The sequence below is a fragment of the Bradyrhizobium sp. ARR65 genome, from assembly GCF_000472385.1.
Classification (GTDB): domain Bacteria; phylum Pseudomonadota; class Alphaproteobacteria; order Rhizobiales; family Xanthobacteraceae; genus Bradyrhizobium.
The window spans coordinates 1-57,671 of record NZ_AWZU01000022.1 but is presented as its reverse complement, the minus strand read 5'-3'; the positions used below and the strand labels follow the sequence as shown (position 1 = coordinate 57,671).

Annotated in this window: 49 protein-coding genes, 2 tRNA genes and 1 pseudogene (1 of these 52 running past the window's edge); 30 read left to right on the top strand and 22 right to left on the bottom strand. The window is 61.4% G+C overall.

What is annotated here, in order from left to right; genetic code table 11:
• The 5 genes from F758_RS0123145 to F758_RS0123120 all read left to right on the top strand — a co-directional run.
• A protein-coding gene (locus F758_RS0123145) for a cysteine hydrolase family protein (RefSeq protein WP_024510097.1) crosses the window boundary here: on the top strand, window positions 1-40 show its 3' end. Its footprint begins 539 nt before the window's first position; 40 of the gene's 579 nt are visible here — the last part of the coding sequence; the start codon falls outside the window, past its left edge; it ends in the stop codon at window positions 38-40.
• Window positions 41-454: 414 nt separating this feature from the next.
• A complete protein-coding gene (gene thrC, locus F758_RS0123140; RefSeq protein WP_024510096.1) occupies window positions 455-1,888 on the top strand; it encodes a threonine synthase in 1,434 nt (477 codons plus the stop codon).
• A complete protein-coding gene (locus tag F758_RS0123135; RefSeq protein WP_024510095.1) occupies window positions 1,885-3,174 on the top strand; it encodes a M16 family metallopeptidase in 1,290 nt (429 codons plus the stop codon). The genes thrC and F758_RS0123135 overlap by 4 nt, the downstream gene beginning before the upstream one ends.
• Before the next feature lie 28 nt (window positions 3,175-3,202).
• On the top strand, window positions 3,203-3,790 hold the full coding sequence (locus F758_RS0123130; RefSeq protein ID WP_024510094.1) for a GNAT family N-acetyltransferase: 588 nt from the start codon (window positions 3,203-3,205) through the stop codon (window positions 3,788-3,790).
• Window positions 3,791-3,992: 202 nt separating this feature from the next.
• Window positions 3,993-4,634 (top strand): hypothetical protein, encoded by a 642-nt coding sequence (locus F758_RS0123120; protein ID WP_024510093.1) that lies wholly within the window; start codon window positions 3,993-3,995, stop codon window positions 4,632-4,634.
• Between the two features lie 187 nt (window positions 4,635-4,821).
• Here F758_RS0123120 and F758_RS0123115 read toward each other — a convergent pair whose 3' ends face one another.
• The 5 genes from F758_RS0123115 to F758_RS0123095 all read right to left on the bottom strand — a co-directional run bounded on the left by F758_RS0123115 (window position 4,822) and on the right by F758_RS0123095 (window position 7,357).
• Window positions 4,822-5,307 (bottom strand): F0F1 ATP synthase subunit B family protein, encoded by a 486-nt coding sequence (locus F758_RS0123115; protein ID WP_024510092.1) that lies wholly within the window; start codon window positions 5,305-5,307, stop codon window positions 4,822-4,824.
• A 6-nt stretch (window positions 5,308-5,313) separates the two neighbouring features.
• Window positions 5,314-5,868 carry a F0F1 ATP synthase subunit B family protein gene (locus F758_RS0123110; protein WP_024510091.1) on the bottom strand — a complete coding sequence of 185 codons (555 nt, stop codon included), beginning with the start codon at window positions 5,866-5,868 and terminating at the stop codon, window positions 5,314-5,316.
• 29 nt (window positions 5,869-5,897) lie between these two features.
• Window positions 5,898-6,125, bottom strand: a complete 228-nt coding sequence (locus F758_RS0123105) for a F0F1 ATP synthase subunit C (RefSeq protein WP_024510090.1) — start codon at window positions 6,123-6,125, stop codon at window positions 5,898-5,900.
• Window positions 6,126-6,165: 40 nt separating this feature from the next.
• Window positions 6,166-6,915, bottom strand: a complete 750-nt coding sequence (locus F758_RS0123100) for a F0F1 ATP synthase subunit A (RefSeq protein WP_024510089.1) — start codon at window positions 6,913-6,915, stop codon at window positions 6,166-6,168.
• A 67-nt stretch (window positions 6,916-6,982) separates the two neighbouring features.
• Window positions 6,983-7,357, bottom strand: a complete 375-nt coding sequence (locus F758_RS0123095; RefSeq protein WP_024510088.1) for an AtpZ/AtpI family protein — start codon at window positions 7,355-7,357, stop codon at window positions 6,983-6,985.
• 393 nt (window positions 7,358-7,750) lie between these two features.
• Between F758_RS0123095 and F758_RS0123090 the strand changes: the two genes are divergently transcribed.
• The 3 genes from F758_RS0123090 to F758_RS0123075 all read left to right on the top strand — a co-directional run bounded on the left by F758_RS0123090 (window position 7,751) and on the right by F758_RS0123075 (window position 9,569).
• The gene (locus F758_RS0123090) at window positions 7,751-8,374 is read left to right on the top strand and encodes a 2-hydroxychromene-2-carboxylate isomerase (protein ID WP_024510087.1); all 624 of its coding nucleotides are present in this window, start codon (window positions 7,751-7,753) and stop codon (window positions 8,372-8,374) included.
• Window positions 8,375-8,455: 81 nt separating this feature from the next.
• Entirely contained in the window at window positions 8,456-8,965 is a 510-nt protein-coding gene (locus F758_RS0123080) for a hypothetical protein (RefSeq protein ID WP_024510086.1), read from the top strand.
• A gap of 130 nt (window positions 8,966-9,095) precedes the next feature.
• On the top strand, window positions 9,096-9,569 hold the full coding sequence (locus tag F758_RS0123075) for a secondary thiamine-phosphate synthase enzyme YjbQ (RefSeq protein WP_024510085.1): 474 nt from the start codon (window positions 9,096-9,098) through the stop codon (window positions 9,567-9,569).
• 60 nt (window positions 9,570-9,629) lie between these two features.
• Here F758_RS0123075 and F758_RS0123070 read toward each other — a convergent pair whose 3' ends face one another.
• Window positions 9,630-11,264 carry an MFS transporter gene (locus F758_RS0123070; RefSeq protein ID WP_035722826.1) on the bottom strand — a complete coding sequence of 545 codons (1,635 nt, stop codon included), beginning with the start codon at window positions 11,262-11,264 and terminating at the stop codon, window positions 9,630-9,632.
• A gap of 375 nt (window positions 11,265-11,639) precedes the next feature.
• On the opposite strand from F758_RS0123070, the gene F758_RS0123065 reads away from it, so the two are divergent.
• Window positions 11,640-12,314, top strand: coding sequence for a response regulator (locus F758_RS0123065; protein WP_024510083.1), 675 nt, complete (start codon window positions 11,640-11,642; stop codon window positions 12,312-12,314).
• A gap of 125 nt (window positions 12,315-12,439) precedes the next feature.
• Here F758_RS0123065 and F758_RS0123060 read toward each other — a convergent pair whose 3' ends face one another.
• The 8 genes and pseudogenes from F758_RS0123060 to F758_RS48040 form a co-directional block, all read right to left on the bottom strand.
• Entirely contained in the window at window positions 12,440-15,946 is a 3,507-nt protein-coding gene (locus F758_RS0123060) for a PAS domain-containing hybrid sensor histidine kinase/response regulator (protein WP_024510082.1), read from the bottom strand.
• 305 nt (window positions 15,947-16,251) lie between these two features.
• Window positions 16,252-17,481, bottom strand: a complete 1,230-nt coding sequence (gene hemA, locus F758_RS0123055) for a 5-aminolevulinate synthase (RefSeq protein ID WP_024510081.1) — start codon at window positions 17,479-17,481, stop codon at window positions 16,252-16,254.
• A gap of 218 nt (window positions 17,482-17,699) precedes the next feature.
• Window positions 17,700-18,761: an MBL fold metallo-hydrolase gene (locus tag F758_RS0123050; RefSeq protein WP_024510080.1), complete on the bottom strand. Its 1,062-nt coding sequence runs from the start codon at window positions 18,759-18,761 to the stop codon at window positions 17,700-17,702.
• A 173-nt stretch (window positions 18,762-18,934) separates the two neighbouring features.
• Window positions 18,935-21,073 carry a methyl-accepting chemotaxis protein gene (locus tag F758_RS0123045; protein WP_024510079.1) on the bottom strand — a complete coding sequence of 713 codons (2,139 nt, stop codon included), beginning with the start codon at window positions 21,071-21,073 and terminating at the stop codon, window positions 18,935-18,937.
• 167 nt (window positions 21,074-21,240) lie between these two features.
• Entirely contained in the window at window positions 21,241-21,972 is a 732-nt protein-coding gene (locus tag F758_RS0123040) for an outer membrane protein (protein ID WP_024510078.1), read from the bottom strand.
• Between the two features lie 222 nt (window positions 21,973-22,194).
• Window positions 22,195-22,653, bottom strand: coding sequence for a hypothetical protein (locus F758_RS0123035; RefSeq protein WP_024510077.1), 459 nt, complete (start codon window positions 22,651-22,653; stop codon window positions 22,195-22,197).
• Entirely contained in the window at window positions 22,650-22,976 is a 327-nt protein-coding gene (locus F758_RS0123030; protein ID WP_024510076.1) for a helix-turn-helix domain-containing protein, read from the bottom strand. Before F758_RS0123030 ends, F758_RS0123035 begins: the two co-directional genes overlap by 4 nt.
• A 116-nt stretch (window positions 22,977-23,092) precedes the next feature.
• A pseudogene (locus tag F758_RS48040) lies at window positions 23,093-23,272 on the bottom strand (ABC transporter substrate-binding protein); the annotation flags it as partial.
• Window positions 23,273-23,503: 231 nt separating this feature from the next.
• Here F758_RS48040 and F758_RS0123010 point away from each other — a divergent pair.
• The 3 genes from F758_RS0123010 (at window position 23,504) to F758_RS0123000 (ending at window position 25,339) form a co-directional block, all read left to right on the top strand.
• Window positions 23,504-24,259, top strand: a complete 756-nt coding sequence (locus F758_RS0123010) for a transglycosylase SLT domain-containing protein (RefSeq protein ID WP_245286565.1) — start codon at window positions 23,504-23,506, stop codon at window positions 24,257-24,259.
• Between the two features lie 163 nt (window positions 24,260-24,422).
• Window positions 24,423-24,815, top strand: a complete 393-nt coding sequence (locus F758_RS0123005; protein WP_024510074.1) for a VOC family protein — start codon at window positions 24,423-24,425, stop codon at window positions 24,813-24,815.
• A 239-nt stretch (window positions 24,816-25,054) separates the two neighbouring features.
• Window positions 25,055-25,339, top strand: coding sequence for a hypothetical protein (locus tag F758_RS0123000; protein ID WP_245286564.1), 285 nt, complete (start codon window positions 25,055-25,057; stop codon window positions 25,337-25,339).
• A gap of 78 nt (window positions 25,340-25,417) precedes the next feature.
• Here F758_RS0123000 and F758_RS46620 read toward each other — a convergent pair whose 3' ends face one another.
• From F758_RS46620 to F758_RS0122990, 3 genes are all read right to left on the bottom strand, one after another.
• Window positions 25,418-26,002, bottom strand: coding sequence for a tetratricopeptide repeat protein (locus F758_RS46620; protein ID WP_051387017.1), 585 nt, complete (start codon window positions 26,000-26,002; stop codon window positions 25,418-25,420).
• Window positions 26,003-26,032: 30 nt separating this feature from the next.
• Window positions 26,033-27,163 carry an adenylate/guanylate cyclase domain-containing protein gene (locus F758_RS44405; protein WP_198026548.1) on the bottom strand — a complete coding sequence of 377 codons (1,131 nt, stop codon included), beginning with the start codon at window positions 27,161-27,163 and terminating at the stop codon, window positions 26,033-26,035.
• A 342-nt stretch (window positions 27,164-27,505) separates the two neighbouring features.
• A tRNA-Thr gene (locus F758_RS0122990) sits at window positions 27,506-27,580 on the bottom strand.
• 279 nt (window positions 27,581-27,859) lie between these two features.
• Between F758_RS0122990 and F758_RS0122985 the strand changes: the two genes are divergently transcribed.
• The 16 genes from F758_RS0122985 (at window position 27,860) to F758_RS0122910 (ending at window position 47,229) form a co-directional block, all read left to right on the top strand.
• Entirely contained in the window at window positions 27,860-28,063 is a 204-nt protein-coding gene (locus tag F758_RS0122985) for a hypothetical protein (protein ID WP_024510072.1), read from the top strand.
• Between the two features lie 32 nt (window positions 28,064-28,095).
• A complete protein-coding gene (locus F758_RS0122980; protein ID WP_024510071.1) occupies window positions 28,096-29,808 on the top strand; it encodes an FAD-dependent oxidoreductase in 1,713 nt (570 codons plus the stop codon).
• Between the two features lie 132 nt (window positions 29,809-29,940).
• Window positions 29,941-30,249 carry an EthD family reductase gene (locus F758_RS0122975; RefSeq protein WP_024510070.1) on the top strand — a complete coding sequence of 103 codons (309 nt, stop codon included), beginning with the start codon at window positions 29,941-29,943 and terminating at the stop codon, window positions 30,247-30,249.
• A gap of 185 nt (window positions 30,250-30,434) precedes the next feature.
• The gene (gene murA, locus F758_RS0122970) at window positions 30,435-31,724 is read left to right on the top strand and encodes a UDP-N-acetylglucosamine 1-carboxyvinyltransferase (protein WP_024510069.1); all 1,290 of its coding nucleotides are present in this window, start codon (window positions 30,435-30,437) and stop codon (window positions 31,722-31,724) included.
• A 104-nt stretch (window positions 31,725-31,828) separates the two neighbouring features.
• Complete coding sequence (locus F758_RS0122965; protein WP_024510068.1) at window positions 31,829-32,266, top strand: DUF2948 family protein; 438 nt, start codon at window positions 31,829-31,831, stop codon at window positions 32,264-32,266.
• 157 nt (window positions 32,267-32,423) lie between these two features.
• Window positions 32,424-33,719, top strand: coding sequence for a histidinol dehydrogenase (gene hisD / locus F758_RS0122960; protein WP_024510067.1), 1,296 nt, complete (start codon window positions 32,424-32,426; stop codon window positions 33,717-33,719).
• A 7-nt stretch (window positions 33,720-33,726) separates the two neighbouring features.
• On the top strand, window positions 33,727-34,224 hold the full coding sequence (locus tag F758_RS0122955) for a UPF0262 family protein (protein ID WP_024510066.1): 498 nt from the start codon (window positions 33,727-33,729) through the stop codon (window positions 34,222-34,224).
• A 6-nt stretch (window positions 34,225-34,230) separates the two neighbouring features.
• Window positions 34,231-34,695 (top strand): arsenate-mycothiol transferase ArsC, encoded by a 465-nt coding sequence (locus tag F758_RS0122950; RefSeq protein WP_024510065.1) that lies wholly within the window; start codon window positions 34,231-34,233, stop codon window positions 34,693-34,695.
• Between the two features lie 220 nt (window positions 34,696-34,915).
• Window positions 34,916-35,545: a Maf-like protein gene (locus F758_RS0122945; RefSeq protein WP_024510064.1), complete on the top strand. Its 630-nt coding sequence runs from the start codon at window positions 34,916-34,918 to the stop codon at window positions 35,543-35,545.
• A gap of 1 nt (window position 35,546) precedes the next feature.
• A complete protein-coding gene (gene yacG / locus F758_RS0122940; protein ID WP_024510063.1) occupies window positions 35,547-35,726 on the top strand; it encodes a DNA gyrase inhibitor YacG in 180 nt (59 codons plus the stop codon).
• Between the two features lie 201 nt (window positions 35,727-35,927).
• A tRNA-Phe gene (locus tag F758_RS0122935) sits at window positions 35,928-36,003 on the top strand.
• Between the two features lie 85 nt (window positions 36,004-36,088).
• A complete protein-coding gene (locus F758_RS0122930) occupies window positions 36,089-37,648 on the top strand; it encodes a DUF6538 domain-containing protein (RefSeq protein ID WP_024510062.1) in 1,560 nt (519 codons plus the stop codon).
• A gap of 83 nt (window positions 37,649-37,731) precedes the next feature.
• Window positions 37,732-39,774, top strand: a complete 2,043-nt coding sequence (locus tag F758_RS0122925; RefSeq protein WP_024510061.1) for a site-specific DNA-methyltransferase — start codon at window positions 37,732-37,734, stop codon at window positions 39,772-39,774.
• Window positions 39,774-42,704: a DEAD/DEAH box helicase family protein gene (locus F758_RS0122920; protein ID WP_024510060.1), complete on the top strand. Its 2,931-nt coding sequence runs from the start codon at window positions 39,774-39,776 to the stop codon at window positions 42,702-42,704. The genes F758_RS0122925 and F758_RS0122920 overlap by 1 nt, the downstream gene beginning before the upstream one ends.
• A 185-nt stretch (window positions 42,705-42,889) precedes the next feature.
• Entirely contained in the window at window positions 42,890-46,081 is a 3,192-nt protein-coding gene (locus F758_RS51970) for a DUF8426 domain-containing protein (RefSeq protein WP_024510059.1), read from the top strand.
• Complete coding sequence (locus tag F758_RS0122910; RefSeq protein WP_024510058.1) at window positions 46,078-47,229, top strand: McrC family protein; 1,152 nt, start codon at window positions 46,078-46,080, stop codon at window positions 47,227-47,229. Before F758_RS51970 ends, F758_RS0122910 begins: the two co-directional genes overlap by 4 nt.
• Here the strand turns inward: F758_RS0122910 and F758_RS44395 are convergent.
• Window positions 47,163-50,507 carry a UvrD-helicase domain-containing protein gene (locus F758_RS44395; protein ID WP_035722824.1) on the bottom strand — a complete coding sequence of 1,115 codons (3,345 nt, stop codon included), beginning with the start codon at window positions 50,505-50,507 and terminating at the stop codon, window positions 47,163-47,165. The two genes, F758_RS0122910 and F758_RS44395, sit on opposite strands and share 67 nt — an antisense overlap.
• The gene (locus tag F758_RS0122900; protein WP_245286563.1) at window positions 50,507-53,062 is read right to left on the bottom strand and encodes a PD-(D/E)XK nuclease family protein; all 2,556 of its coding nucleotides are present in this window, start codon (window positions 53,060-53,062) and stop codon (window positions 50,507-50,509) included. Before F758_RS0122900 ends, F758_RS44395 begins: the two co-directional genes overlap by 1 nt.
• A gap of 274 nt (window positions 53,063-53,336) precedes the next feature.
• Between F758_RS0122900 and F758_RS44390 the strand changes: the two genes are divergently transcribed.
• Both F758_RS44390 and F758_RS0122890 read left to right on the top strand, forming a co-directional pair.
• Window positions 53,337-54,395, top strand: a complete 1,059-nt coding sequence (locus tag F758_RS44390) for an agmatine deiminase family protein (RefSeq protein WP_024510056.1) — start codon at window positions 53,337-53,339, stop codon at window positions 54,393-54,395.
• A 9-nt stretch (window positions 54,396-54,404) separates the two neighbouring features.
• Window positions 54,405-55,097 (top strand): DNA-3-methyladenine glycosylase, encoded by a 693-nt coding sequence (locus F758_RS0122890; RefSeq protein WP_035722823.1) that lies wholly within the window; start codon window positions 54,405-54,407, stop codon window positions 55,095-55,097.
• Here F758_RS0122890 and F758_RS0122885 read toward each other — a convergent pair.
• The 3 genes from F758_RS0122885 to F758_RS0122875 all read right to left on the bottom strand — a co-directional run.
• A complete protein-coding gene (locus F758_RS0122885; protein ID WP_024510054.1) occupies window positions 55,073-56,098 on the bottom strand; it encodes a helix-turn-helix transcriptional regulator in 1,026 nt (341 codons plus the stop codon). The genes F758_RS0122890 and F758_RS0122885 overlap by 25 nt on opposite strands.
• A gap of 65 nt (window positions 56,099-56,163) precedes the next feature.
• Window positions 56,164-57,231, bottom strand: a complete 1,068-nt coding sequence (locus tag F758_RS0122880) for a hypothetical protein (protein WP_024510053.1) — start codon at window positions 57,229-57,231, stop codon at window positions 56,164-56,166.
• Between the two features lie 180 nt (window positions 57,232-57,411).
• The coding region (locus tag F758_RS0122875) for a transposase domain-containing protein (RefSeq protein WP_024510052.1) at window positions 57,412-57,671 on the bottom strand (260 nt) is incomplete at its 5' end.

Sequence of the window (57,671 nt, the reverse complement as noted above, 5' to 3'; positions counted from 1 at the left end):
CACCGCCGAGGCCATCGCCACGCTGGCGCGAGGGCTGTAACGCAGATCGGCGAAGCGACGTCGTGCGGCCATCCCTGCGCCCTCTGTTTTCGGAGGGAGGAGGTTCGTGCAAAGCTCGGGCGCGACGCGTCGCGGGGATGCGAAGACGTGTCCGCAGTGTTACCTGCGGCCCATCCTTCGAGACGCCGCTTTGCGGCTCCTCCGGTTGTGGTCGGGATTCGCGGCAACCAGGTAGACCCGAGCGCGGCAAGCCGCGCGTCTCGAACCAGGCAGGCCCGCGCTGCGCCGCGACCGCTCAATGATGCAGAACCGCCAACGAGCCACCGGTACGCCAACAAGCCGTTTCCTCTTCTCGCCAAAACGCATTAATGTGCGGCCCCACCTTGCCCAAGGGCAAATGGAATTTGAGTAAAATCAAACACTTAATGCCCCGGCCGAGGGGCTGGAGATGAATTTGCCGCGCTATATTTCCACCCGGGGGGAGGCTCCGGGGCTAGGCTTCTGCGACGTGATGCTGGCCGGGCTCGCCCGCGACGGGGGTTTGTATGTGCCCGAGAGCTGGCCGCAGCTTGAGCCCGAGGCCATCGCGTCCTTCTTCGGCCGGCCCTATTGGGAAGTCGCCGTCGAGGTGATTCGCCCTTTCACGGGCGGCGAGATTTCCGATGCCGATCTCGGCCGCATGGCGAATGAGGCCTATGCCACCTTCCGTCACCCTGCGGTGGTGCCGCTGAAGCAGATGGCGCCGCATCTGTTCCTGCTGGAACTGTTCCACGGCCCGACGCTCGCGTTCAAGGACGTGGCCATGCAGCTCATCTCACGGCTGATGGACCACGTGCTCGCCCAGCGCGGCCAGCGCACCACGATCGCGGTCGCGACATCAGGCGACACCGGCGGCGCCGCGGTGGAAGCATTCGCCAATCTGGAAAATGTCGATCTCGTCGTGCTGTTTCCGCACGGCCGCATCTCTGAGGTGCAGCGGCGGATGATGACGACGACCGGCGCCAGTAACGTCCATGCGCTCGCGATCGAAGGCACGTTTGATGACTGTCAGGCGATCGTGAAGGCCATGTTCAACCACCATCGGTTCCGCGATCAGGTGGCGCTGTCGGCCGTCAATTCCATCAACTGGGCGCGGATCGTCGCCCAGGTCGTGTATTATTTCACTTCCGCGGTCGCGCTCGGCGCGCCGGCCCGCGCCGTCAATTTCACCGTGCCGACCGGCAATTTCGGCGACATCTTTGCGGGCTACGTCGCCAAGCGCATGGGGCTGCCGGTGCGTACCCTGCGCATCGCGGCGAACATCAACGACATCCTGGCGCGCACGCTGAAGACAGGCATTTATGAGGTCCGCGAGGTGCACGCGACAGCCTCGCCCTCGATGGACATCCAGGTGTCCTCGAATTTCGAGCGGCTGCTGTTCGAGGCGAGCCGGCGCGATGCGCACCTCGTGCGCCGCCTGATGGAGCAGCTCAAGCAGTCGGGACGTTTCGTGCTTCCCGATGCCATGCTGGCCGCCATCCGCGAAGAGTTCGATGCCGGCCGCGCCGACGAGACCGAGACCTCGGCCGCGATCCGCGCCGCCTGGCGCGAGGCCGGCGAGCTCGTCGATCCCCACACTGCGGTGGCGCTTGCGGTCGCGGAGCGCGACAGTTCCGAATCCGCGATCCCCACAATCGTGCTGTCGACCGCGCATCCGGCCAAATTTCCCGATGCGGTCGAGGCGGCCTGTGGGGTGCGGCCGCAATTGCCGGCCTGGCTCGACGGACTGATGACGAGGAGCGAGCAAGTCAAGATCATGAAAAACGACCAGGCCGAGGTAGAGCGCTTCGTTCGCTCGGTGAGCCGCGCCGCCAAACAAGGGGCCGACACGCAAGGAGTCGCCGGATGAGCGTTGAAATCACAAAACTCCCCTCCGGCCTCACGGTCGTGACCGACACCATGCCGCAGGTGGAAACCGCGGCGCTCGGCGTATGGGCCGGAGTGGGCGGCCGCGACGAGCAGCCGAACGAGCACGGCATCTCGCATCTGTTGGAGCACATGGCTTTCAAGGGCACCACGCGGCGCAGCGCGCGCGAGATCGTGGAAGAGATCGAGGCAGTGGGCGGCGATCTCAATGCCGGCACCTCCACCGAGACCACGGCCTATTATGCGCGGGTGATGAAGGCCGACGTGCCGCTCGCCCTCGACGTGCTCGCCGACATCCTCGCCAACCCATCCTTCGTGCCGGACGAACTGGAGCGCGAGAAGAACGTCATCGTGCAGGAGATCGGAGCCGCGCAGGATACGCCCGACGACGTCGTCTTCGAGCATCTCAACGAGCTCTGCTATCCCGATCAGCCGATGGGGCGATCGCTGCTGGGCACGGCGAAGACGCTGAGGCAGTTCGACCGCGACATGTTGCGCGGCTATCTCGCCACCCATTATCGCGCGCCCGATATGGTGGTCGCCGCGGCCGGCGCGGTGGATCACAAGCAGGTGGTCGCGGACGTCGAAGCCCGCTTTGCAAGTTTCGATCCGACGCCGGCGCCGAAGCCCGAACCCGCGATGTTCGGCAAGGGCGGCTCGCGTGTGGTGCATCGCGACCTCGAGCAGGCGCATCTGACGCTGGCGCTGGAAGGCGTGCCGCAGACCGATCTGTCGCTGTTTTCGCTGCAGGTCTTCACCAATGCGCTCGGCGGCGGCATGTCGTCGCGGCTATTCCAGGAGGTACGCGAGAAACGCGGTCTCTGCTACTCGATCTACACCTTCCACGCGCCCTATACCGACACCGGCTTCTTCGGTCTCTACACCGGCACCGATCCGGCCGATGCGCCGGAAATGATGGAGGTGGTGGTAGACGTCATCAACGAGGCGGTGGAAACCTTGACCGAGCCCGAGGTCGCCCGCGCCAAGGCGCAGATGAAAGCCGGCCTGTTGATGGCGCTGGAGAGCTGTTCGGCGCGCGCCGAGCAACTGGCGCGGCATGTCCTGGCCTATGGCCGACCGCAAACTCTGGAAGAGCTGATCGGGCGCATCGATGCGGTCAGCGTCGAATCGACGCGAGACGCCGCGCGCGCCCTGCTGGCGCGCAGTCACCCAGCCGTGGTCGCGCTCGGCAGCGGCAGGGGTCTGGACACGGCGGTCAATTTTGCGGAAGGATTGGTGAGATCGAAGGCGAGGGCGCGGCTGCATTGAGGGCGCGTTCGCCTCGGAGGGCATCACAATGGCGCTGTTCCGATTGCCAACCGGCGGACCACCCGCGCTAGCCCCGCGGGGCAATGGTCTGCTGTTGCGCACGCCGCAGATGTCCGACTACATGCAGTGGGCGCATTTACGGGACATCAGCCGCGACTATCTCACGCCGTGGGAGCCGATCTGGCCCTCTGATGACCTCACCCGTTCCGGGTTTCGGCGGCGGCTGCGTCGTTATGCCGAGGACATCGCCGCCGACCGCTCCTATCCCTTCCTCATTTTCCGGGAATTGGACGGCGCGATGATCGGCGGGATCACGCTCGCCAATGTGCGGCGCGGCATCGTGCAGGCCGGCACCATCGGCTATTGGGTCGGCCAGCCGCATGCCCATCGTGGCTACATGACGGCAGCCCTGCGCGTGCTGTTGCCGACGCTGTTCGGGGAGCTCAATTTGCACCGGGTCGAGGCCGCCTGCATTCCTTCCAACGTTGCCTCGGTTCGCGTGCTGGAGAAATGCGGCTTTTCCCGGGAGGGCCTGGCGCGGCGCTATCTCTGCATCAACGGCGTGTGGCAGGATCATCTGCTGTTCGGCCTGTTGAGCGAGGAATTCCGCGGTTAGGAAATGGCGGGCCGATCGAGGCGAAGAACAAGTTCTTCCCTCTCCCCGCAAGCGGGGCGAGGCGAATGGAATTCGCGGACGAAGCGAATTTCAATTGCAAGTACCGACGATTGGACGATGGTCAGCGCCTTGGGTTCGCCGTGATCACGCTGATATAAGTTTCGCGGGAACCGACGACCTGATGCACTCAAAATCATCGATCATGGGTAAAATCTCTCTCAGAATCAGCAGCAGCGCGATCGCGCTTGCGATCGGTATCGCGATTTGCGCAACGCCGGCGGCGTCGCAGTCGCTGACCGATCGTTTCAAGAGTCTCTTCGGTGGCAAGTCGGACGAGCCGGCGCAACAGCCGCCGATCGTCGACCCGAACCAGGACCAGCAACCCGATCTGAATTGTCCGCCGGTGACAATTCGCTCCGGCGCCTCGACCTATGCAGTGGCGGCGCCCGGCAAGCAGCCGATCGGCAACGACGTGCGCTTCCAGGCCACCATCACCAAGACCGCGCGCGAATGCATCAAGAACGGCGGCGACATCACCGCGCATATTGGGATTCAGGGCCGTGTCATCGTCGGTCCATCCGGGGCGCCGCCGACGGTCGAGATTCCGATGCGCATCGCCGTGGTACAGGGCGGCGTCAGCGAGAAGGTGATCGCCACCAAGGCCTACCGTACCACCGTGGAACTGGGTGAGCAGGACAGCGTGCCGTTCAGCCTGGTCGCGAACGATCTGGTCTATCCAGTCCCGCCGGGCGCCACTGGGGACAATTACGTCTTCTACATCGGCTTCGACCCGCAGGCGCTGGCGCCCGAGCCGAAGCCGAGGGCAGTGAAACGGAAGAGGTGAGCCGCGCGCTGTTCTGTCATCATCCGCGAAAGCGGGCGATCCAGTATTCCAGAGGCGACGGTCGTTCCTTAAGCAGGCGCGGATTACTGGATCGCCCGGTCGGGCCGGGGCGATGACAGTGGGACAAAGCAAAAGCCGGCGCGATCATCTCGCGCCGGCTTTGGCAACTCTTGGAGCAGGAGCCGTCTCAGTTGAGCTTCTGCCGAACCTCTGCAATGCCCTTGCTCAGGAGATCGTCGGCGAGCTGGCCCTTCACCGTCTGCGACAGAATGTTGGAGGCTGCGGCGACGGCCGCCTCCGCCGCCGCGGCGCGGACGTCGGCCAGCGCCTGGGCTTCGGCGAGGGCGATCTTGCCTTCGGCCGCCTTGGTGCGACGCGCGACAAAGTCTTCCATCTTGGCCTTGGCCTCGGCCGCGATCCGCTCGGCTTCCGCCTTCGCGCCGGCGACGATGTCCTGGGCCTCGCGTTCGGCGCTGGCGCGACGGGCCTTGTAATCCGCCAGCACCTTGGCCGCTTCTTCCTTCAGCCGCCGCGCATCGTCGAGCTCGGCCTTGATGCGCTCGCCGCGATGGTCGAGCGCCTTCAGGACGGTCTTGTGCACGCCGGCATAGGCGAACAGGCCCATCAGGATCACGAAGGCAACGGCAACCCAGAATTCCGGATCGGAGAACATCTGGTCTTATCCCTTCAGCGATGCGTCGACCGCGGAGTCGATCGCCTTTTTGTCGGGCGCGATCCCCGTCAGCCGCTGCACGATGCTCGTGGCCGCATCCGCCGCGATGCCGCGGACATTGCGCATTGCGGAGGCGCGGGTTGCGGCGATGGTCTTTTCCGCATCCGCGAGCTTGTGCGCCAGCCGCTCCTCCAGCGTCTTGCGCTCGGCCTCGGACTGCGCGTTGAGCTTCTCGCGGTTTTCGTTGCTGATCGCCTGCGCGCGCGAACGGGCGCCCGCAAGCTCGGCCTCGTAGGCCTTCATCGCGGCATCCGACTCGTCCCGGCATTTCTGGGCTTCGGCGAGATCACCGTCGATCTTGTTCTGCCGTGCGTCGAGCACGCTGCCGACGCGCGGCAGCGCGATGCGCGACACAACGAGGTAAAGCGCGACGAAGGCGATCGCCAGCGACACCAGTTGCGAAGCAAAGGTGCTGCTCTGGAACGGCGGGAACGGACGTGCGCCGCCGTCGGCTTCGGTGTGGGCGGTTGCGCTCTTGGCCTCGCCATGACCTTCAGCCATGGGCTACTCCTTCAAGGCTTGGCCGATCCTTACAGTGCGAACAGCAGCAACAACGCGATCAGCAGCGAAAAGATGCCGAGCGCTTCGGTCACCGCGAAACCGAAGATCAGGTTGCCGAACTGGCCCTGGGCAGCCGACGGGTTGCGCACGGCAGCGGCGAGATAGTTGCCGAAGATGATGCCCACGCCGGCGCCAGCGCCACCCAGGCCCATGCAGGCAAGACCAGCGCCAATGTACTTCGCGGCAATCGGATCCATGAAACGAACTCCTTCCAGAGGTTTGATGAGATGGGCCGGATCAGTGGCCCGGATGGATAGCATCGTTGAGATAGATGCAGGTGAGGATGGCGAAGACGTAGGCCTGCAGGAACGCAATCAGCAGCTCGAGTGCGGTCAGGGCCACCGTCAGCCCGAGCGGCAGAACGGCGCCAAGCCAGCCAAGGAAGCCGAAGGCGCCTAGCGTGGCAACGAAGCTTGCAAACACCTTAAGCGTGATGTGACCCGCCAGCATGTTGGCAAACAGTCGCACGCTGTGCGAGACCGGGCGTACGAAAAAGGAGAAGACTTCGATCGCGACGACCAGCGGCAGGATGTAGATCGGAACGCCGCTCGGTACGAAGATCTTCAGGAACTTCAAGCCGTTCTTGTAGAAGCCGTAGATCACGACCGTGAAGAACACAAGCAACGCCAGCGCGGCGGTGACGATGATGTGGCTGGCAATCGTGAATGCGTAGGGGACGATGCCGACGAGGTTGGAAACCGCGAGCAGCATGAAGATCGAAAACACCAGCGGGAAGAACCGCATGCCTTCGCGGCCGGCCGTCGAGCGTATGGTGTTGGCGACGAATTCGTAGCACAGCTCCGCCATCGACTGGATGCGGCCCGGCACGAGCTGCCGCTGCGAGACGCCGCCGATCATCAACAGCGAGATGATCGCGACCGCGCCGAACATGTAGGCCGAGGAATTGGTGAAGGCGATCTCCTGATTGCCGATATGGCCGATCGTGAAGATCTTTTCGATATGGAACTGTTCGATCGGATCGATCATCCGCGCGGAGTCTCTTGCTGCGCCGGCGAGGCCGACGTTTTGGAATTCACTTCGCCGACTGCCGTCGTCAACGGTCGGTTCTTTCCGGGGGCGCGCTCGCCGATCTCACCACATTGACCACGCCGGCAGCAAAGCCAAGCAGGAAGAATACGATGAGCCCGAAAGGCGACGTCGACAGCAGGCGGTCGATACCCCAGCCAATCGCCGCCCCAACAAGGACACTGGCGATCAACTCCGACGAAAGCCGAAGACCACGCGCCATGGCCGATGCCCTGGCCGCTCCGTCTCCGCTCTCGCTGGCGGGTTGGTCGGTCCTGATTTTGCGGGTGTCACGGAGTTCGGACAACCGCTGGTCGAGACTTCCGAGCCTTGCGGAAAGCGCAGCCTCGTCAGGCGATTTATCGCGACTTCCATCTCTGCTGCCGTCCGTGCCTTCCGCCATGTGTGGAGACCCGCACGATGTTGCAGGAAACAGAAATTACGCCCCGTCACCCTCCAAAGCCGCGCGGACCATACTGACGGCACCTACCCGAGTCAAGATTACGTGTTCATTGCTTAGCGCATTGATTCGCTTGCAGTTCTCCGGTCAGCATCACCGCGATCGTGATGTCGATGCCACACCGCCGATGTGGAGGCATGTTTGGCCGGCCGGTCAGTTCCGGCGTGCGGAAATCCCGCGCAGCGACGGCGTCACGACGCGTCCAATCGGATGACGATCTGGAACCCGCCGCGGCCTGCCGCATCGGTCAATTTCGAAGCACCCCATCTGCTTGCGCCTGTTCACCGGGTCTGTTGGGATGATGAGCGAAAACGCGCAAAGCCGCAGGGAGCCAAAATGTCGCGCCGGGTCGACTATTATTTCTCGTTGTCATCGCCCTGGGCCTATATCGGCCACAAGGCCTTTCGCGATGTGGTCGCGACTTATGGTCTTAAGGTGAATCACCAGCCGGTGGTGCTGGTCGATCTGTTCTCGGAGACCGGTGGACTGCCACTGGTCAAGCGACATCCGGTGCGGCAGCGCTACCGCATGGTGGAGCTGCGGCGCTGGCGCGACAAGCGCGGCTTGAACTTCAATCTGCAGCCAAGATACTCCCCGTTCAATGCACGGCTGGCGGATGGGCTCGTCATCGCCGCAATCGAGGCCGGCCACGATCCCGATCCGTTTCTGCGGCGTGCTTTCCCGGCCGTGTGGGAGGATGAACTCGATCTGGCCGATCCCGATACCCTCGCTGGGATCGCCGATGGCGTCGGGCTGCCGGGCCGGCAACTGGTCGAGCACTCGAGCTCGGATGCGATCAGTGCGGCCTATGAGAAGAACCGCCAGGACGCGATTGCAGCCGACGTGTTCGGCTCGCCGGCCTATGTGCTCGACGGCGAGGTGTTTTGGGGACAGGATCGTATCGAACTGCTTGCGGATGCGTTGAAATCAGGACGCCGGCCCTATAGCTCTCAAGGTTAGAGTGTGTTCCGGCAGATGCCGAAAAGATCATGCGCGATCAAACGGAGCGGCACGCGCGTCTTGCGAGGCGGAGCAATCGACATGAGCCCGATCACGTCACCCTATTTCCTCACGAGCCTGACGGTGATGGCCTTTTCGGTGATCGGCCTGGGCGCCGCAGTGGCCGAGCCGGGACCTGAGACCGAGAACGGTCGCTATACGCTGTCGCAGACCGCCGATGGCTTCATTCGCCTCGATACCCGAACCGGCGCGGTCTCCACCTGCAGCAATAACGGCAATGGCTGGGCCTGCTATGAGGTGCCGGATGAGCGCAAGGCGATGGATGAGGCGATCGGCCGGCTTCAGGCCGAGAATGAAAAGCTGAAGGCGGAGCTCGCCTCGCGCGAGCCCGCCCCATCCGCCAAGACCGAGGAGGCGCTGCCGAAATCCGACAAGCAGGTCACGCCCAAGGCAGAAGGCGAGCGCAAGATCGAAATTCCGCTGCCGAGCGATGCGGATGTTGATCGCGTGATGTCATTTCTGGAGCGTGCCTGGCGGCGGTTGGTGGACATGGCCAATCAGATGCAACGGGATGCCTCGGGAAAGATTTGAGATGCGAAGGATGTAGGGTGGGCAAAGGCGCATCGCGCCGTGCCCACCAAGTCCATTCTCGAACAAGCTGGTGGGCACGCTTCGCTTTGCCCACCCTACATCTCTGCTGCACCTCTATTGAGAGTCGATCGTGACGCACTACAAATCCACATCGCGCACTCCGCCATCGGTCGTCACCGCAAACAGCATCGTCACCTCGCAGATCGAGGTGCAAACGACCGGCACGGGATTTTTCGATGTCACGGCCGAGGTCGCGGCCTTCGTGCGCGAGGCCCGCGCAAGAGAGGGGGCGGCGACCCTGTTCATCCGCCACACCTCGGCCTCGCTGACCATTCAGGAAAACGCCGATCCGTCCGTGCTCGACGACCTCGCCACGGCGCTTGATCGGCTCGCGCCGGCGAATGCCGGATGGACGCACGACACGGAAGGCCCCGACGACATGCCGGGCCACATCAAGACCATGCTGACGTCGGTCTCGCTCACGATTCCCGTGCTTGCCGGTAGGCTCGCGCTCGGCACCTGGCAGGCGATCTATCTGGTCGAGCATCGCCGCGCTCCGCATCGGCGCCAGATCGTGCTGCAGTTTTCCGGTCAGGTGGGCTGACAAAAACGGCCGCGGGATCATCCCGCGGCCGGTCTTTTGATCGACACCCGTGCCCGTGTGTCAGGTCTTGGTAATATCGACGTCCTTGGTCTCGGGCAGGAACAGGAAGCCGATGACCAGGCTCATCACGGCGACACCGACCGGATACCAGAGACCGGAATAGATGTTTCCAGTCGCGGCGACGATCGCGAACACTGTGGCCGGCAGGAAGCCGCCGAACCAGCCGTTGCCGATGTGGTAGGGCAGCGACATGCCGCTGTAGCGGATGCGGCTCGGGAACAGCTCGACCAGCCAGGCCGCGATCGGCGCGTAGACCAGCGTCACGTAGATGACCAGGATCCAGAGCAGTACGGTCGTCATGACGTAGTTGATCTCGTTGGGATCCGCAGTCGCCGGGTAGCCGTGGCTCTTGATCGCCGCGGCCAGCGATTTGGCGAAGTCAGCCGCGGTTGCCGTCAGCGTGGTATCGCCAATCTTGACCTGGGCCGGCGTGCCTTTCGGCGCGTCCTGGTTGGTGTAGTTCACCGACAGGTTCACCAGCGCCGATTTAGCGATGTCGCAACCCGTTGTGAATTTTTCCGTACCCGTTGCTTTGAACTGGAACGAGCATTCGCCGGGATCGGCGATCACGGTCACAGGCGCCGAGGCCAGCGCCGCTTCGAGCCGCGGGTTGGCGAAGTGGGTGATTCCCTTGAAGATCGGGAAATAGGTCACGGCCGCCAGCAGGAAGCCCGCCAGGATGATCGGCTTGCGGCCGATCTTGTCGGAGAGCCAGCCGAACAGGACGAAGAAGGGCGTACCGAGCGCGAGCGCAATTACGATCATGATCTGCGCGGGCACGCCGGGTACCTTGAGCGTCTGGGTCAGGAAGAACAGCGCATAGAACTGTCCACCGTACCACACCACCGCTTCGCCGGCCGTGGCGCCGAGCAGCGCCAGGATGGCAATCTTGGCGTTCGACCATTCGGCAAAAGCTTCCGTCAGCGGACGCTTCGACGTCTTGCCCTCTTCCTTCATCCGCTGGAACACTGGCGATTCGCTGAGGCTCAGCCGGATCCAGATCGAGACGATCAGCAGGATGCCGGATGCGAGGAAGGGAATGCGCCAGCCCCAGCTCCCGAAGGAGTCCTCGCCCATCGCGGACCGGATGCCGAGAATTAGCAGCAGCGCCATGAACAGGCCGAGCGTTGCCGTGGTCTGGATCCAGGAGGTGTAGTAACCGCGCTTGTTCCTGGGCGCGTGTTCGGCCACGTAGGTGGCCGCGCCGCCATACTCGCCGCCGAGCGCCAGGCCCTGCACCAGGCGCAGCGCGATCAGCACGATCGGCGCGGCGAGGCCCCAGGTCTGATAGCCCGGCAACAGGCCGATGAAGAAGGTTCCGACGCCCATCAGGGTCATCGTGATCAGGAAGGTATATTTGCGGCCGATCATGTCGCCGAGGCGGCCGAAGATCAGCGCGCCGAACGGACGGACCGCAAAGCCCGCCGCAAAGGCGAGCAGCGCGAAGATGAAGCCGACGGCCGGTGGCACGTTGGAGAAGAAATATTTCGCCAGAAAGGCGCCCAGCGTACCGTAGATGTAGAAGTCGTACCACTCGAAGACGGTGCCGAGCGAGGAAGCGAAAATGACCTTTCGCTCTTCGGCCGTCATTCCTCCGGAGCGGACGCTGCCGCCCGCGGTTGCAGTTATTGTCATGCTTCGCTCCCCGAAAAAGTTAAGTGCAGTATTGCTCCCCCATGCGCCAATGCCGGCGCTCGCCCTGGGGCTTGTCCTCACGGTAACATCGCGCTCAAACCCAGCCCATAAGACTTTAGACTTTTGGCCATGAGCCAGCCGCTCCGCGCGCGGCTTTGCTGTGGATTAACTGCCGCTTGCCTGCTGCGTCGCACAAGGTCGTAATTAACTGCTTTTCGTCAGAGGCTTATTGTGGGCTTGCATGCGAAATACCAACTAAAGAATATAGCGAGCCGACAATTCGAAAGAGAGGGCCTTGGACCGCGGCAGGCCGTCTTTGCAACGAGCGCGCAGACAGATCACGTTCAGAAGACATAATCACGTCCAGAAAACATAATGGCAGCATCCCCGACCCGTCTTGTCATCGCCGACGATCATCCGCTGTTCCGCGCCGCGCTTCGGCAGGCGGTTGGGAGCGTGGTCGCATCGGCGCGGATCGACGAGGCGGGATCGTTCGAGGATCTCACCGCGCTGCTCGAACAGGATGCCGACGTCGACCTCATCCTGCTCGATCTGAGCATGCCGGGCATTTCCGGTTTTTCCGGCCTGATCTATCTGCGTGCGCAATATCCGGCTATTCCGGTGGTCATCGTCTCCGCGAGCGACGACGTCGCCACCATCCGCCGCTCGCTGGATTTCGGCGCCTCCGGATTCATTCCCAAACGGTTCGGGGTCGAAACGCTGCGCGATGCCATCCTCAAGGTGATGGAGGGCGACGTCTGGGTGCCGCCGGACACCGATCTGTCGGCCGCCGCCGATCCCGAGATGACGCGGCTGCGTGATCGCCTGGTGACACTGACGCCGCAGCAGGTGCGGGTCTTGATGATGTTGTCCGAGGGCCTGCTCAACAAGCAGATCGCCTATGAACTCGGTGTCTCCGAAGCGACCATCAAGGCCCATGTCTCGGCGATCCTGCAAAAGCTCGGCGTCGAGAGCCGGACGCAAGCCGTGATCGCCGCGGCCAAGATCGCCGGCAGCCAATGGCGCCAGGGCACGCCGTCGGAGCAGTAGCGGACCCGTCCTCCGTCATTCCGGGATGGTGCGCGGCACCAGATCCGGAATCTCGAGATTCCGGGTTCGATGCTTCGCATCGCCCCGGAAGGACGGAGCGCTGAGCGCAAAACTTTGACGTGCACCTACTCCGCCGCGATCATCTGCTGGATGCGCCATTGCCCGAGCAACGCGCGCAGTGAGGCCGGCTTGACGGGCTTGTTCAGCACCGCGATCCTTTCCTCGCGCGCGGCGGCGCGCACGTGGGGGCTGCGGTCGGCCGTGATCAGGATGGCAGGGATCGACTCGCCGAAGCGGCGGCGCATCTCGCGGATCGCGGCAACGCCGTTGCCGCGATCGAGATGATAGTCAACCAGAAGACCGGTCACCCTGCGGCCCGCCTTCTCGATGGCTTCGACGGCGGCCTCCGGATCGGCCACTGCGATCACCTCGGCGCTCCAGGCGGTGAGCAGCGTTTTCATGCCGTCCAGAATCGCAGGATCGTTCTCGATGCAGGCGATCAGGGCGCCGCTCATCGGCGTCTTGGCGAGCGGGGTGGCGCTCGTCACCGCCGCGGTGTGATTGACGGCCTTGGCGAGCGGCGCGGTCACTGAAAACATTGAGCCGCCGCCGGCATTGGCGTCGAGCGCGATGCCGTGCTTGAGCACACGCGCCAGCCGTTCGACGATGGAAAGTCCAAGTCCCAGGCCGCGCGCGATCCGCGCGCCCTGTTCGAGGCGATGAAACTCCTTGAAGATCTCGCCGCGCTTGAGCGGCGGAATGCCCACCCCGGTATCGTAGACGCAGATCTTGAGCGAGTCGCCGCGCCGCCGGCACCCGACCAGCACGCGGCCATGGGGGGTGTATTTGATTGCGTTGGAGATGAGATTTTGCAGCAGACGGCGCAGCAGCAGGCGATCGGATTCGACCGGCAGCGAGCAGGGCACGAAACTCAGCTTCAATCCCTTGGCGCGCGCGATCGGAGCAAACTCGATTTCCAGCGAGCGCATCAGGTCGCCGATCTTGAAGCTCGAGATCGAGGGCGTCATCGCGCCGGCATCCAGCCGCGAAATGTCGAGCAGCGCGCTTAAGATCTCCTCGATTGCCTCCAAGGAATCGTCGATGTTTTCGACCAGGCGTGCGGTCTCGCCGCCGCTCTGGCGCTCGACCAGACTCGTGACGTAGAGCCGCGCGGCATTCAGCGGCTGCAGGATGTCATGGCTCGCCGCCGCCAGGAAACGCGTCTTGGAGATGTTGGCATCCTCCGCCGCGCTCTTGGCGAGGGCGAGCTCGGAATTGAGCCGCGTCAGCTCCTCGGTGCGCTCGCGCACGCGCCTTTCCAGCGTCGCGTTGGCGCGCTCCAGCGCCTCCGCCGCTTCGAAGGACGGGGTGACATCGGTGAAGGTGATGACGAGCCCGCCATCGGGCATGCGGTTCGAGCGCACCTCGACGACCATGTGGCGGTCCGCGAGGCGTTCCAGATGCGGTTGGCCCTCCGCGGTATAGGCCGCAAGCCGTTGTTCGATAAAGGTCTCGCCGTCATCGACGTCGGGCGGGTTGATCTCCGCCATGAAGGCAAGGATCTCGCGCAAGGGAATGCCGATCTGCTCCAGATGCGGCGGCAGGCCGAGGATCTCGCCAAACTGGCGGTTGGAGCAGATCAGATGCAGGTCCGCGTCGAACACGGCAATGCCCTGCCGCACATGGTCCAGCGCGGCCTGCATGATCTCGCGGTTGAAGTGGAACGCAGCATGGGAGTCGTCGAGCAGTTTCAGTGCGGCCTTGGCGGAGACGGTGCGCTTCTTCAGCAGCAGCGACATGACCAGGCGCGAGGACGCCGCCCCGATCGAGGAGGCGATCAGGTGTTCGGCATGCTGCAGCAGTTCGAAATCAGCGGGCGCGGCCGGATCGAGCCGCATATGTCGGGTCAGGGCAAAAGCCTCGAACGACTGACGGGCGCGTTCGGTGCCGACATATTGCGCCACCGTGTTCCTGATGTCCTGCACGGTGACCGTGGTGCGCCAGCGGCGGAAGCTCGGCGCCATCGGGGCCAGTTCGTTCGGCACGAACAGGTCGGCCTGCAGCCGTTCGATCGAGGAGGGCTGACGCCAGAGCGAGAGCACGACAAACGTCAGCACATTGAGCGAAAGGCTCCAGAGTATGCCATGCATCAGCGGCGGCAGGTCGGTGCCGAGCAGCGCCTGCGGCCGCAAGGCCTCGATCCCGAACGGGCCGTGCTGCAACAGCAGGATGCCCGCCGTGCTGGTATCGAGGAAGCTCGGCAGAAATAGCGTGTAGATCCACACGGCGCAGCCGACCAGCATGCCGCCGATGGCGCCGCGCGCGGTGCCGCGTCGCCAGATCAGGCCGCCGAAAAAGGCCGGCGCAAGCTGGGCGATGGCCGCGAATGACAACAGCCCGATGGCGGCGAGATGCGTGTGGCCGAGCGCACGGTAATAGAGATAGGCCATCGCCATGATGGCGAAGATCGCAAAGCGCCGCACCTTCAAGAGGAAGTCGCCGAAATCGGCGGCGGCGCGCGAGCGCGGTGCCCGCTGCAACACCAGCGGTACCACCATGTCGTTCGACACCATGATCGACAGTGCCACGCATTCCACGATCACCATCGCGGTTCCGGCCGATAGTCCTCCGACGAACACCCCGATGGACAGCAGCGTGGCGTTGCCCTCGATCGGCAGCGCCAGCACGTAGACGTCGCTATCGACCGCGCCGAAGGGAAAGGTGATCAGGCCTGCCAGCGCGATCGGGATGACGAACAGGTTGATGGCGAGGAGGTAGAGCGGAAACAGCCAGCGCGCGCGCCGCACCTCGGCGTCACTGGAATTTTCCACCACGCTGACATGGAACTGTCGCGGCAGCAGCATGATCGCGCAGAACGATAGAAGCGTGGTGATCAGGAAATTGCCGATCGAGGGCACGTAGTCGATCGCGCGCACCGCCTCCGGCGTCTTCATGGCGCGTTCGACGAGCTCGAGAGGGGTAAACATCCAGAAGGTGACGAAGGCGCCGGCGGCGAGAAAGGCGACCAGCTTGACGATGGATTCAGTCGCGACCGCCAGCATCAGGCCGTGCTGATGTTCGGTGGCATCGGTCTGCCGGGTGCCGAACAGCACGGCAAAGGTGGCCATCGCCAGCGTCACCAGGAGCGGGATGTCGCCGAGAATCGGAATCCGCGAAATGAAATGATCTTCGCTCAGGATGGTCTCGAGCGAGGACGCCACGGCCTTGAGCTGCAGCGCGATGTAGGGAACCGATCCGATGATTGCGATCAGGGCCACGGTGACGGCGACCGCCTGGCTCTTGCCGTAGCGCGCGCCGATGAAATCGGCGATCGACGTGATGTTCTGGCCCTTGGCGAGCTGGATGACGCGGCGCAGGACCGGCGTGAACAGCGCGATCATCAGCACCGGGCCGACATAGATCGCGAGGAAATCGATGCTGGTGCGGGTGGCTGAGCCGACCGAGCCGAAATAGGTCCAGGAGGTGCAATAGATCGCGAGCGACAGCGGATAGATCAGCCCGCTGGCACGGCCGCGCTGGTCCGCCGACAGCCGGTCGCCATAGCTTGCGACCAGGAACAGAAACCCGATGTAGCCGAAGGCGGCTGCGATGACGCCCCAGTCGTGCAACATCGTTGCGCGATCCTCCTCTAACGCCGGATCTTATTCGGTCAGCGTCCTCCTCCGCTGTCATCGTCTGGCTTCACCGGGCGATCCAGCAATCCAAGAAGTCGGAGACCCATCAGTGGCGGCTCCGTCTACTGGATGCCCCGCTTTCGCGGGGGCATGACGAAGGACGCAGAAGCTCCGTCAATTCAATTCCCAATCCAATATCCGCGGAAAGTGTAGCGCCTCGCGCTGCCGCAGGCGACAGGAATTCCTGAATTATTTCAGGAACGAAGATCGTCGTTAACCCCGCGGGAGGGGGCTGCTCGCTGCTATTCGGCCGCCAGCGATTTCTGGTTCAACGGCAGGCCGAGGCGTTCCCACACCTGGAGCAGGCTCTCGGCGAGCTGATCGATCAGGCTGTCGTCGTGGTAGGGCGACGGAGTGATCCGTAGCCGTTCCGTGCCCTTGGCGACGGTGGGATAGTTGATCGGCTGAATGTAGATGCCGTGCTCTTCCAGGAGGAAGTCGGAGGCCATCTTGCAGCGTTCGGGGTCGCCCACGAACAGCGGCACGATATGGGTCTGGCTCGACATCACGGGCAGGCCGGCGGCGGAAAGGATCGCCTTGACCCGGGCGGCGCGGTCCTGATGGCGCTCGCGCTCCCAGTTAGAGGTCTTCAGGTGCCGGATCGCGGCGGTCGCGGCGGAACAGATCGCCGGCGGCAGCGCCGTGGTGAAGATGAAGCCCGGCGCATAGGAACGGACCGCGTCGATGATCTCGCCCTTGGCGGCAATATATCCGCCGAGGCACCCGAACGCCTTAGCCAGCGTGCCCTCCAGAATGTCGATCCGGTCCATGACGCCGTCACGTTCGGCGATGCCGCCGCCGCGCGGGCCGTACATGCCGACCGCATGGACCTCGTCGACATAGGTCATGGCATTGTAGCGCTCGGCGAGATCGCAGATCTTCGCCAGCGGCGCGATGTCGCCGTCCATCGAGTACAGGCTTTCGCAGGCAATCAGCTTCGGGCGCTTCTCGCCTGCCGCCTGCAGGAGTTCCTCTAGATGCGCGAGATCGCTGTGGCGGAACACCACCCGCTCGCAGCCGGACTGGCGGATGCCCTCGATCATCGAATTGTGGTTGAGCGCGTCCGACAGGATCAGGCAGTTGGGGATCAGCTTGCCGATGGTCGCGATCCCGGTCTGGTTGGAGACATAGCCCGAGGTGAACAGGAGCGCCGCTTCCTTGCCATGGAGATCGGCGAGTTCCGCCTCGAGCTGCACCAGCGGATGATGGGTGCCGGCGATATTGCGGGTCCCGCCAGCGCCGGTGCCGAAGCGCGTCGCGGTCTCGACCATCGCGCCGACCACCTTCGGATGCTGGCCCATGCCGAGATAGTCGTTGGAGCACCAAATCACGACATTGCGCGCGCCCTTGGGCGAATGCCAGATCGCGTGCGGGAAGCGGCCGGCGATGCGCTCGAGATCGGCAAAGACCCGGTAACGCCGTTCATCATGGAGGCGACCGAGGGCGGCACTGAAAAACTGGTTATAGTCCATCGCGAGACCTGGAGCGGAAGCTTGAAAAACCGGGCGGGTTCAGACCCATTTTTAGAGCGTTTCCAGCTTTGCTGTCGAGAGCCGGAATTGCCCACGAGATAGGGCGAATTGTCCATCCGATGGCGCATTCGCGGGTGAGAGTCTTATAAGAAAGCCCGATCACCGGATTGATGCGGATCAATCCCGCGTGAGACGCGCAGGCGGTCACGCCTCGCGGCTCAGGTCGTCCTGAAACGCAGCACGCCGTCGCTTTCCTGCGCCGTCAGGCGCCCTTCCACCAGCATGTAATTGACGTGGGCGATCAGCTCACCGGCTGCAAAGCCCATCTGGTGCGCATCCAGCACATGCTTATGGAACACCACCGGGACCAGCTCGGCGGAGGTCTGCGGGATGTCCCGGCAGGCTTCGGCGATCAGCCGGCAGCGCTCCTCGTGGTGGTCGGCGAGCTGCTTGATGCGGGTCTTCAAGCCGTAAAACGGGACGCCGTGGCCGGGCAGCACCATGACGTCGTAGGGCAGGGTCGTGGTGAGGCTCGCGAGCGAAGCCAGATATTCTCCGAGCGAGTTCTGGTCCGGCTCGACCGCCCAGACGCTGACGTTGGGCGAGATCTTGCTCAGGACCTGATCGGCCGAGAGAAACAGCTTGTCGGCGGCGCAATACAGCATCACCTGGTCGAGGGCATGACCGCCTCCGGTGATCACCTTGAAGCGGCGGCTTCCGATCGTGACCTCGTCGCCATGGGAAATCCGCCGGTAGGAGGCCGGCAGCACGGAGACGCGCTTCAGATACTCCTGGCCGCGGCCGAGCAGCTGGTCGGTCAGGCTCTCATCCATGCCGTGACGACGAAAGAACAGCCGCTGCGCGTTGCGCCGCTCCTCGGTGCCGCGGTTCTGGTGATAGACCGACTGCAGATATTCCACCTGCGACATCTGCAGCGGGCAGCCGAAGCGTTCGACGATCCAGCCGGCCAGCCCGACATGGTCAGGGTGCGAATGGGTGACGATCAGCCGCGTGACCCTCACGTGGCGGAGCGGTCCGTCGAACAGCGCGGTCCAGGCCGCGATCGATTCCTCATTGCCGAAACCGGAATCGACCATCGCAAAACCGTCGCCGTCGGCGATCAGGTAGATGTTCACATGGTTGAGGCGGAACGGCAGCTTGAGCCGTACCCAGAGCACGCCTGGCATCACCTCCACGACCTGATCCGGCCCAGGGTGCGCTTCCCAGGGGTATCTCAGTGCCTCGGCCGAGGATTGAATCTTGTCGATCTTGGAATGCATGTCATCGACTTAGCTGTCCAAGCAGCGTGGCGCCAGCCGAAAAGCTGGGCCGTTGCCATTGACATGGCTGTCATTCCGGGGCGCGCGCGTCAGCGCGCGAACCCGGAATCCAGAGGTTGTGGCGCGAGATTCCGGGTTCGACGCCGCGCGTCGCCCCGGAATGACGCGCTCGGTCAGGCCGCCCTCATATTCGCCAGGAACGCGTCGATCTCCGCGCGCAGCCTGTCGGCCTCGCGGCGAAGTGCGGCGGAGGCGTCCAGCACCTGGCCCGCCGCCGCGCCGGCTTCGGCGGACGCGGTGGAGACGCCGACGATGTTGCTGGAGACCTCGCTGGTGCCGCCGGCCGCGTGTTGGATGTTGCGGGCGATCTCGCGGGTCGCCGCGCCCTGTTCCTCGATCGCGGACGCAATCGCCGTCGTGACCTCGTTGATCTCGCCGATGGTCCCGCCGATCTTGCGGATCGCGCCGACCGCCGACGTCGTCACCTGCTGCATGCTGGCGATCTGGGCGCGGATCTCGTCTGTTGCCTTCGCGGTTTGGCTCGCGAGGTTCTTCACCTCGGCGGCAACCACGGCAAAGCCGCGGCCGGCCTCGCCGGCGCGCGCCGCTTCGATGGTGGCGTTGAGCGCCAGCAGATTGGTCTGGGACGCGATCACCTGGATCAGATCGACCACCACGCTGATGCGGCTGGCATTGTCGGCCAGCCCCTGCACGGTCGAGTCGGTCGCGGTGGCCTCGTCCACGGCCTTGCGGGCGATCTCGGCCGAGTTGACCACCTGCCGGCTGATCTCGGCGATCGAGGAGGACAACTCTTCCGTCCCGGCGGACACGGTCTGCACATTGACCGAGGTTTCCTCGGCGGCGGACGCCACCGCGTTCACCAGCGCGCTCGATTGGTCCGCGGTACTCGCCATGCTCTGCGCGGTCGCCTGCATGGAATTGGCCGCGTGCTGCAGATTGTCGAGCGCGGCGCGCACCGTCGCCTCGAATTCGGCAATGCGCGCTTCCATGCGCGAGGCGCGTTCCGCCTTGGCGAGGCGGTCCTTGTCCTGGTCGGCGGAGAGCGTGCGCGCCTCGATCATGCTCTGGCGAAACACCTGCAGCGCGTCCGCCATCGATGCGATCTCATCGTTCTGGTGGCTGTGATAGATCTCCGAATCGAGATCGCCAGCGGACAGGCGCTGCATCGAGCGCTGCAGATTGCCGATCCGCCGCAGGATGTTGCGCCCGACATAGAACCAGACGAACAGCACCGAGCCGAACAGGGTCGCCGCCCCGAGCCCGAGCATCACGGCCGTCGCCAGCGAAATCTCCTGGCGCGCCTGGAAGGTCGAGGCATTGGTCTCTGCTCGCACGTCATCGACGAGCTGCTGCACGCTCATGCCGAGGCCGACATTGAGCTTGCGCGTCTCGTCCAGCACGGTCTGGCCGTAGTCCTCGGAATCGAGCTCCTTCTGCCGCACCTTGAATACGCCGGTCTTGCCCTGGCCGAGCGCCAGCAATTCCTCCGCGGCCGCTTTCAGCGCCCTGGTCCCGCCGGTGTCGGGCAGGAGCTCGAGATTGGCGCGGACCTTGTCCTGCGTCGCCTTGAACTCCTTCTGGATGTCATCCAGCGTGTCGCTGCTATTCGCGGACAGCGCGGCGGCCATGTCGGAGGCGGCGAGATTGCCGCTGGCCACGACGTTGCTGAGCTGCTCCACCGTGCGTGAGGCCTGCGTCGCGTCATCGACGGAAATTTCGGCGGCGCTCAGGATCGCATTGGTCTGGGCCTGCGCATCCAGCATCACCGGACCCGCGGCGGCGACGAAGGCGGCTTGCGCACGACGCAGCGCATCGTAGGTCTTGTTGTGCTGGGCGCTCGCATCCAGCCGCTCGCGCGCGGCCGAGCCGAGGCTCGCGGTAGCCTCATTGATGTTCTTGACCGTTTGGCGCAGCTCATCGACCACGGCCTTGTCGGTGCCGAGTTCGATGATCTCCCCCAGCTTGTCCATGGTCAGCTTCTGGATTTCACCGAGCTTCCCGGTGTGCTCCTGCAGCGCGTCCTCGTTTTGCGAGGCCAGCAGCGCCGGTCCCTGCGCGGCGAGCGTCGCGCTTTGCGCCTGAAGCTGCAGGCTCGCGGCAAGCCGCGGAATGTCGCGCCCGGAGAAGTCTTCCATGATGCCGCCGAGATGACGGAACACCAGCGCGGCGCCCGCGGAGATCACGATTGCCATGCCGGCGATGACCGCGAAGGCGGCGAACAGACTGCCCCTGACGCCAAGGCGCGGTCGCAGCACGCGCAAAAATTTGCCGATCCCCGATCGTAACGCCATGCCCAATGCCCCGAGCTCGCTACTTGAAGACGAACAAGGGCGCAGTATCGCGTCACCCGGTTAATAAACTCGGGAATCTTGCATCGTTTTGCATGCTTCTTGAGCAACAAACGCAAAAGAGGCCGGCATGCTGCCGGCCTCTTTCCGAATCGTTAATGAATAGCCGCTCAGTACCGTGCCGCGACCGGGGCGCCCCAGTTGAAGCGGTAGTTGACGCCGGCCTTTACCGTGTGGTCGTCGGTGGTGAAACTGCCGACTCCCACCAGTCCAGCCGGTGCGGTGAAGCGGGCATCGCCGAAGTTGTAGTACTGGTATTCGATATTGGCCGACCAGTTGGGCGCGAACATGTATTCGAGACCGGCGCCGACGGTCCAGCCGTTGGTGTGGTCGCCGCTGGTCGCAAACGCAACCGGAACGCCGCCGAACGTCACGCTCTCGTTGTTGTCGGAATAGGCGTAGCCGCCCTTCACATAGAGCAGGCCAGGGCCCCAGCTATAGCCGACGCGGCCGGTGATCGAGCCGAGCCCGCGCTGCTTGTTGGTATAGGCGAGCCCGCCCGGGAACACCGCGCCAACATTGCCGGACAACCAGCTATACTGACCCTGGAGGCCGATCACGAAGGCTGGGTTGAGCTGCCAGTCGTAGCCGACCTGCACGCCGCCGAGGAAGCGGCCGTTGGAGTTGTTGCCGGTGGAGAGTCCAGAGAAGTTATTGTCGCTGGAGAAGGCGCCGCCGATGTGGCCGCCGATATAGAAGCCGGTCCAGTTGTAGATCGGCGCCGGCACATAGGCGGGAGCCTTTTGATAATACGGCGCGCGGGCGCCGAGATCGGCGGCAAGTGCTGGCGCGGCCGCGCCGACGGCTGCGAGCGCCACAGTGGCCAGGAAAACTTTCTTCATTTTGGTCTCCGAACAAAACACGCGAAGAGGCGCCGCCTGCGGGCGCCATCGATGGAGGCCAGATAGACTGCTTTTGAATAAAATGCTGTCACCGGCGGAACACACCGGGTCCCGATCTAACCTGTTGTAAGATAAACAATTTCTTGTGATTAATGGGGCCCTAACGAAGGCTGAAGAAAGCGTTAAAGGTGAGCATTCCTGTCCCTCTCCGGAACAATCGGGTTAAGGCTTGGTGAGCGCTATTCCGGCTGCGAGGAGCGCCACGCCGGCTCCGGCGTCACATCGCTCCGGCGCCTGCTCGCCCTTGACGGCACCGAAGCGAGATACGGCGCGCCCGCCGAAATAGAGCGTCCCGCCGTAAAGATTGCCCAGCACCACGCCGTCGAAGACATAGGGCAGGTCATCCTGCCGCAGGACCATACGCGCGCCCTCGCGGCTCCAATGCCCGGAGAGGGTGGGTTGGATCGAAAGTCCGCTCGAGGCATCCCGTCCGTCTTCGCGGTAGCTGCCGCCCGGTCCCATGTGCCAAGTGAACACGTCATCCGGAAAGGCGTCGGGATTGATTGCGGTCCAGACCGTGCCTGGCTGATCCTGATTTGCTTCGCGCGAAATGGTTGCGGTCGCGGCGAGACTTAAGAGTCCGATACACAAGACCAGCCGTTTGAATAGGAGCGGGATCATGCTTGCTGGTCGAGCCGGCGGCGTACCTCGTCGCGCATGCTCTCGCGGAATTGGGCGCGGCGCGCCGGGCGCTCCTGTTCCGGCACGTCCCAGCGGTCGAACACGTTGAAATTCTCCAGGATCGGGTACCGATCGCTGGCCATCGCGAGGATGCGCAGCAACTCCGCCGCCGATCCGCTCGGCCCGCCTACCTCCCAGCGCAGGATGGTGTCCGTGCGCCCCGCCGGCAGGCCGCAGAGCTTGGCCATGTCGGCGGTGGACAGATCTCTCCCGATAGCCTCGCCAAGGTCCTTGCGGAGTTGTTTGAACTCAGAGCCGGTCACAAGTGCGGGTCCCGCGCGCGAAAGATGCTGCGCCGTTTATGGCGCACGCAGGTTTCGCGATTGATAAGGCGAGACGATGATGTGCCGCGCGGCGTCTCGTGCGCTGCCAGATACCGTCACTCGGTCGTGCCGACATAAGGGCATCCGCCTTCGGCGAGCGGCCGGAACGCCTGGTCGCCGGGGACGGTCGCAAGATATTCGTACACGTCCCATTTGCTCTTGGATTGCTCAGGCTTCTTGATCCGCATCAGGTGCATGTCATGGACCATGCGGCCGTCCTCACGCACGACACCGCCTTATCCTTCGGCGCCAAGATCCCGGCGCTTGCAAGGATTCGCATTCAGGCCGGCAATGTCCTAGCCTGAGAGAGTGTGCGTCAGTTGCCCGGATTGTTCCCGCCGATCGGTTGGATCATCTTGCCTGCCTTAATCGTTTTGCCCCGCGCCCCACGCCCATCGACGGGCGTCATCAGCTCACCGTCTCGGTGATATGCCATGCATATGCACTCCTCATGGATCAGATGTGCCGTGCAGCTAGGTCTGGCGGCCGCGCTGACCTTCGTATCCGCGCCACTTCGTGCCGGCACGGAAGCGGACAAGACTGCGGCACCCGATGAGGCGAGCAAGGCGACCGAGACACCTTCGCCCGGAGCTGGCGAGCCGTTTCCGGCGCGCGCGGCCGTGCGTGCGTTGATCGAGAAGGAAACGGCGACAACCGAATTGCCGGCCGACATTGCCGAGGTCGTGGTCTTCGTCGAAAGCGGCTACGATTCAGGCGTGATCGGCCGTCTCGGCGAGGTCGGCCTGATGCAGGTGCGGCCCGAAACCGCCGCCATGCTTGGCTTCAAGGGCACCACGGCCGAACTCGCCGAGCCCGAGATCAATATCCATTACGGCGTGGCTTATCTCGCGCAGGCCTGGCGGCTCGCGCAAGGCGATCTGTGCCGTGCCCTGATGAAATACCGCGCCGGCCATGGCGAGGAAACGATGACGGCGCGCTCGGTCATCTACTGCAACCGGGCGCGCAACCGGCTCATTGCCATGAATTCTCCGTTCGCTCTCCCCGGAGCCGTTGCCGCAGTGACGCCGGCTTCAACGCCGGCGAGAGCGCCGGCCACCGCGAAGGCGGAAGCGCCGACGGCGGTCCGTCCGACCGATGCGTACGCGGTCTACAAGCATGGCACCAACGAGGCGAGCCGCGCCTTCTGGGCCATGCATGAAGCTCGCATCCGAGCGATCAACGCCAGCATCGAAGCAAAATGGCGGCGCGTGGCGTCGCGATGAGCACATCCGTTCACAAGCTTCGACAGATGGCGTTTGATCCGGGAGATGGACGACGACTAAGATGTTCTGGAGCTATCGAGGCGTTCTTTGAGGCTACGACCGAATAACCAGAAAGATGAGCGACGCAGCGGGAAAAGCTGCGATCGTTTTCGGGAGACGCGACATGGCCATCCATTTCAACCACACGATCTTGTCCGCTCACGACAGTGAGGCCTCGGCGAAATTTCTGGCCGAGATGCTGAATCTTCCAGCCCCGAAGAAATGGGGACCATTTCAGATGGTCGTCACCGAAAACGGGGCCAATCTCGATTACATGGACACCGACGGCGAGATCAGGCCGCAGCATTACGCGTTCCTGGTTAGCGAAGCCGAATTCGACGAGATTTTCGGCCGGATTCGGGATCGAAAGCTTTCCTACTGGGCCGATCCCGCGCGGAGGCAACCAGGTGAGATCAATCACCACGACGGCGGACGCGGTGTCTACTTCGAGGATCCGAACGGCCACTTCCTTGAAATCATCACCCGCCCGTATGGGAGCGGCGGATGGAATCCGTAAGCCTCGGCTGGCTGCCGTCAAACAGGTGAACACCGTCTCGACGGATGATGGTTTGCGGTCGGCAGGGCTCGGCCAATGCTGCCTCGTACGCTCGAGGAAGCCGTGATCAATGTGGACTTTGCGTAGAGACGAGAAAGGCCGGTATGGGGTTGTATAAAGTCGCCGCTTTGGCGCTCATGGTCGGAGCTCCAAGCTTGGTGTCAGTGTCCTCGGCGCGGGCCGCCGCTTCTGATTGCTCTATGTCCGTGACACTGGCGGATTGGGGTGAGAATTCGACCGGCTACATCGATCTCACGTCCGGGCAAAGTTGCCTGTTTCCAATCAGGATGCACGGTACGGTGAGCAACTCGGCCATTTCACAGAAGCCGGCACACGGCAAGTTAAAGAGGCTCAATACATCTACGTTCGAATACAGCGCCAAGGCCAGGTATAAGGGAAGCGATACGTTTGCCATCAAAGCAACAGGTCAGGGGCCGACGGCTTCCGGCACGTCGATCATTACCGTGTACGCGACGATCAAATAGCGTTGCTTACGTCCATTGCGAGGAGTCGTGGGGCGGAGCGAAGAACAGCTCGCGCCAAAGCAGAAACTCCATGCAGGCTCACCCCTTCCACCCGGCCTTACGCAAGCCGTCGACGAGATGGGCGTGGTCTTCCGGCCGAAACCACGGAGCTCTGTTGCGGACGTACATGTCGAATGCCCCAGGTGCGCGCGAAATCGCCTTCTCCAATGCTTCCGCCGCCTCCGTTGCGCGGCCAAGCTGGCCGAGAGCCGCCGCGGACCAGCGATAGATCATCGGGAAATCGGGATATGTCCGGATCAGCCGTTTTGCCGCTTCGATCGAGGCCCCGTAGTCGCCGCTTAAATACAGTCCGGATGCTCTGTGCAGCAAACGGACCGCCAGATAGGGGTCGCGGGGATCGAGCCTGAGACACGCCTCGAGCGCCGCGACTCCGTCCTTGGGTCTGCCCGCGAAGATCAGTGTCGCGCCTCTGTGGCCATGCGCGATCGCCAGATTTGGGCTCATCGAGAGAGCCCGTTCGATCTCCGCCAGCGCATCGTCGGCCTCGCCGCGCGCCTGCAAGGCCCAGCCGAGGCACGACCGCGCTTCCGCATCCGCGCCATCGAGCGCGACCGCCCGGCGGGCCAGGGTTTCGGCCGAGCGTTGCGCGTCTCGCAGGTCCATCTTCTGGTAGAGCGCGGCCGCTTGTAGCTGCTAGAGGGCCAGCGCGCTGTAGCTGCCTCCGAAGGTCGGGTCGAGCCCGATCGCCTGTCTGAAGAATTTCTCCGCGGTATCGTCGTCGTCTGCGGTCGCTTTGCTTAAGTGCCACAGACCGCGCTGATAGGCTGCCCAGGCGTCGAGGCTTCCTGGTGGCTTGCGCATCGCGCGTCGAAGCTCAGCGTCTGCAATGGCGGGGGCCAGCGCGGTCGTCAGCGCTTCCGTAAGCTCGTCTTGCACGGCGAAAACATCCGCGAGATCGCGGTCGTAGCGCTCGGCCCACACATGATTGCTGGTCGCCGCTTCGATGAGCTGCGCAGTCACACGGATCCGGTTGCCGGCCTTGCGCACGCTACCTTCGAGCACATAGCGGACGCCGAGCTCGCGCCCGACCTGCCTCACATCAACCGCTCGGCCCTTGTAAGTGAACGACGAGTTCCTGGCGATGACGAACAAGGAGGGATAGCGCGATAGCGCAGTGATCACATCTTCGGCGATTCCGTCGGAGACAAATTCCTGCTCGGGGTCGCCGCTCATATTGGTGAGCGGCAACACGGCGACAGACGGTTTGTCGGGCAAGGCGAGCGCCGGCCCCTCGGTTTTAGGCGCCGCAGTCCGCCGGCCGGGATCGATGACGATGCGGTAGACGTGGACAGGACGGGCGATATTCTTCAAAATTTGCTCGCCCGCTTCCTCGACGTCAAAATTCACCTTGTCGCGTGCGTGGTTCAAGACCGACTGGGAGATGCATATGCCGCCGGGCTCGGCGATGCTCTCGAGCCGCGCCGCGATGTTGACGCCGTCCCCGAAGATGTCGTGGGCCTCGACGATGATGTCCCCGATGTTGAGGCCAACGCGGAAGAGAATGCGCCTGTCTTCCGCATCGCCGGTCGCCAGTTCGTTGATGCGGGACTGGAACTGCATGGCGGCCCGGACCGCCTCGACCGCGCTGGGAAACTCCGCGAGGAACCCATCCCCGGTGCACTTCACGATCCGGCCGCCGTGCTCCGCGATCGCGGGCTCGACGCCGCGCGCCAGAAGCCCCGTCAGCTTGGCGTGCGTGGCCTCTTCGTCGTCGTGCATGAGCCGAGAATAGCCAGCCACGTCGGCGGCCAAGATCGCCGACAACCTGCGCTCGACTCGGACTGGTCGGTCTTGCACCATGGCCCGCGATCCAACGGCCGGCGATCCAACCCACTGGAATTGTACATGGATCACGCCGCAGCGCCAACACGGCAATTAGCCGGTCACGGGCTCGGGCCGCTGGGAGATCATGCGGCCCGCAGGCAGCACGAAACCCACCAAAACCAAGGCCGCAATGTTCTCTATTGGACCGAATGCGAAGTCGAGGCGGCGTCCTGACTTGTCGGCTCGCCGGGTAAGACCCGAAGCTGGCAACGAACGTTCCGCACGGCCCTGCCAAGCTTCGCATTAGCCCGTGGACAAGAAGCCAGCATCTTGCGGAAGGCCTGGTGCTGCCGGACAGGATTGAACTGTCGACCTCTCCCTTACCAAGGGAGTGCTCTACCACTGAGCTACGGCAGCATGTCTGCTTAAAGAGAATCGGCTCCAGATCCGCCGACCGACGGCCGGATGTCTGCCACAAGCCCCCCGCATGTGCAAGCGTGGCAGACGGCCGCTCGCCGGCAAAAACGCCCCTTCCGCCGGCGCCGCTGCGGTCGTTTTAAGGCTGCGGGTTCCCGATTTCCGTGCTTCGCGGCAAAAAATCAGGATGTCACGAAAGCCACTTTTCGCCCATGGTATGGGCGCGAGGTCAGGCCTTATGATCCCCTCGGCGAGAGGTCGATAGTCGAACAGGCCGCGATGACGACGGGTGAAAAGGACAAGGACGGACGAAGGCAGGCCGCAGGCGGCGAGGGTTCGCGGCAGGAGCGGCTGAAGCTCAAGCTGCGGGAAAATCTGAAGCGGCGAAAAAGCCAGGCGAAGGAGCGCGCACGAACGGCCGATGCGCCATCAGGGAGCCATCAAGCCTCCCCAGATGGGGAGGTTGGCAAGCGCGGCACCTGACGGCAATTTGCGCGCGCGTTGAGGGGAGCGGGATGGCGGACAGCGGGTCGGTAGATCGAACTGGGAACGGCGGCTCGGTGGCGGCCCTGTTTCCGCGTTATGAGCAGACGTTTCCGGCGCTGACCGCGCAGGAAATCGCACGGATGCGCCGCTTCGGCGAGATCAGGGCCTATAGAGACGGCGAACGGTTGTTCGAGACCGGCAAGCCGGGACCGGGCATGTTCGTGATTCTATCCGGCCATGTCGCGATCACCCAGCGCGACGGGTTTGGCCATGTCACCCCCGTGATCGAGCAGGGGCCGGGGCAGTTCCTCGCCGAAGTCGGCCAGCTTTCCGGGCGTGCCGCCCTGGTGGACGGTCACGCCGAAGGCGACGTCGAGACGCTGCTGATTCCGCCGGCGAATTTGCGGGCACTCCTGGTGGCGGAAGCCGATCTCGGCGAGCGCATCATGCGGGCGCTGATCCTGCGCCGGGTCAACCTGATCCAGGGTGGGGTGGGCGGTCCCGTGCTGATCGGGCCGTCCAATTCCGCCAGTGTCGCACATCTGCAGAATTTCCTCACCCGCAACGGCTATCCGCATCATCTGCTCGACGCCGAACGCGATAGCGATGCGGCCGAGGTGATTGCGCGCTACTCGCCCTCGCCCTCGGACTGGCCGCTCGTCGTCACCGCCGACGGCACCGTGCTGCGCAATCCCAGCGAAAACGCGCTGGCGCGGGCGATCGGCATGATCGGCGGTCCGCGCGGGGACAAGATCTATGACGTCGCCATCGTCGGCTGCGGTCCGGCCGGGCTTGCGACCGCGGTCTATGCAGCTTCCGAAGGCCTGACGGTTGCGGTGCTGGATTCGCGCGCGTTCGGCGGCCAGGCCGGCGCGAGCGCCCGCATCGAGAATTATCTGGGCTTTCCCACCGGCATCTCCGGGCAGGCGCTGGCGGGGCGCGCCTTCACCCAGGCGCAGAAATTCGGCGCCGACATCATGATCCCGATGAGCGTGCGTTCGCTCGACTGTTCGCGCAACGACGGCTCGTTTGCGCTGTCGCTGGATTGCGGCGATACCTTGCGGGCGCGTTCGATCGTGGTCGCGAGCGGCGCGCGCTACCGCCGGCCTGGAATCGAGAATCTCGCAAAGTTCGAGGGACGCGGCGTCTGGTATTGGGCATCTCCGGTCGAGGCGCGGCTCTGCGCCGAGCAGGAGGTGGTGCTGGTCGGCGGCGGCAATTCGGCCGGCCAGGCCGCGGTGTTTCTGTCGGGCCATGCGCGAAAGGTGCTAATGATCATTCGCGGCGGCGGCCTCGGCGCCAGCATGTCGCGCTACCTGATCGAGCGCATCGAGGCGACCCCGAACATCGAATTGATGTTCAATGCCGAGGTGGTCGCCCTCGAGGGCAGCGAGGACGGTTCGCTCGAGCGCATCCGCTGGAAGAGCCGCTTGTCCAGCGAGGAGATCACGGAAGATATCCGCAACCTCTTTCTGTTCGTCGGCGCCGATCCGGCGACCTCCTGGCTCGACGGCTGCGGCGTCACGCTGGACCGCGGCGGCTTTGTCGTGACCGGCGCGCAGTCCGAACTCAACCAGGGCAAATTGGTGCCGCAGCTCGAGACCTCGGTCCCCGGCGTGTTCGCGGTCGGCGACGTGCGCTCGGGTTCCGTCAAACGTGTCGGCGGCGCGATCGGCGAGGGCGCGCAGGTGGTGGCGGCGCTGCACAGCTTTCTCGGTGATGTCGCCAAGCCGGCACTCTAGCGCGGCAACTCTTGTTGAACCGCCGTTCGCTCTGTTCTTTTTTGTCGGAGCATGGTCTCCTCAGACGGTTCGGGCCTTTGTGCCCGGATCATGCGTCAAGAAGCCCGGCTAGAAAAAATGGGAGGAATTGCAATGGCCGACGTCATCGTGACCTACAAGACGCCGAAAGATCCCGCTGCCTTCGACAAATATTATGCGGAGACCCACATTCCGCTCGCGAAGAAAATGCCGGGCCTGCGTAAGTATCAGATCAGCCGCGGGCCGGTGGTCAGCCCGGCCGGGCCGTCGGGCATTCACCTGATCGCCACGCTGACCTTCGACAATATGGATGCCGTCAAGGCCGCTTTCGGCAGCCCGGAAGGCAAGGCGGCCGCATCGGACGTTGCGAATTTCGCGACCGGCGGCGCCGATATCGTGTTCTACGAGACGCGCGAGGTGTAAGCGCGCCGCATCCCTCAACCAAGCCGCAAGCGCCGTCCCGATCAACATACGATACCTGTTCTGGCCGCCGCATCTTGCGGCGCATCAAGGAACGGGGTACGCGGCCCATTAAATCGCCGCAAAGGTGGGAGCCTTTTGGGTTCTCACCTTCCCCTATACTTCCCGGCCAGTTTCAGGACATTCGTATGGATCGCATTCGTATCGTCGGCGGCACACAGCTCAACGGCACCATTCCGATTTCGGGAGCGAAGAATGCCGCGCTGCCGCTGATGATCGCTGCGCTTCTGACCGAGGACACGCTGGTCCTCGACAATGTCCCGCGGCTTGCGGATGTCGCGCTCCTGCAGCGCATCCTCGGCAATCACGGCGTCGATATCACCGCGGTCGGCAAACGAGTGGGGGACCGCGAATATCAGGGCCAGACCTTGCGCATCTCCGCGGCCAACATCATCGACACCACCGCGCCCTACGAACTGGTATCGCGCATGCGCGCCAGCTTCTGGGTGATCGCGCCGCTCCTGGCGCGGATGCGGGAGGCGCGGGTCTCGCTGCCGGGCGGCTGTGCCATCGGCACGCGGCCCGTCGATCTCCTGATGATGGCGCTGGAGCGGCTGGGCGCGCAGCTCTCGATCGACGGCGGCTATGTGATCGCGAAGGCTCCCGGCGGCCTGCGCGGGGCGACAATCGAATTTCCCAAGGTGACGGTCGGCGGCACCCATGTCGCCGTCATGGCGGCGGCGCTCGCGAAGGGCACCAGCGTGATCTCCAACGCCGCCTGCGAGCCGGAGATCGCCGATCTCGCTGCTTGTCTGAACAAGATGGGCGCGCGCATTGCGGGCGCCGGTACGCCGCGCATCACCATCGAAGGCGTCGAGGCCCTGCACGGCGCGCAGCACCCCGTGCTCTCGGACCGGATCGAGGCCGGCACCTATGCCATTGCCGTGGCAACGACCGGCGGCGACGTGCAGCTTGCGGGCGCGCAGGCCGAGCTCTTGCAGTCCCCGCTCGAGGTGCTGCGCCAGACGGGCGCGGAGATTTCGGTCAATGCCGAGGGCATCCGCATCGTCCGCAATGGCGCCGGCATCCGCCCGGTGAGCGTCTCGACCGCGCCGTTCCCCGGCTTTCCCACCGATCTGCAGGCGCAGCTCATGGCGCTGATGATCTGCGCCCAGGGCTCGTCCGAGATCACCGAGACCATCTTCGAAAACCGCTTCATGCATGTGCAGGAACTGGCGCGGTTCGGCGCGCGTATCAGTCTCGACGGCGAGACCGCCAGGATCGAAGGGATCGCGCGCCTGCGCGGCGCCCCTGTGATGGCGACCGACCTGCGCGCGTCGGTGTCGCTGGTGATCGCCGGCCTTGCCGCCGAGGGCGAGACCATGGTCAATCGCGTCTATCATCTCGACCGCGGCTTCGAGCGGCTCGAGGAAAAATTGAAGGGATGCGGCGCCTCGATCAGCCGCATCAGCGATTAGGTAGAGCATGATCGGGACCCGAAGGGCCGTTAGCGCAAAGTATGCAGCGGTCCTCCGAAAAGATCATGCTCGGAGCATAAACGGGTTCTCATGGGAGCGATACCGTGTCTCCCCAGCTCAAACTGATCGCGCTGGATGAAGACGATCTAGCTGTCATCTCGGCGCATGTGCAGGATGCGCGCGTGCAGATTTCCGACATCATCTGGCGCCAGGGCGAAAAACGGCTGGTGATCGGCATGAGCCGGCTGGATTGGGACCAGACGCTGGAGGGCGAAACCGCGCCGCGCCGCCTGGTCGCCGCGTTGCGTTTCGACCGGGTGCTGGCCTGCAAGTCGCGCAATATCGATCTTGCCGCACCCGATGCTGTGCTCGACCTGATCGGGATCGAGTTTCACCCCGCTGAGCCGCCCTCGGGCCTCGCGCTGCTCTTGTTTGCCGACGGCAAGGCGCTGCGGCTCGAGCTCGAATGCCTGGAATGCGAGCTGACCGATCTCGGTGCCGACGAAATCGGCACGAGCGCGATCGGGGAGGGCGGGCCATAGGGGCGGCGCCGGAATCAAGTCGTCGCCCTGGCGAGAGCCAGGGCCCTCAGCGCGAGCGCCCCGGAATGACGGGACCTGCCGAGGGTTGACGCGGCGCACCCGCCGCGCCATTGAGCGGGGGGTTATTTGACCGAATCCCGCCCCGGAAAGCCGCAAAATGCCCATCAGACTGGATCGCAGCAGCGCCGATTTCGACCAGCGATTTCGCGAATTCCTCGCCGCCAAGCGCGAGGTCTCCGCCGATGTCGAAGCGGCCGCGCGCGCCATCGTTACCGATGTCGCCGCGCGCGGCGACGCCGCGCTGATCGAGGCGACGAAGAACTTCGACCGGCTCGATCTCGACGCCGGCCGCTTGCGTGTGACCGCTGCCGAGATCGAAGCCGCCGTGAAGGCCTGCGAGCCGGCCACGCTGGACGCGCTCAAATTCGCCCGCGACCGCATCGAGGTCTTCCATTTGCGGCAATTGCCGAAGGACGAGCGCTTTGTCGATGCGGCCGGCGTCGAGCTCGGCTGGCGCTGGAGCGCGATCGAATCGGCCGGGCTCTATGTTCCCGGCGGCACCGCCGCCTATCCCTCCTCGGTGCTGATGAATGCGGTGCCGGCCAAGGTTGCGGGCGTGTCGCGCCTCGTCATGGTGGTGCCGGCGCCCGACGGCAGGCTCAACCCGCTGGTGCTGGCGGCCGCGCATCTTGGCGGCGTTTCCGAAATCTACCGTGTCGGCGGCGCGCAGGCGATCGCGGCGCTCGCCTACGGTACCGCGACGATTGCGCCTGTGGCGAAGATCGTCGGGCCCGGCAACGCCTATGTCGCCGCAGCGAAGCGGCTGGTGTTCGGCAAGGTCGGCATCGACATGATCGCCGGTCCCTCCGAGGTCCTGATCGTCGCCGACGATTTCGGCAATGCCGACTGGATCGCCGCCGACCTGCTTGCGCAGGCCGAGCATGACGAAAGCGCGCAATCGATCCTGATCACCTGCTCGCAGCAACTTGCCGATGACGTCGCGCGCGCGGTGGAGTCGCAGCTCAAGACCCTGCCGCGCGCAAAAATCGCGGGCCGCTCCTGGGAGGACTTTGGTGCCATTATCCTGGTGAGGACTCTCGCCGACGCGGTGCCGCTGGCGGACGCGATTGCCGCCGAGCATCTGGAGATCATGACCGCGGATCCGGAAGGGTTTGCCGCAAGTATCCGCAACGCGGGCGCCATCTTCTTGGGGCTCCATACGCCGGAAGCAATCGGCGATTATGTCGGCGGCTCCAACCATGTGCTCCCCACGGCGCGCTCGGCGCGCTTCTCCTCGGGGCTTTCCGTGCTCGATTTCATGAAGCGGACGTCGCTTCTGAAATGCGGCCCCGACCAGTTGCGCGCGTTGGGGCCGGCGGCGATGACGCTGGGCGAGGCCGAGGGGCTTCACGCGCATGCGCGCTCGGTTGGCTTGCGTCTCAATCTGCCATGAACCCGTCATGACCAAGTCGACGCCCAAGGACGATTCCAAAAATTGCGTCGTCGCGGTGACGCTCGATGAGGAATCGATCGGGCGTTCGGGCCCCGACATCGAGCATGAGCGCGCGATCGCGATCTACGATCTGATCGAGCAGAACCTGTTCGCGCCCGAGGGCGCCGAGGGCAAGGGGCCGTTCAAGCTGCATATCGGCATCACCGGCAACCGCCTGATGTTCGACATCCGCCAGGAGGACGATACGCCTGTCGTGGCGCATCTGTTGTCGCTGACGCCGTTCCGCCGCATCGTCAAAGATTATTTCATGATCTGCGACAGCTACTATCAGGCGATCCGCACCGCGACGCCGGACAAGATCGAGGCCATCGACATGGGCCGTCGCGGCATCCATGACGAGGGCTCGCGCACGCTGCAGGAGCGCTTGAAAGGCAAGGTGCGCATCGATTTCGAGACCGCGCGGCGGCTGTTCACGCTGATCACCGTGCTGCATTGGAAGGGATAACCTTCGATGGCGCCGCCGCGCGCGCGCAATCCCCAGTCCGTCTTGTTCGCGTGCGGACAGAACAGCGTGCGTTCGCCGATTGCAGCCAGCCTCCTGCAGCAGATGTTCCCCCAGGGGATTTACGTCCGCTCCGCCGGCGTCAAGAAGGGCGAGCTCGATCCGTTCGCGGTCGCCGTGATGGCCGAACTGGATCAGGATATCTCCGGCCATAAGCCGATGACGTTCGAGGAACTGGAGGATTGGGAAGGGCTCAATTTCGACCTCATCATCACGCTCTCGCCGGAGGCGCATCACAGGGCGCTCGAGCTGACGCGCACGCTCGCCGCCGATGTCGAATATTGGCCGACGCAGGATCCCACGGGCGCTGAGGGCAATCGCGAGCAGAAGCTTGCCGCCTATCGAGAGGTGATGGACTCGCTGCTCGCGCGCATTCGCAAGCGCTTTGCGAGGGGCGGGCCGGCGAACTTGTAGGATTTTCCCTCCCGCTTGCGCCCGCAAGCGGGGCGAGGCGGAATTGCGTCCGCGCGGGCTGCTCGTAACAACGCCGTCACAGACAGCGGGCAAACGCTTCCTAGGAAAGCGAGTGGCCTGATTCTCGCCCGGGCTTGCCGGGTTGTGAATCCTGCCCCCTTCCGATACGTTCCGCGCGCAATCCTCCTCGAGCTCAATCCCCGCACAACACAATCCGAGAATGCTTGGCCGTCCCAAACTCGTTCTTGCTTCCGGTTCGCCGCGGCGCCTGGCGCTGCTCAATCAGGCTGGCATCGAGCCGGATGCCTTGCGTCCCGCCGATGTCGACGAGACGCCGCGGCGGGGCGAGCTGCCGCGCGCCTGTGCCAATCGCCTGGCGCGCGCGAAGGCGGAGGCCGCGCTGAAATCGGTACAGCTCGATGACGAGCTGCGCGGCTCGTTCGTCCTCGCGGCCGACACCGTGGTGGCGGTCGGCCGCCGCATCCTGCCGAAGGCGAATCTGGTGGACGAGGCCGCGCAATGCCTGCGCCTGCTCTCGGGGCGCAACCACCGCGTCTACACCGCGATCTGCCTGGTGACGCCGCGGGAGGGGTTCCGCCAGCGCCTGGTTGAAACCCGTGTCCGCTTCAAGCGGTTGAGCGAGGAGGACATCCAGGCCTATATCGGGAGCGGCGAATGGCGCGGCAAAGCCGGCGGCTATGCCGTGCAGGGGATCGCCGGTTCCTTCGTGGTCAAGATGGTCGGTTCCTACTCCAATGTGGTCGGATTGCCGCTCTATGAATCCGTTACTCTGCTCGCCGGGGAAGGCTTCCCGATCCGCTTCGGCTGGCTCAACACCGCAGCCGTCTGACATGGAAGGCGGCGCCGGCGGCCGCGCCAAGGTGCGGCCCTGCCCGATCTGCGGCAAGCCCGCCCAACAGGCGACCCGCCCGTTCTGTTCCAAGCGCTGCCGGGACGTCGACCTGAACCGCTGGCTGTCCGGCGCCTATGTCGTCCCGGGCGCCCCCAGCGAGGACGAGGGCGGGGAATAAGGGTGATTCGGGGCATTTGGCGGCCCCATCTTCGCCCTTTGGGCTCGCCGGGCACGCTTCGCCTTCGTTTTCCGTGGCGCTGCGCCACGCGGAGCAAGGCGAAGCCTGGAAGCGTGGAAGCAAGGTTTACAGACCCGCCTCAGGCCACTATAAGCGGCCCGCTCGGTGGCCCGCGCCTATCTCCTTGGGCCCGTTCGAGATGCCCAGGTAGCTCAGTTGGTAGAGCATGCGACTGAAAATCGCAGTGTCGGTGGTTCGATTCCGCCCCTGGGCACCACGGCGCAACTAAGTGCCTGATTTCCCCAGCAATTCAGCAAGATCAAAGGCTTAGCGCTACCCGATTGGCACAACAGGGTGGTACAATGCCGCTTGCAATGTCACGTCCGTGGAAGCATCCGAAAACCGGAATCTACCAGCTCCGAAAGGTCGTACCGGAGGACCTGCGTCAGCTCGTGGGCAAGCGCGAGGAGAAACTCAGTCTCCAAACGCGTGATCCCGTGGAGGCGAAGCAGCGCTTTGCGAAGGCGCTCGCCGAGCTCGAGGCCCGCTGGGCCAACTTGCGCGCCGGGCCGAAATCGCTCTCGGAGCGTGAGGCGCATCAACTGGCGGTCGTCGCGCACGATCGATGGCTGGAGCAGTACAGAGACAATCCGAGCCAGCAGACCTTTTGGGACACCAGCCTCCGAGATCGACTGTTTGGGCCCCCAAAGACCGACAAAGAGCTGTTGGCTGAGGTTGAGCGCTTGCGCAACTTTTCTGTCCTCGACGGGCCAGAGGATAAGATCTTCCGGATGGAGCAATGGTGTTTGCAAGCAGCTGACGACTGCCTCGCGCTGCACGGGTTGGTCGTCGATGATCAGAGCCGACGGACTTTGGCGCGCGCCATCGCGGCTGGCATTCAGCGCGCCAGCCTGACTTTGGCGAGGCTAGCGAAAGGGGAGTTCGTTTCGAATTCGTTCTTCTCGCCTATAGGGTTGGTTTCAGCACCCCCGATTTCGCTCCCGCCGCAGCGAGCAGTCTCATTCCAAGACTTGCTGGATGGCTGGTCCGCCGAGCGGCGGCCGGTTGCCAAGACAGTATACGAATGGTCGCGGGTTATCCGAGAACTGGAGAAGTACCTCGGACACAGCGACGCTCATCGACTGACTCCGGACAACCTTGTTGAGTGGAAGCGATCGATGATCGCCGCGGGACTACGAGCGAAAACTATCCAAGGTTCAAAGCTGTCCCCGGTGCGAGCGGTCCTGCAATGGGGTGTTCAGAACAAACTGCTCAGTTCGAATGCTGCCGAAGGCATTTCGCTCGACGTCAAGAGCAAGAACAGCGAGAGGAAGCGGAGCTTCTCCGACGAAGAAGCCAAAATTATTCTTCGAGCTGCTCTGTCAGAGAAGGATCCGGTCAAGAGATGGGTACCGTGGATCGGGGCATACACCGGAGCTCGGATTTCCGAGATCTGTCAGTTGCGTTCGGAAGATGTTCTGAAGATCGAGGACATCCCGTGCTTCAAATTTGCTCCGGAAGCAGGATCACTCAAAACTAGCGGCTCGGAACGAATTGTTCCGCTGCACCCGGCGCTCATTGAAAGTGGTCTGCTCAATTTCGTCTCCCGAGTCAAATCCGGGCCTTTATTTGCTGATCTTTCCCCGGACAAGTTTGGCAAGCGAGGAGGCAACGGGACCAAAGTCATCGGTCGATTTGTTCGCCAGCTCGGCTTGAAGGATCCACGGCTTTCACCAAGCCACTCCTGGCGCCACCGGATCAAGACGTTAGGACGGAAGTATGGTCTCGCCCAAGACATCCTGAATGCTATTACTGGTCATGGCTCGAAATCCGTTGCTGATTCGTATGGCGAGTTTCCAGTGGACGCTCTCTTCCGAGAACTCTGCAAAATCCCTCCCTTCGAACTCGATAGACGGATTTAAGCTGGTGCGAGATCGTCAGAAACGAAGTTCGCAATAGTAGGGCCACTCTGAGCGGCTCGTCGGTTGCGGTGGGGGCATTTTGAATGAAGAGTCTTTTGGATCAGCTTCCGTCCATAGTGGCGGATGGCAAAAAAGAGGCTGAGCGCGTGATGGAGCGAGCCGAGAGCAACTATCGCCTCGGTCTCCAAACGCGTGAGCTGGTCATCCCGTCTAAGGACAGCAACTGGCAGGAGCTCTTCAAGGCTAATGTCGCATCTGCCGCCAACGCCACCCTCGCATACCCCAACACGCTTATATATGGGGACAATCTATTGGCCATGGCGGCTTTACTCGCGGGCGATGATCGCACGCCTTCGATGCGCGGCAAAATTGACCTGATCTATATTGATCCACCTTTCGACAGCAAGGCGGACTACAGAACTAAGATAACGCTGACGGGCACCAGCTTAGAACAACGGCCCACTGCAATTGAGCAATTTGCGTACTCGGATACGTGGGCAAAGGGCTCGGCAAGCTACTTAGCAATGCTCATGCCTCGCCTTTTTCTTATGCGAGAGCTCATGTCAGAAACCGGATCAATCTACGTCCACCTCGACTATCACGTCTGCCATTATGTGAAAGTTGCCCTCGATACGATATTTGGAGCCGACTGCTTTAGAAATGAGATCGTCTGGAAACGGCAGACAGCGCACAGCGACCCAAAACGCTTCGGACCAATTCACGAGGTAATTTTCTATTATGGCAGGGGCGCGGAGACTCCCTTCAACATCCAGTATGCTCCCTATGACCAAAGCTATATCGATTCCCACTATTCGTTGAAGGATGAGAATGGCCGCAGATATCAACTTGGAGATTTGACAGCTCGAGGCCCGCGAAAGGGGTTGCAGTATACGTTTCGCGGAATCGACCCCCCGCCTGGTCGGGTCTGGACTATGCTTCCGGATAAAATGGAGGAGCTTTACCAAGCCGGACGAATTGTTTTCACATCTGGGGGGACACCTCGGCGAAAGCGATATTTGGATGAAATGCCAGGAGTTCCATTACAAGACATTTGGACCGACGTGTTTCCGGTGAACTCGCAAGCGTTAGAGGCCACCGAGTATGCGACTCAGAAGCCAGAAGCGTTACTTGAGCGTATAATAAAGGCGTCTTCAGATGAAGGAGCATTGGTGGCTGATTTTTTTGTCGGCTCCGGCACCACTGCGGCAGTTGCGGAGCGCCTCGGCCGGCGATGGATCGTATCGGACCTTGGAAAGCCGGCCTGCATGATCAGCCGCAAACGGTTGATTGACCAAAACGCTAAGCCTTTCCTCTATCAGCACATCGGCGATTACCAAGTCGAGCAAATGCGTTCGACCATGGGCAGCAAATTTCGCATCGGCGATCTTGCGGAGATCGTGCTTGGCCTTTACGGCGCGCTGCCGTTGCCCGTTGAAGAAAATCCAAACAAGAACATGGGCCGGGTGCAGGGGGGTAAGACCCTTGTTCTGGCAGATAGCCCGAACAAGATGACCGGTCTCGGAACACTTCGTCGTGCCATCGAAATTCGAGACAACCTTATGGGCGGCTGGGACAAAGTGGTGGTACTTGGGTGGAACTTCTCGCCGACTATCGGCCACGACATCGAAGCACTTGGCCAAGCAGAAAGGCTCCAGGTTCTCGTCATCCCGCCCGATCTGCTCGACCGTTTGAAAAAGAAAGGTCACAAGCTGAGAGCCGATGAAGTGCGGTTCTCATCCTTGCAGTACCTCAAGCTTGGTGCGGTAAAGCGCGTGCTTCAGGAGAGCGGCGAATCTCTCTCGATCTCCATTGCGAACTATGTGCTGCTCTCGCCGGAGGCGCTTAATCTCGACGAAGCGAACCGCGATAAGCTGCAAAGGATCATAAACAGCGATCCGCTCGCGTTGATCGAGTATTGGAGCGTCGATCCCGACTATGATGGTGAGGTGTTCCGCTCTGTCTGGCAGGACTATCGCGGGAACACAGAGAATGACGGGGACCCGTACCGTGTCACGACCACGGCGCGGCTTGCGGGCTTGCCCAAGAAGGACGGCGCTCGTCGCATCTGTGTACGTGTGGTTGATGTGTTCGGTTTTGAAGCCGAAGCGACAGTTGAGGTGCGGTGATGGCCAGCATCAATGATCTCCCACTTGCCAAGGGGCTGACAGCCAAGGTTGAGGAGGTTTGCGCCGGTCTGGAAACGGGACAAGCGCCTATCCTTGAGCAGGTTTCGGAAACGACCGCGGAGCTGCTGAAATGGTGGTTCCAGTCGGAGTTTCAGGACGCTCGCAGCTTCAATTTTCACCTGGGTCAGCGTCAGGCGGTTCTGAACGTCATCTATGCCCATGAGGTGCTCGGCACTACCACTCTGCAAGACCTCTATCAAATTGCCGCGCCCGATGTGCTCTTAGCCAGCACGCGCGATTCTGAGATCATCCGCGCGCCCAAGAATGCTTATCCCAAATATTGCCTCAAGATGGCGACTGGCACCGGCAAGACTTGGGTACTGCAGGCCCTCATGGTTTGGCAGATTCTCAACGCGAACCGCTCACCGGACAATCCGCATTACACTAAGAATTTCCTGATCGTCGCGCCTGGCCTGATTGTCTATGACCGACTGCTTGATGCCTTCATGGGAAAGGAGCGCGAGGGTAAGCGCAACTTTGCTAACTCCGATCTGTCCGTGTTTCAGGAGCTATTCATACCTGACGCCTACAGGGATGAAGTCTTCCGGTTCGTGCAAGGAGCGGTCTGCCCTAAGGAAGACATCGGACGCAGGGTGACGGCCGGAGGCGTGATCGCCATTTCCAATTGGCACGTGCTGTCTGAAGAAGGCGAACCGCTTGAGGAAGAGGAGGTGCTCCCTCCTGGCGAAACCCCCGACCCAGCTGCGGTCGTGCAGAGCATTCTTCCGCTCACGCCGGGCACGAGCCAGGGGAACGATCTTGATGTCCTTAATCGCCGCTACGAGCGCGGTGGCATCCTCGCCTATCTCAAGGATTTGACAAGCCTCATGGTCTTCAATGACGAGGCTCACCACATCCACGACTTCAAGCGCGAAGGCGAAGTGACTGAGGTTGAGTGGCAGAAGAGCCTGAACCTGATTGCCGAGCCGAAGGCCAGCCGCTTCGTCCAGGTGGACTTCTCAGCTACGCCGTACAACGAGGTTGGTACCGGAAAGAACAGCCGTAGGTCCTTCTTCCCGCACATCGTGGTCGACTTCGACCTGAAGACGGCCATGAAGGCCGGGCTGGTCAAATCCCTTGTCCTGGATAAGCGATCAGAAATCGGCGCGCTCAGCCACGAGGAATTGGACTTCAAGGCCGACCGCGACGAGAATGGAAATCCCTTACTTTCCGAAGGTCAGCGCATCATGCTGCGGGCGGGCTTGACCAAGCTGCGCAAGCTTGAGGCCGACTTCTCGGGCCTTGATCCGGACAAGCATCCTAAAATGTTGGTCGTCTGCGAAGACACTACCGTCACGCCCCTTGTCGCCGAATTTATGAGAGGCGAGGGCGTCGCGGACGATGAGGTGCTGCGCATCGATTCCAATCGCAAAGGTGAATTGAAAACGGACGAATGGAAGGTGCTGCGCGAACGCCTGTTCGACGTTGACCGTCACAAATCGCCGCGCGTCATCATCAGCGTGCTGATGCTGCGCGAGGGATTCGATGTCAACAATATCTGTGTCATTGTTCCGCTCCGCGCATCGAGCGCTGGAATTCTTCTGGAGCAGACGGTCGGCCGCGGCCTGCGCCTGATGTGGCGCGGCAATGAGTACGACGATATCAAACGGGAAAATCGCCAACTAATACGGTCCGGCAAAACGCCCGCCAACATGATAGACATTCTGTCCATCGTTGAGCATCCGGCTTTCCAGCACTTCTATGACGAATTGATACGGGAAGGTGTCGCGGCGGAGGCCGACGACGAAGACGATCGGAACACTACCTCTACCGGGGATCTGATCTCTGTCGGGCTGCGCTCGGGATTTCAGGAGTTCGATTTTGCTATTCCCTTCATCTTGCGCGAGCAGGTGGAGGAATTGGAGGACACGCAGATCGATCCCGCAGCGCTTGCCCCGTTCGGATCCTTCTCGCTTGACCAACTTAAGAAGCAGATCGGGCAGGGCGAGAAATTCCATTCTGAGGACGTTCAGGCGCGCACGCGATTTGGCGATTACCGCGTGCACGGCGGCGTGATGACGGCAACGGGATATAACGAGTATCTCTCCCGCATCACGCGCCGGATTACGGAAGCCGTGACGCTCACCGACACAACAAGCAGTTCCAAGGCGTTCGCTAACGCAAGCAAATTTCCATATATCCAGATCAATCGGGCGGAGCTTGCCGAAGGCATCGATACCTTCATCCGCCAGCGTCTTTTCGGCCAAACCCTCGATCCACTGGTCGACGAAAATTGGCGCGTTCTTCTGATCGACCCTATAACCGAACATATTATTAAAGAGTGGGCACGCGCAATCCTTGAGGCTGAGGATAGCGTGGTCGTCGCCGAGGCCGAGGTAGCGCATCGTCGCCTCTCCGAAATACCCAAGCTCGCGATGCGTCAAGGCTCATCCCTAGCCGTTCAGAAGGCGATTTATCTCCGTCTGCCATATCCGTCCCGGAACGGTGGGCTCGAACAGGCCTTCATGGAAGCGAGCGAGCGCGATGCTAGCGTCGATGCCTACTGCAAGATCAATGAACAAAAACACACGTTCGCGCGACTCCGCTACATCAAAGAAGACGGCCTTCCGGCGTTCTACTCACCCGATTTCTTTGTTCGGGCGGCAAGCGACATTTACCTCGTCGAGACAAAAGCGCAGGGGCAGATAACCAGTCCGAACGTCCTCCGGAAGCGCAGGGCCGCTATCGCATGGTGCGACCGTATCAATGCCCTGCCGCCCGAGCAGCGTAGCGGTAAGGCCTGGCACTACGTCTTGCTTGGCGAGGACACCTTTTATAGATGGCGGGACAAGGGCGGCTCGATCGGCGATCTGCTGGCCTTCGCTAAGCTGCGACCGGCTGATACGGGGCAAACGAAGTTCGCTTTCTAAGCCAGATCAAAGTACAACGGGGGCCAAATCCAGATTTGTGAAGGTGACAGCGATTGTGCGCGTGGCTCAGGCCTCGACGACGCGTTCGCAGTGAAGCCGCAGCAGTGGCGCATACGCCAGGCCGCAGCGGGCTGCTCTCAATTGGCGGTCATTCGGGGTGTATCTAACTGTATCGGGGGAAGGCCTTGAATAAGGAAGGCTTTAAGCAGTGGCTGGAAGCCAAGAATCTCACAGAGAGCAGTGTAGCAACAAGGATTTCGGCAGTCAGTCGGATAGAGAAATTTCTTCCGCAGTTGGGCGTTGAAGACGCCGACCTTGATACCGCTTTCGACAATGACTCGCTTCAGTCAACCAAAGCTGCACTGCAGAAGCTGAGGACCAACGCAGAGCATGGAGGCAAGGATTATCGGGTGCTTTTGCCTGGCTCGGAAAGCCCCATACCTCGATTAGAGAATTTTATCGAGTGGCTTGGCAACTACCGCTCGTTTAGGGAGGGCCTTTCTGAAGCGAGCGAGACCGCGGCTGATCGCATTCGGCAGTACGTGCTCCAGCACTACATTGCCCCTGCCCGGGACCGCGGAGACGACGCCGTCGTAGTGGAAGTTCGTAAGGTACACGACGCTCTCTCACTTTATCAAAATTGGGCAAATGTCTGCCAGGCCTTAGCTGGATCAAGATTACAGACCTTAGCAAATGTCGCCCCTCCCACTAGGCAGGGAGCTGAAGCGAGCCCGGCGACCACGTTTATCTTCGATCTCCGCGCCCCAGCATTTTCGATCGAGGTTGTCCAGCACGAACTCGTTCGACGGTTTGGAGAACCCATCAAATCTGTCCAGAAAATTTTGGCGTTTCGGCTACCGGATGGTCGCGAGATCGCTGTAGACAAAGAGCGTCCTCCTGCACAGCTTTGGATTGGAGCGACGCGCCCGATCCCTTCCGAATTCGGACCGCGGTCGTATGCCTCAAATGAGAATCGTCATCATGGTCTTCCGCCACGCCTGAACCACTCGTCTCCGGAAGCTCAGCCCGTGGCGATGGTCCGAACAAAGACGCTCTCAGAATTTGTCAGGTTACTCGATTGGTATGAGAAGCCTTGCGTGACTATGAACCGCCAGCAGCTCGAAAATTACAAACGTCTTTTTTTGGCCCGTTACCCAGACTTTGAACCGGCAGCGTTTAGCAAGAGCGAGGGCGGCTATTTCAAGGAGGAGAGATCCTACAAAGATAAGCTCATCAAACTGGCCCAGGACGCTATGGCCGATTTGGCAGATAAGGATGATGTGACACTGGGCGCTCGGCTCCTCGACATCCTAACGGGGCAAGCCGACACGCCAAGCCTGCTCCTGGGTTGGCGCACGGACGCGCGCATTAAAGCCCTTCGTACTCAGTATCCCGACAAGTTGGAGCGTGAGGCTGGGCGCCTCGCGCGAGCTGACGACCTCGGCGCCGGCATATCGAACTTTATCGATGCGATTTGGCCCTTGCTTGCGGGCAGCCAACCGACTCAGCCTTACAGCGAGAGCCGGAATATTCCGACAATGCTGGCGGCGCTGACTCATCCCAAGCAAGCGTATGGAATCAATACAGATCCTGTAAATAGGCTAGGCCGCGCGCTCATCGGCGAGCCGATTTTCGGCGCGAATCCGTTAACCTCCAAGGAATATGGCGAGGTTCTGGCTCTAACAGGGAGCATTCGCGAGGTAATGGAGACCGAGTGGGCTTGGGCTCCTCGGGATCTGTGGGATGTCCAAGGATTTGTATGGGCGGTCCACCGTAACGATCAGCCAGCTTTGTCGGACGGAGCCCAGGAGGGTGTCCATATGGAAACGTCTATGCGACCAGTTAATTTGATCTTGTACGGCCCTCCCGGAACAGGAAAGACCTATACGACTGCACGAGAGGCGGTGCGGCTGTGCACAGGTTCAGCGCCGGAGGGCAGAAAAGAACTGATGGCGGAATATTCTCGTCTTGCTGCTTCCGGGCGCATCGAATTTGTGACGTTCCACCAGTCCTACAGCTACGAAGAATTCGTCGAAGGTTTGCGCCCTCATCAAGGGAATGGAGAGGTTACAGGACTAGGTGACGAACCCTCGCAAGGAAACGCATCTCAGTCGGCAGGATTCCGGCTCGTACCCGAACCCGGACTCTTTCGCCGGATCGCGCGGCGCGCGGAGACCAGCACAGGCCCAGGAAATTCCGGCGTAAAGGTCGGAGACCGCCAAGTTTTTAAGATGTCGATTGGTGAAGCCGCCAATCCTGACGACGCCTACCTGTTCGAGGAAGCGTTGGATCGAGGTTACACGCTCTTGGGCTGGGGTAACATCGATTGGTCGGATGAGCGGTTCGCGCATAGAGAGGCCTTCGTTGAAGCCTGGAAGGCCGCCTCTCCCGGCGAACCTCCGCCTACCGCCATGAGCGCCCGTGTTCAATGTCCCCATATTTTTCGCAACTGGATGAAAGAAGGCGATCTCGTCATCGTCTCGAAGGGCAATAGTCTCTTCCGTGCGATTGGCCTGGTGGCTGGCAAATACGAGTATGCGCCACGTGAAAGCGGAGAGTACTGCCACCGGCGCGCGGTTCGTTGGCTCTGGCATGACCGCGCCGGTGCGCCCGTCGAAGAAATCTACGCGCGCGGGTTTTCGATGAGGTCCATTTATCTCCTGACCCATGCGGACCTGAATATTCCTGCGCTGGAGCGCTATATGGCGAGCCAGCAGCCCAGCGGCGGTAGTGGTCCAGAGTCGTTCGTCCTGATTATCGACGAGATCAATCGCGCGAACATCTCGAAGGTCTTCGGCGAGCTGATCACTCTCATTGAGCCGGACAAAAGGCTCAATGCTTTAAACGAACTGAAGCTTAGGCTGCCCTACTCGCGCGATCTGTTTGGAGTTCCCTCCAACCTCCACATCATCGGTACAATGAACACCGCCGATCGCTCCATCGCATTGCTCGACACGGCTCTGCGAAGGCGTTTTCAATTCCGCGAGCTGATGCCAAACCCGGGTGCACTTTCAGATGCCAGCGAAAGAACCGGAGTGAATTTGGTGAAGCTGCTGGCCACGCTCAATGAGCGCATCGAATATCTTTTCGATCGCGAGCATCAGATAGGCCACGCCTACTTCATTGACTGTGTGGCGAGGCCCGATGTTGATATGGTTATGCGGGACAAAGTTATTCCTCTGTTGACGGAATACTTCTACGAGGATTGGAGCAAGGTGGCTGCTGTGCTCGGAGACACGAACGGGGACGGGCATTTTCTCGAACGCACTTTGCTCAAGCCACCCGCCGGATTCGAGCTCGATGAGACTGCAGAAGCCCGCTACCGCTGGAGCGTCAAAACGCCCTTCAGCAGCTCCTGCTACGAACAATTCCAGTGATCCGCCGTACCATCCTCGAATGGCAGTCGTTGAGATATGGCCCCGGGGATGACCGCATCCCCGAATGGGCCGCTGATCGTATCGCATCGGTCGCGCGCAAATCGCCCCTTGGCGGTGAGGGTGGCGCACGAGTACTAAGTCATGGGCGCAACGAGATCCGAGCTGGCCAGGTTGTTGGCATGATTGCGGCCGAAGATTGTGCCCTCGAAATTCTTCCCAAGATCGATTTCGCAGGAGTCTCGGATTCTGGTGCGGTGAACAAACAGATCCGGACGCAGCTCGTACACATGCTAGCAGTCGTCCTGGACTTGGACATCGACGCCGGGAATATCACAAACCTCGGTTGGCAGCGAGAAAATATACTCGAAATACTCATTCGTTTGTTTGCCAGGAAGCTTGCCGATTTGGTTCGGCAAGGCATGCCACGACGCTACATCGATTCCGAAGAGGACTTGCCATCACTGCGTGGTAGGTTGAATGTTACGCGTCAGTTTACCACGTTTGCCGCGACTCCGCAGAAACTCGCCTGCCAATTCGATGCGTTGTCTCCCGATATTGCTCTAAACCAAATCATGAAGGCGGCGGTGCGGCGCTTGGCCAGTGTTTCCGCGTCGACTGAGAATCAGAGACTTCTACGAGAGCTTGCCTTCGTCTATGCGGATATTTCGCCCGTGCCGGTCCCAGCACTTCGCTGGGCCGAGCTCGTACTGGACCGAACGAACTCGCGCTGGCGCGAACTGGTTAGCTTGGCGAAACTGCTCTTAGGCGACAGATTTCAGACGACGTCGGCAGGCTCTGGCCGCGGCTTCTCATTACTGTTCGAGATGAACACGTTGTTTGAGGAATACGTTGCGCGAATGCTGAAGCGTGCGCTGAATGGGAGTGGCCTGAACGTCCATGCTCAAGGCGGAGGGCTCTATTGTCTCCAGGATATTAGTACCGGGGCACAGCGTTTTTTAACGAGACCTGACCTCCTTTTAAGAGAGAATGGTTCAACTGAACTGATCATCGACACAAAATGGAAACTGCTCAGCCTTTCGGGCCGGGATAACCTCGAGATCTCAACATGCAGCGACGATGATCAAATCACATCCACGAGCTCTCCAGTGGTCATAAACACCAGCAATGCCCGAACTGCGCCGGTTTGATTGCAATATTGCTTAACCTGCCCGCGATACCTAGCCAGGCGATCCTGATCTCGTTCGACATCACTCTTCCAATCGACCACGATTTCAGCCTTGCCGTTGTCGTCACGGTAAATGGCGTCCACAACGCCGAAAGTAAGTGTCTCCACTCCGCCACTTGTTTCGGAGCCAAGAACGATTTGCTCGGGAGCTAAAGATCCACGGAGGGCAGCAATTTCGGGCAGATTCAAGCTTCGCGATACAGTTGACGCGAGCTCCGCGGGAGAAATGCCTTTGCTTGGGTCTTGGCAAGACTCCAGTCCTAACTGGGACAACAATTCAACCGCGCGCCGCTCCAGGTCTGATACCGACTCTCTCGTTTCTCCCGTTAACACCTCTTCGACTAGCTTATGAAGTACTGTGCCGCGCGTGGCGCCGCCAACCACCGTGGTCGGCTCCATGGATTCATCAGCCTGCTCCGGATCAGAAAAGATCCGCTCCTCTTCGGGTTGAACGTCGCTTTCATGACGGCTTGGCCGGTTCCAAACAATCGTGTGGTACGCCTCTGAAATTCTGCTGCCCTGCTCTCTGAACAGCTCGGCACTTTGCTTGTTTTCTTCAGGAGCCTTTAGCGCCGCTTTTTCGGTACCGAGATCGGCTGGTTCAATCGCCGTTAGACCCGAAAGACCGAGGTCGACGAGGCGCGCCCATGATTTGTCAGATACCCGTGCAGAATGACGCGGCAGGATGAGCAAATCTCGAGCTCTGGTTGCGGCAACATACCAGAGCCGAACGCGTTCACGTGCCAACTCCTGCTCATTCCAGGATTTCAGCTGAGCGTAGCTAGCCGGTTCTATCCCGAGCACGGGAATTGAAAACTCACCTGATCGTCGATCGTGCATAAGCCCGGTCTCCGACTTGGGCGCTCCACTCATGTTGATCGGAATCACGATGGGCCATTCGAGACCCTTCGCCGCATGAATTGTAATCAGAGCAACAGATTGCTCCTCGGCATCAGGACGTCCTTCGACCTGGAGAACCTGTTCCTCCCAATTTGCGCGCATGTCCCTCGCAAAGGCACGCAATCCTCGCACGTCGTAGGCGCGCGACATCTCCAGGAAAAGATCGAGATTTGCCAGCACACGATCTGCGCTAGCGGGGAAGCGGTAACGAAAATGAGCGCGAACGTTCAGTAGACTGACCGCATCCGAAAGCAGGGCGTAGGGTGTAGTCGAACGCACTCGTCGCGCGAGTGACTGCAGGATCTTAATTATGTCGCGCGCCAGCTCATGGTTGATCTTGTCGAGTTCGGTCCAGAGCGAGAGATTTGGAAGAGGATCCGATCGCGCGGGGTCGGTGGGTAGACCGTCGGCTATATCGAGCAGCTCAGTTTCCGATAGTCCAACGAGCGGACCGCGCAACAGAGCCCCTAGCGCGAGGGTATCGCGCGCATCCGCGATTGCGCGGGTCAGCGCGATGAGATCCTGGATTTCCTGCCGTCGAAAGAAACCTTTCCCGGCTTGTGTCGAGACTGGAATTCCACATTGTTCTAAGGCTTCCTCAAAGCGCCAAAGGTCGGTTCCGACAGGAGCGAGGAGGGCAATGTCGCCAAACCGGCAAGGCCGTAGGTCGCCATTCTCTCTGATCTTGAGGTTGCCGACTATTCTTGCGCAGAGCTCCGCGACCCGGTCCGCTTCTGCGTCCCGCAATTGCTCGGCGCTATCCTCGCGATCCTCAACTACTACGTCGAGTGCCGCGACCGTGAGTGCATTCTTTTCCGGAAGGCGGGTTGCTGCCAGTGCGATAAAGCCGGGCTGCCCTGCTGCCGTCGAGAGGGGGCCTGCGAACGCTCCGTTGACGAATGAAAGGATCGGCTCGACCGAACGAAAGTTAGCAACGATATTGACCAGCGATTTTTTGCCCATCGCCTCTCGCGCCCGAAGATAGGCGTTTACGTCCGCGCCGCGGAATCGATAAATGGCCTGCTTCGGATCGCCGACAAGAAAGAGCGAGCCCGGACGAAGTGTTCTTGTCAGATGATCCCCGTCTTCATGATTTGAGGTATCGCCACAGAGCCGCCAGAGGATCTCAAGCTGTAGCGGATCCGTGTCCTGAAATTCATCCACCAGGACGTGCTGATAGCGCCTCCCAAGCGCCTGCCGCACGTCTTCGTGTTTGGCCAAGAGATCCTTGGCAGTGTGCAGCAAGTCGTCGAAATCAAGCAGCGCGGCAGAACGCTTGTACTCGCTCCACTCAACGAAAAGCCGCTCCATGGCATTTACGACGCGAGCAAGAAGCTCGCCGGCGACCATCTCCATCAATTCGTTAAGCGCTGTATGGCAGGCGTCATATCTGGCGGCGCAGGCCTGGAATGCCATCGTGCCATGAGCCTTGCCCTTGCCCGCAGTAGCTGCGGCTTTCTCCCAAGCGCCTTTCGTCTTCAGCTGCCTTTTGCCTCCGGCCTGCGTGAAGCAAGCGATGTGCCGAGGAATAGTCGCTGCTTGAACAAGGGCGCGGTTTCGAGGCTGGGTGATGAGTAGATCAGAGACACCGAGCGCGTCTACCATTTCGATGAATGCCGCGCACGCTTGACTGGTTTGTTCTTCCTGAAAATCGAGCTGAGCTATCTCTTTCTGAAAGGCTTCGGCTGCCGCTGATAGGTGTTTGGCAACGGAAGTTGACCAGGCGTAATTCGGGAGCTTCGCATCACGGTTCTTCCTCAGGAAGTCCGCAATGCTTCGAATCAGACGAAGGCCACGACCTTCGTCAGCAAGCACGAGCTCGGCAATAACGTCGTCGTCGCGTTCTCCAGAGAGGTGCTCTTTAATCCAATCGAGATATCGCTCGTTGAAGGCAAGGTCTCCTTCGGTCGGATCGACGATCTCGGCGCCAGGATCTATTCCCGATTCGGCCGGATAGGGCTTAATCAGTGCCTGCGCGAAGCCATGTATGGTAGTGCAGAGCAGCTCATCAATGCATTGTTTGGCGCGGATTAAGTTTTGACGTTGATTCTCTGGTACGCCATGGGGGAAAGCCCTCGCAATGTCGTCTGGAACCTTGCCGATCGAAAGCGAGTTAACGAACCTTTCAATGCGGATTCGCAATTCGCTGGCAGCGAACTCGGTAAATGTGATCGCCGCGACATTCTTCGGGTTCACACCCTGAGCGAACAAATACGCTACCCGCCCGGCCATAATCGATGTTTTGCCTGAACCCGCGCCAGCTTCGACCAACATGGACCGATTTATGTCGGTCAGGGCGGCTGTTCGGGCGGCCCGATCCGGAAGTTCGCGCGTCTTCATTAAGGCGCCTCCCAGATCTTAACGGCGTCTCCCAGCTGCTTATCGGCAAGAGGCCGCTTCCGAGCCAGATAGCTTGGATTGGCAGGTAGCGCGAAAGCGTAGTCATTGAACTTGTCGCCCCCATCGATGCCAGGGAGCGCCAGTCCCTTTTCGATATTGCCTCGCGCACACGCTATGGCCGAAGCGAGCTTATCCAATGCCGCTTTTACATCGTTGAGCGGAAACAATGCTTCCTCGCCATCCGCCGCTCGCGGATAGAGTAGAGCTGCTTCGACCTTTACCTTGGGACCAAGTAGCGTTCGAACTGCAAAGGCGTAGAGGCAGCGCTGCAGCTCGGTGCCGCCTTTGAGCACGACATCTGCCATGTCCCGGCTCAAGCGGCCGGTCTTGTAGTCGATAACCCGCGCCTGGTGATTGTCGCCCGACAAGTCCAGCCGATCGATCTGACCTTGTATGACGACTCCCGTTCCGGGAATTTCAACCGATCGCGATGGGTCCCACGGGAGCTGACTGCGGTCGCGGCCGTCTGCCATGCCAAAAGGAATTTCGGTCCAGCTCTTCTGATTTGGCAACCGATCCAGACGATAACTTAAGGCCGCAGTCGCGACTTTGAGGGTGGCCTGCAAAGCGTTCCGCCAGATAATTGGGGGTGGCACCGGTTGCTCTGTTTCCCATCGTGCGGCCGTCATACGAACCGCCTTCTCGGTGGCTTTGGTGACCTCGTCTGAGTTGGCCTTTCCAAAGCCGCCATTTGACTCGAGCGTGGCGACGGCGATCTGGAGGGTTTCATGAACAAGAACACCGAACGTCAGCGGATCCACGCTGAAAGGTTCGTCCGCTTCTTCCGGTTGGCGCCACCCCAGAGCGTATCGCCAGACAAAGCGAATTGGATCTCGCAACAGCATCCGCAACGAAGTTGCCGACATGGGCTGTTGAAAAACTTTGTTCAGCCGCGGGTGCTTTGGACGGACAAGGCCGTCATGCGCGTTGATTTGGCGCATGTACCAATCTCGCCACGTGGCTAAGCCAGACCGCGCCGTCGGTGTAGCCCGGAATTCCGTCAGGCGAGCGGTCAAGCGATCTGGCTCGCTTGCTGCATGTTCCGGGATCCTGCCGTAACTTAGGTAGGTTTCTTTGAACTCCCCGACTAAAGGCGAGCGCCCCAACAAGCGACCCTCGACGTCACGGCGGCTGAAGGAGATCGATGCCTCGGCGGCGCTGGCGATAATGGTCGCAAAATCGCTGCGGTCCGCCTCGGACACGGGTAGAGGTTCGAGGTTCTCGATCGGAATGACGTGATCGGGAATAAGACGATCCTCGGAAATTCGGCGTGGCCATCGCCCGGCGTTCAGCGCGAGCAAGCGGACGAAAGGCCGAGGGGAGGCCGAAAGTGAAATCGCCGGCGCCCAAATCGGGTGCGACGCTGGTTCAAGATCGTCGGCAATGTGAAGCCGCGCTAGCGTAACGGGAAGTGCCGTGGCCGGCCCATCCTCAAGTGCGAGCTGCCATAACTTCAGAGGCATTCTCGGTAGCAGCTTTTCTCCGGCCTCCTGAGCTCCTGCGGGTCCCTTTTCAAGAATCTGCAGCACGTCAAGCACGATACTGGATTTATCTATCCCGCCCGGCCAAGCGGCAGGCTCAAGGGATGAGAACACCTGCTTCCAGCGGTCGAGATTTGAAAGAGGAGCCTCGGCTGGAAGAACCCGAGTCCAGTCCCGTGGCAATCCTTCGATACATCTGGTGCCGTCTAGTCGAAGCAGCAAACGCCGCACTCGCGCCTGGGAAATTCCGTTAACGAGCACGTCCGCTAGAGCTGCGGCCGTTTGACCTTCCGGAGTCGCAACGGCTTTGACGCCCTGCACGAAGTGAATCGGAATGTTTGCCTCGTGAGACAGTGCCGAAACGTAGTCGTCGTAGTCGGAAGGGCTCGCGGCTGCAATTGCGATATCTTCCGGCTTTGCCTTGCCTTCCGCGAGAAGTGATCGCATCCATCGGAAGGCTTCCAGGACCTCGTGTTGCGGAGTAGCGCAAGAGTAAACATCCGGGGCGGTCCCGGACGGCGGAGTTTGCCGAATTTCTATGTTCTTGCCGATGGCCCACTCCGGAACGGACCGCGGACCCGCTACCCAGGCGACTGGCACGCAATTCGCGAGCGCAAGGACCAATCGCCGCCAGCAAACCGGCATTTCGCTATGGCTGTGAATTTCAACGGGGCCCAACACGGCGGGTGCATGGATCAGACGGTTGAGCGCGAGATCAACCAGTACCCGCGGCGTCTTCATGGAAGGCGGCAGCCGCTGCACCACCTCCGTTTCTAGAGCGGCGAGTGCTGTTAGGCGCGGGTGCTTTGAGGTGGAGAGATCGATATCGGCTCGCCAGATCTTCTCGAGAGTGCCGACAGCGGCGCGGACCATCCCAGGTAGGCTCTTTATTGACTCAAGTTCACCGAGAGGAACTGCCGGTAATGCGTCTCGGACGGCCTTACGCAATGCATCGACATCGATGGGCCTTAGAAAGCCGCCTGCAAGGCGACCGGCAACCTGGCCCATGGTCATGATCTGAAGCCCGACGTCTCCCCGCCGCGCGGCGGCGACCCGGGCCATGTGGGCTGCAAGATTTGTATGAACGACAATCGTACGGCGACTTGGCAATACTGCGCTCACTAGGGCCCCACCCGGCAAGCAAATCATGGAAATCAACTCAAATTACTATTCCCCATTCTAGAAGGCCTGCCAATAGGAAGCCTCAGGTAGAGCCGCCAAATACGTCCAAATCTGACGTGCTGCGGTGGAAAACTTCGAGCGGGCTTCAGGACCTCAGTTTGTTTCAATGTCTCGAGACCGCATTCGCAAAGCATGCATACGGATTCCAGCCGATTGGGAGCCCCACAAATGCTGCTGGATAGCTTGGGCAGTTCATCGTGAGTGGAGCGCTCGCGACGCCGCTAGGATAAAGCGTGACCTGACTAAAGTCGTACACGCAATCGCCCGCTTCGAGTCGGTCCGCCTGCTGGCGCCGCGCGGCCGTGCGTTCCGCGAAGCCTGCAAGCGGTTTTCAGATTGCCCGGCTGTCACTGTCATTAAAGCGCCGGTAGATGATTTCTGGATGCGAGACATCATGCCGACTTTCGCTATCCGCACTCGCGGCGTTCGGAGACAAGTCGTGGCTATCGATTGGAATTTTAACGGCTGGGGCGGTACGCCCGAGCGTCCTGCTCGAGCTGGTGATCAACTTGCCAAGGCCGCTGCTTCAATCTTTGGCGTGCCGTGTGTAGCGGCATCCTTTGTAGCCGAAGGTGGGGCGTTCGCGTTCGATGGACGCGGCACTTTGATCACGACGCGAAGCTGTTTGCTCAACCCCAATCGCAATCCCGTCCGTGGAAATGCCGGCCGGCAAGCGGCTATCGCGTCAGAGTTCAAAAAATTGGGCATACGCAAAGTAATTTGGCTTGAGGGCGATATCTCCGAGCCGATAACGAGTGGTCATGTCGACGGGTATGTCCTCTGCGCACCGGGAAATAAGGTCTTGGTGGAATCGGTTGGTGATCCAGACGGCGAGCCACCCTTCTGGCGCGAGCATGACATTCAGATCCTGAAAAACGCGAGGACAATTCACGGACGCAAGCTGAAGGTAAAGTGCGTGCCCGCGCCACGGAAGCAGTATTTGAGGGGGAATCGATCTAGTTTCGCGGCGAGCTATCTAAACGTCTATCTCGCCAACGGAGCAGTGATCGGGTCGGTGTTCGGTGATAGCGAACGAGACGAACTCGCTGGCAAAGCGCTTGCCGCTGCGTTTCCTGGATGCGAAATTGTCTTGCTGCGAATCGATGCGATTGCGGCCGGCGGCGGAGGGGTGCGCTGCCTAACGCAACCGATGCCAATGCTCTGATGGTAGGACATGTCAGACGAACGAATAGATGGCTTGGAGCCACTTTCACCTGAATTCTTTATGGACGATGCTGAAATTGTCGCAAGGAAACTGATCGGGACCTTCCTGATCCTAGACTACGGAATAGGCCCTCCTGCGGGAGGGCGCATAGTCGAAACGGAAGCCTACGACGAGCAGGACGCCGCTTCATACTGCTTCCGCGGCGAAGGCTATGAGCCGTTAGACAGAAGCGAGCCAATGCGCTGTCCAGGAGGCTACGCTTACGTGTACGCCGATTCCTGCCTAAACTTTGTTTGTCGCGAGCAGGGCTATGGGAGCGCGGTTCTTATTCGGGCGCTGCAGCCGATTTGGGGGATCTCCGCCATGCAAATACGAAACGTCCCATATGATGAACGCGCTGCAGCGGAGCATGAGCGTCTGTGCTCCGGTCCCATGTGGTTGGGTGGGGCGCTGGGTGTCACGTCAAAACTCAATCGTAGATGTCTGTTCGAGCGGCCGTTCAAGCTTTACCAGCGCAACTCTGTTCCCAAGTTGGTCTGCAGCCCACGTATCAGGGTTCGTGAGTTCATGAACAAGAATCGGCCCGGCTTGAGCCCAGAGATCATAGATCAGGCAGCTCAAAAACCCTGGCGATATGCGGACAGGGGCTCAATGAAGTTTGTGAGTGAACAAGCGTCTTATCCCTGGTCGCCAGTGCTGTGAACGCGTGGCATCCGTTTGCCAGCCGAAGTCACCTTCCACAGCTCTTGATCTAGTAACATTTGCAATCGCGTGGGCGCGATGACCTGCACTTGGTCGCTCCAGGTGAACAGGTGCCAGCACATCTCCAATGCTCCGCCGGCACGAAATTGGACCACAAGCGAGCCGTCATTCTCCTCCTTGAGGGTCTGTGTCGGGTGGAAAAGATATTGCCGCGCATCGGCGGCTGCTTTAGGGCTGAATCGCCAAACAACGTCAAGGGCGTCTTCTTGAAACACACCGAATGATCGTTCCGCGAACTTCTGTAAACTGAAGCCCTTTCTTCTTCGAAACGGCGCCGCCTGAACTTCAACCCTTTCAATATTCGCAAGGCTAAATAGCCGGTAGTCGCTAACGCCCTTGCTCAGGCTGTAAGCCACGAGATAGTGCCGATTACCGTACAGAAATCCGTAAGGACACACCATCTGCAGGCTCAGTTTCCCGGTGCTTCTTGCTCGATAATGAATTCGAATCTTTCGGCAAGCGAGTATTGCGTGGCGGAGCTCCTCAAGCAGAGCATTTGGGATCGCCAGCCTTGGGCCAGGCCTGAGGGCGATCCCCTCCGCCTCCATTAGGGCTTCGAGATCTGGACCAATCCGGCGTGCCGCATCGGGTCGTATGAGCGACTTGAGTTTCGCGGAGAGCGTCTCAAGCCGTGCCGACAAGTCTGTGACGTTGTCGCGTTTTGCGAGCAGCGCGGCCGTAGTGAGAGCCGAGAGCTCCTCAGTTGAAATGCCGGCAAGATTCGCAACTGGACCAGATCGAATTCGCCATCGCTTGGGGACTTCTCCGGGATTGGCCTGCTCCATCTGGGGAAATACGCGTTCGATGGCATCGCGCATCCTTTCCGCGGTTCGGCGGCTAACCCGATAGCTTTGCTGAATTTCCTCGAGCGATATCCCTTCCGCACTCCCCCGCATGTCAAGAGCGACGCGCAGCAGAGCTTCCAACTTCTCATATCGCATTCCGGCCCCCGAGCCCTTCCCAGAGAAGGATATTACGGGGGTGCGGCAGGATTCGCCAAGCTGGCTCACGTAAGATCCGGCAACGACATCTGGACCGGCGGAGGAGCGCCTCGGACCCGCCGGCGTCGCGGTCGGGGCCTCCACGCCAGATTATCGTTCGCAACAATCTGCGTGATCGAACTGATGACTGACTCAGAAGGAATTTGGACAGCTTCGAATGCGCTGACGATCTTCTCGTATTCTTTTGGTTCAAGGTCGGTATTTTCGGGGCCTTTTACCTCGTCCAAAAACCAACCGAGGCGACCGGATCGGGTGACGGAGCAGGCGGCCTGCAGGCCAGCCTCTCGCCAGATGTAAATCGCGCACTGCCCGTGCTCTACGTTCCATACATAGCTTTCCAAACAGTTGCCCCACTTCTTCCCCAGAGCGCGTAGCTGACGACCGGAATCGATGCGTTCGGCGTAGTGCACGCGAGCTGGGGGGAGGGCGTCGGGCAGCGGTAAGCTTTCTACAATAGACTTGAGTTTGGCCAGCAGCTGGTTTGGCTGACGCGCGCGCGCGAGTTCGGAGACAAGCTGATCAAAGCTCAGTTTGCCGCTCCGCATTGACAGGCACCGCAGCCCCTTTGAAAAGGAGCTCATGTCTCCGATATTCTCGTGCATCGAGAAAACGACTCGGCGTAACTGTGGTGGCACATCGTTCATTGCCCTAATGGTAGAATCGCGGATCTCGAACGTGTGATAGATAAGACGTGCTGAGTCCGGGTCGGCAAGCAGCTTTACAAGCCCGCGGTAGCTTTCCGCCTCCATCAGGAAAGTCGGCATCACGCTGAGGGCACGCTTAAGGCCCGACGGGCGGTAACCTAACGTCGCGTCAAGAACCATTTCTGCTGCTCCTCGAAAAAGGACCTCCGTCAGCTCTGAAGAACTTGGCATACCCTCAACGTGGGCAAGAGCAGTACCGATCAGGTGCATTCTCGTTCGGCTGAGATGGATCAAATCCGATAAATGCTCAGGTTTGTACCGAAGCATGGCGATGAGGATCGGGACGGCCCATTTGAACGGTTCGAGCAGAAAACCGGGCGGTCGTTCGGCTGAGGCTAAGATATTAGATTCGGCAATAGTGCTTTTCATCGTAGGCTCCTGGCCGAGCTTACGTATCGGATCGGTGCGACAGTTTTGGACGTATTCACCGGATGCAGCAGACAAGCCAAGCCGCTAGCTGCCGTGCTGAGGCTCAGGCGAGACTTCGCCAAATCGTAAGCGGCCCTCTGGCCGCACGGCGCTGAGGGCTTGATTTCCCGCCGGAAGGCGTCAGGCGGCGAGTTTGGCGGCCGAATGTTCTGCCCAAGCCCATGGCATGAGTTCGTCGATGCGAGCGGCAGGCCAGAGGTTGACGAGCTTCGTCAGCACATCGGTGAGATAGGCTTGCGGATCGACGCCTGTTAGCTTGCAGGTCTCGATCAGCGAGGCGATGCAGGCCCAGTTCTCCGCTCCATGATCATGGCCGGCGAAGAGTGCGTTCTTGCGATTGAGCACGATCGGGCGGATGCCGCGCTCGACTATGTTGGTAT

What these genes read in the sequence shown, in the direction of transcription:
- F758_RS0123135 (WP_024510095.1), top strand. Translation starts at nt 1,885, where the DNA reads ATGAGCGTTGAAATCACAAAACTCCCCTCCGGCCTCACGGTCGTGACC.
- F758_RS0123130 (WP_024510094.1), top strand. Translation starts at nt 3,203, where the DNA reads ATGGCGCTGTTCCGATTGCCAACCGGCGGACCACCCGCGCTAGCCCCG.
- F758_RS0123120 (WP_024510093.1), top strand. Translation starts at nt 3,993, where the DNA reads ATGGGTAAAATCTCTCTCAGAATCAGCAGCAGCGCGATCGCGCTTGCG.
- F758_RS0123115 (WP_024510092.1), bottom strand. Translation starts at nt 5,307, where the DNA reads ATGTTCTCCGATCCGGAATTCTGGGTTGCCGTTGCCTTCGTGATCCTG.
- F758_RS0123110 (WP_024510091.1), bottom strand. Translation starts at nt 5,868, where the DNA reads ATGGCTGAAGGTCATGGCGAGGCCAAGAGCGCAACCGCCCACACCGAA.
- F758_RS0123105 (WP_024510090.1), bottom strand. Translation starts at nt 6,125, where the DNA reads ATGGATCCGATTGCCGCGAAGTACATTGGCGCTGGTCTTGCCTGCATG.
- F758_RS0123100 (WP_024510089.1), bottom strand. Translation starts at nt 6,915, where the DNA reads ATGATCGATCCGATCGAACAGTTCCATATCGAAAAGATCTTCACGATC.
- F758_RS0123095 (WP_024510088.1), bottom strand. Translation starts at nt 7,357, where the DNA reads ATGGCGGAAGGCACGGACGGCAGCAGAGATGGAAGTCGCGATAAATCG.
- F758_RS0123090 (WP_024510087.1), top strand. Translation starts at nt 7,751, where the DNA reads ATGTCGCGCCGGGTCGACTATTATTTCTCGTTGTCATCGCCCTGGGCC.
- F758_RS0123080 (WP_024510086.1), top strand. Translation starts at nt 8,456, where the DNA reads ATGAGCCCGATCACGTCACCCTATTTCCTCACGAGCCTGACGGTGATG.
- F758_RS0123070 (WP_035722826.1), bottom strand. Translation starts at nt 11,264, where the DNA reads ATGACAATAACTGCAACCGCGGGCGGCAGCGTCCGCTCCGGAGGAATG.
- F758_RS0123065 (WP_024510083.1), top strand. Translation starts at nt 11,640, where the DNA reads ATGGCAGCATCCCCGACCCGTCTTGTCATCGCCGACGATCATCCGCTG.
- F758_RS0123060 (WP_024510082.1), bottom strand. Translation starts at nt 15,946, where the DNA reads ATGTTGCACGACTGGGGCGTCATCGCAGCCGCCTTCGGCTACATCGGG.
- hemA (WP_024510081.1), bottom strand. Translation starts at nt 17,481, where the DNA reads ATGGACTATAACCAGTTTTTCAGTGCCGCCCTCGGTCGCCTCCATGAT.
- F758_RS0123050 (WP_024510080.1), bottom strand. Translation starts at nt 18,761, where the DNA reads ATGCATTCCAAGATCGACAAGATTCAATCCTCGGCCGAGGCACTGAGA.
- F758_RS0123045 (WP_024510079.1), bottom strand. Translation starts at nt 21,073, where the DNA reads ATGGCGTTACGATCGGGGATCGGCAAATTTTTGCGCGTGCTGCGACCG.
- F758_RS0123040 (WP_024510078.1), bottom strand. Translation starts at nt 21,972, where the DNA reads ATGAAGAAAGTTTTCCTGGCCACTGTGGCGCTCGCAGCCGTCGGCGCG.
- F758_RS0123035 (WP_024510077.1), bottom strand. Translation starts at nt 22,653, where the DNA reads ATGATCCCGCTCCTATTCAAACGGCTGGTCTTGTGTATCGGACTCTTA.
- F758_RS0123005 (WP_024510074.1), top strand. Translation starts at nt 24,423, where the DNA reads ATGGCCATCCATTTCAACCACACGATCTTGTCCGCTCACGACAGTGAG.
- F758_RS0123000 (WP_245286564.1), top strand. Translation starts at nt 25,055, where the DNA reads ATGTCCGTGACACTGGCGGATTGGGGTGAGAATTCGACCGGCTACATC.
- F758_RS46620 (WP_051387017.1), bottom strand. Translation starts at nt 26,002, where the DNA reads ATGGACCTGCGAGACGCGCAACGCTCGGCCGAAACCCTGGCCCGCCGG.
- F758_RS0122985 (WP_024510072.1), top strand. Translation starts at nt 27,860, where the DNA reads ATGACGACGGGTGAAAAGGACAAGGACGGACGAAGGCAGGCCGCAGGC.
- F758_RS0122980 (WP_024510071.1), top strand. Translation starts at nt 28,096, where the DNA reads ATGGCGGACAGCGGGTCGGTAGATCGAACTGGGAACGGCGGCTCGGTG.
- F758_RS0122975 (WP_024510070.1), top strand. Translation starts at nt 29,941, where the DNA reads ATGGCCGACGTCATCGTGACCTACAAGACGCCGAAAGATCCCGCTGCC.
- murA (WP_024510069.1), top strand. Translation starts at nt 30,435, where the DNA reads ATGGATCGCATTCGTATCGTCGGCGGCACACAGCTCAACGGCACCATT.
- hisD (WP_024510067.1), top strand. Translation starts at nt 32,424, where the DNA reads ATGCCCATCAGACTGGATCGCAGCAGCGCCGATTTCGACCAGCGATTT.
- F758_RS0122955 (WP_024510066.1), top strand. Translation starts at nt 33,727, where the DNA reads ATGACCAAGTCGACGCCCAAGGACGATTCCAAAAATTGCGTCGTCGCG.
- F758_RS0122950 (WP_024510065.1), top strand. Translation starts at nt 34,231, where the DNA reads ATGGCGCCGCCGCGCGCGCGCAATCCCCAGTCCGTCTTGTTCGCGTGC.
- F758_RS0122945 (WP_024510064.1), top strand. Translation starts at nt 34,916, where the DNA reads ATGCTTGGCCGTCCCAAACTCGTTCTTGCTTCCGGTTCGCCGCGGCGC.
- yacG (WP_024510063.1), top strand. Translation starts at nt 35,547, where the DNA reads ATGGAAGGCGGCGCCGGCGGCCGCGCCAAGGTGCGGCCCTGCCCGATC.
- F758_RS0122930 (WP_024510062.1), top strand. Translation starts at nt 36,089, where the DNA reads ATGCCGCTTGCAATGTCACGTCCGTGGAAGCATCCGAAAACCGGAATC.
- F758_RS0122925 (WP_024510061.1), top strand. Translation starts at nt 37,732, where the DNA reads ATGAAGAGTCTTTTGGATCAGCTTCCGTCCATAGTGGCGGATGGCAAA.
- F758_RS0122920 (WP_024510060.1), top strand. Translation starts at nt 39,774, where the DNA reads ATGGCCAGCATCAATGATCTCCCACTTGCCAAGGGGCTGACAGCCAAG.
- F758_RS44395 (WP_035722824.1), bottom strand. Translation starts at nt 50,507, where the DNA reads ATGAAGACGCGCGAACTTCCGGATCGGGCCGCCCGAACAGCCGCCCTG.
- F758_RS0122900 (WP_245286563.1), bottom strand. Translation starts at nt 53,062, where the DNA reads ATGACCATGGGCCAGGTTGCCGGTCGCCTTGCAGGCGGCTTTCTAAGG.
- F758_RS44390 (WP_024510056.1), top strand. Translation starts at nt 53,337, where the DNA reads ATGTCTCGAGACCGCATTCGCAAAGCATGCATACGGATTCCAGCCGAT.
- F758_RS0122890 (WP_035722823.1), top strand. Translation starts at nt 54,405, where the DNA reads ATGTCAGACGAACGAATAGATGGCTTGGAGCCACTTTCACCTGAATTC.
- F758_RS0122885 (WP_024510054.1), bottom strand. Translation starts at nt 56,098, where the DNA reads ATGCGATATGAGAAGTTGGAAGCTCTGCTGCGCGTCGCTCTTGACATG.
- F758_RS0122880 (WP_024510053.1), bottom strand. Translation starts at nt 57,231, where the DNA reads ATGAAAAGCACTATTGCCGAATCTAATATCTTAGCCTCAGCCGAACGA.